42 protein-coding genes and 1 pseudogene (1 of these 43 cut by a window edge) are annotated in these 50069 nt (G+C 49.7%); 32 read left to right on the forward strand and 11 right to left on the reverse strand.

Annotated features, from left to right (window positions below; genetic code table 11):
• From K331_RS0114770 to K331_RS0114780, 3 genes are all read left to right on the forward strand, one after another.
• Nucleotides 1–280: the 3' portion of a class I SAM-dependent methyltransferase gene (locus K331_RS0114770; protein ID WP_028590907.1), read on the forward strand. It extends 986 nt beyond the left edge of the window; 280 of the gene's 1266 nt are visible here — the last part of the coding sequence; the start codon falls outside the window, past its left edge; its stop codon occupies nucleotides 278–280.
• Between the two features lie 2 nt (nucleotides 281–282).
• Nucleotides 283–2883, forward strand: a complete 2601-nt coding sequence (locus K331_RS0114775; protein ID WP_028590908.1) for a metallophosphoesterase — start codon at nucleotides 283–285, stop codon at nucleotides 2881–2883.
• A gap of 152 nt (nucleotides 2884–3035) precedes the next feature.
• On the forward strand, nucleotides 3036–3596 hold the full coding sequence (locus tag K331_RS0114780; RefSeq protein ID WP_028590909.1) for an RNA 2'-phosphotransferase: 561 nt from the start codon (nucleotides 3036–3038) through the stop codon (nucleotides 3594–3596).
• 295 nt (nucleotides 3597–3891) lie between these two features.
• Here the strand turns inward: K331_RS0114780 and K331_RS0114785 are convergent, their stop codons facing one another.
• Complete coding sequence (locus K331_RS0114785) at nucleotides 3892–4263, reverse strand: helix-turn-helix domain-containing protein (protein WP_028590910.1); 372 nt, start codon at nucleotides 4261–4263, stop codon at nucleotides 3892–3894.
• Between the two features lie 109 nt (nucleotides 4264–4372).
• Here K331_RS0114785 and K331_RS0114790 point away from each other — a divergent pair, with 109 nt between their 5' ends.
• The 4 genes from K331_RS0114790 to K331_RS0114805 all read left to right on the forward strand — a co-directional run bounded on the left by K331_RS0114790 (nucleotide 4373) and on the right by K331_RS0114805 (nucleotide 9256).
• The gene (locus K331_RS0114790) at nucleotides 4373–5023 is read left to right on the forward strand and encodes a nitroreductase family protein (protein WP_028590911.1); all 651 of its coding nucleotides are present in this window, start codon (nucleotides 4373–4375) and stop codon (nucleotides 5021–5023) included.
• Nucleotides 5024–5335: 312 nt separating this feature from the next.
• The gene (locus tag K331_RS0114795; protein ID WP_028590912.1) at nucleotides 5336–6703 is read left to right on the forward strand and encodes an amino acid permease; all 1368 of its coding nucleotides are present in this window, start codon (nucleotides 5336–5338) and stop codon (nucleotides 6701–6703) included.
• A 539-nt stretch (nucleotides 6704–7242) separates the two neighbouring features.
• Nucleotides 7243–8829, forward strand: coding sequence for a glycosyltransferase family 39 protein (locus K331_RS0114800; RefSeq protein ID WP_028590913.1), 1587 nt, complete (start codon nucleotides 7243–7245; stop codon nucleotides 8827–8829).
• A gap of 1 nt (nucleotide 8830) precedes the next feature.
• Nucleotides 8831–9256: a hypothetical protein gene (locus tag K331_RS0114805; protein WP_028590914.1), complete on the forward strand. Its 426-nt coding sequence runs from the start codon at nucleotides 8831–8833 to the stop codon at nucleotides 9254–9256.
• On the opposite strand, the gene K331_RS0114810 is transcribed toward K331_RS0114805, so the two are convergent.
• A complete protein-coding gene (locus K331_RS0114810; protein WP_028590915.1) occupies nucleotides 9257–10081 on the reverse strand; it encodes a WYL domain-containing protein in 825 nt (274 codons plus the stop codon).
• On the reverse strand, nucleotides 10068–11378 hold the full coding sequence (locus tag K331_RS0114815) for a helix-turn-helix transcriptional regulator (protein ID WP_028590916.1): 1311 nt from the start codon (nucleotides 11376–11378) through the stop codon (nucleotides 10068–10070). Before K331_RS0114815 ends, K331_RS0114810 begins: the two co-directional genes overlap by 14 nt.
• A 204-nt stretch (nucleotides 11379–11582) precedes the next feature.
• Here K331_RS0114815 and K331_RS0114820 point away from each other — a divergent pair, with 204 nt between their 5' ends.
• The 12 genes and pseudogenes from K331_RS0114820 to K331_RS0114875 all read left to right on the forward strand — a co-directional run bounded on the left by K331_RS0114820 (nucleotide 11583) and on the right by K331_RS0114875 (nucleotide 24856).
• Nucleotides 11583–12380 (forward strand): nucleotidyltransferase domain-containing protein, encoded by a 798-nt coding sequence (locus K331_RS0114820; RefSeq protein ID WP_028590917.1) that lies wholly within the window; start codon nucleotides 11583–11585, stop codon nucleotides 12378–12380.
• Nucleotides 12381–12382: 2 nt separating this feature from the next.
• On the forward strand, nucleotides 12383–13957 hold the full coding sequence (locus tag K331_RS0114825) for a hypothetical protein (protein ID WP_028590918.1): 1575 nt from the start codon (nucleotides 12383–12385) through the stop codon (nucleotides 13955–13957).
• 99 nt (nucleotides 13958–14056) lie between these two features.
• Nucleotides 14057–15283, forward strand: coding sequence for an RtcB family protein (locus tag K331_RS0114830; RefSeq protein WP_028590919.1), 1227 nt, complete (start codon nucleotides 14057–14059; stop codon nucleotides 15281–15283).
• Nucleotides 15284–15574: 291 nt separating this feature from the next.
• The gene (locus K331_RS0114835; RefSeq protein WP_028590920.1) at nucleotides 15575–16702 is read left to right on the forward strand and encodes a tocopherol cyclase family protein; all 1128 of its coding nucleotides are present in this window, start codon (nucleotides 15575–15577) and stop codon (nucleotides 16700–16702) included.
• 59 nt (nucleotides 16703–16761) lie between these two features.
• Complete coding sequence (locus K331_RS0114840; RefSeq protein WP_028590921.1) at nucleotides 16762–17199, forward strand: immunity 26/phosphotriesterase HocA family protein; 438 nt, start codon at nucleotides 16762–16764, stop codon at nucleotides 17197–17199.
• A gap of 401 nt (nucleotides 17200–17600) precedes the next feature.
• Nucleotides 17601–17918 carry a PTS sugar transporter subunit IIB gene (locus K331_RS0114845; RefSeq protein WP_018885288.1) on the forward strand — a complete coding sequence of 106 codons (318 nt, stop codon included), beginning with the start codon at nucleotides 17601–17603 and terminating at the stop codon, nucleotides 17916–17918.
• Nucleotides 17911–18243 carry a PTS lactose/cellobiose transporter subunit IIA gene (locus tag K331_RS0114850; RefSeq protein WP_028590922.1) on the forward strand — a complete coding sequence of 111 codons (333 nt, stop codon included), beginning with the start codon at nucleotides 17911–17913 and terminating at the stop codon, nucleotides 18241–18243. The genes K331_RS0114845 and K331_RS0114850 overlap by 8 nt, the downstream gene beginning before the upstream one ends.
• 281 nt (nucleotides 18244–18524) lie before the next feature.
• A complete protein-coding gene (celB, locus tag K331_RS0114855) occupies nucleotides 18525–19844 on the forward strand; it encodes a PTS cellobiose transporter subunit IIC (RefSeq protein WP_018885286.1) in 1320 nt (439 codons plus the stop codon).
• 63 nt (nucleotides 19845–19907) lie between these two features.
• Complete coding sequence (locus K331_RS0114860) at nucleotides 19908–21332, forward strand: glycoside hydrolase family 1 protein (protein WP_028590923.1); 1425 nt, start codon at nucleotides 19908–19910, stop codon at nucleotides 21330–21332.
• A gap of 261 nt (nucleotides 21333–21593) precedes the next feature.
• On the forward strand, nucleotides 21594–22304 hold the full coding sequence (locus tag K331_RS0114865; RefSeq protein ID WP_028590924.1) for a GntR family transcriptional regulator: 711 nt from the start codon (nucleotides 21594–21596) through the stop codon (nucleotides 22302–22304).
• Between the two features lie 283 nt (nucleotides 22305–22587).
• Nucleotides 22588–23202: pseudogene (locus K331_RS32685) on the forward strand (TetR/AcrR family transcriptional regulator); the annotation flags it as partial.
• Between the two features lie 349 nt (nucleotides 23203–23551).
• Nucleotides 23552–24856 carry an MFS transporter gene (locus tag K331_RS0114875; protein WP_028590925.1) on the forward strand — a complete coding sequence of 435 codons (1305 nt, stop codon included), beginning with the start codon at nucleotides 23552–23554 and terminating at the stop codon, nucleotides 24854–24856.
• Nucleotides 24857–24933: 77 nt separating this feature from the next.
• On the opposite strand, the gene K331_RS29655 is transcribed toward K331_RS0114875, so the two are convergent.
• The 3 genes from K331_RS29655 to K331_RS0114890 form a co-directional block, all read right to left on the reverse strand.
• Complete coding sequence (locus tag K331_RS29655) at nucleotides 24934–25209, reverse strand: hypothetical protein (RefSeq protein ID WP_036634974.1); 276 nt, start codon at nucleotides 25207–25209, stop codon at nucleotides 24934–24936.
• 69 nt (nucleotides 25210–25278) lie between these two features.
• On the reverse strand, nucleotides 25279–25494 hold the full coding sequence (locus K331_RS32690; RefSeq protein ID WP_036634977.1) for a helix-turn-helix domain-containing protein: 216 nt from the start codon (nucleotides 25492–25494) through the stop codon (nucleotides 25279–25281).
• Complete coding sequence (locus K331_RS0114890) at nucleotides 25440–25784, reverse strand: RNA polymerase sigma factor (protein WP_028590926.1); 345 nt, start codon at nucleotides 25782–25784, stop codon at nucleotides 25440–25442. The genes K331_RS32690 and K331_RS0114890 overlap by 55 nt, the downstream gene beginning before the upstream one ends.
• A gap of 263 nt (nucleotides 25785–26047) precedes the next feature.
• Here K331_RS0114890 and K331_RS29665 point away from each other — a divergent pair, with 263 nt between their 5' ends.
• Together K331_RS29665 and K331_RS0114900 are read left to right on the forward strand one after the other, a co-directional pair.
• On the forward strand, nucleotides 26048–26686 hold the full coding sequence (locus K331_RS29665; protein WP_051289850.1) for a hypothetical protein: 639 nt from the start codon (nucleotides 26048–26050) through the stop codon (nucleotides 26684–26686).
• A 159-nt stretch (nucleotides 26687–26845) separates the two neighbouring features.
• Nucleotides 26846–27241: a DUF7674 family protein gene (locus K331_RS0114900; RefSeq protein WP_028590927.1), complete on the forward strand. Its 396-nt coding sequence runs from the start codon at nucleotides 26846–26848 to the stop codon at nucleotides 27239–27241.
• Nucleotides 27242–27374: 133 nt separating this feature from the next.
• Here K331_RS0114900 and K331_RS0114905 read toward each other — a convergent pair whose 3' ends face one another.
• Nucleotides 27375–27767: a PilZ domain-containing protein gene (locus tag K331_RS0114905; RefSeq protein ID WP_028590928.1), complete on the reverse strand. Its 393-nt coding sequence runs from the start codon at nucleotides 27765–27767 to the stop codon at nucleotides 27375–27377.
• A gap of 364 nt (nucleotides 27768–28131) precedes the next feature.
• Here K331_RS0114905 and K331_RS0114910 point away from each other — a divergent pair, with 364 nt between their 5' ends.
• The gene (locus tag K331_RS0114910) at nucleotides 28132–28593 is read left to right on the forward strand and encodes a DinB family protein (protein WP_028590929.1); all 462 of its coding nucleotides are present in this window, start codon (nucleotides 28132–28134) and stop codon (nucleotides 28591–28593) included.
• Between the two features lie 236 nt (nucleotides 28594–28829).
• Here the strand turns inward: K331_RS0114910 and K331_RS0114915 are convergent, their stop codons facing one another.
• The gene (locus K331_RS0114915; RefSeq protein ID WP_028590930.1) at nucleotides 28830–29708 is read right to left on the reverse strand and encodes a helix-turn-helix transcriptional regulator; all 879 of its coding nucleotides are present in this window, start codon (nucleotides 29706–29708) and stop codon (nucleotides 28830–28832) included.
• Between the two features lie 286 nt (nucleotides 29709–29994).
• Here K331_RS0114915 and K331_RS0114920 point away from each other — a divergent pair, with 286 nt between their 5' ends.
• The 3 genes from K331_RS0114920 (at nucleotide 29995) to K331_RS29670 (ending at nucleotide 37711) form a co-directional block, all read left to right on the forward strand.
• Nucleotides 29995–31938: a glycoside hydrolase family 127 protein gene (locus K331_RS0114920; protein ID WP_028590931.1), complete on the forward strand. Its 1944-nt coding sequence runs from the start codon at nucleotides 29995–29997 to the stop codon at nucleotides 31936–31938.
• Between the two features lie 54 nt (nucleotides 31939–31992).
• Nucleotides 31993–33369: an MFS transporter gene (locus K331_RS0114925; RefSeq protein WP_028590932.1), complete on the forward strand. Its 1377-nt coding sequence runs from the start codon at nucleotides 31993–31995 to the stop codon at nucleotides 33367–33369.
• A 304-nt stretch (nucleotides 33370–33673) separates the two neighbouring features.
• Nucleotides 33674–37711 (forward strand): DUF5695 domain-containing protein, encoded by a 4038-nt coding sequence (locus K331_RS29670; RefSeq protein WP_226383603.1) that lies wholly within the window; start codon nucleotides 33674–33676, stop codon nucleotides 37709–37711.
• Nucleotides 37712–38217: 506 nt separating this feature from the next.
• Here the strand turns inward: K331_RS29670 and K331_RS0114935 are convergent.
• A complete protein-coding gene (locus K331_RS0114935) occupies nucleotides 38218–39261 on the reverse strand; it encodes a 2,3-butanediol dehydrogenase (protein ID WP_018885270.1) in 1044 nt (347 codons plus the stop codon).
• Between the two features lie 144 nt (nucleotides 39262–39405).
• On the opposite strand from K331_RS0114935, the gene K331_RS0114940 reads away from it, so the two are divergent.
• From K331_RS0114940 to K331_RS0114950, 3 genes are all read left to right on the forward strand, one after another.
• On the forward strand, nucleotides 39406–40335 hold the full coding sequence (locus tag K331_RS0114940; protein WP_028590933.1) for a LysR family transcriptional regulator: 930 nt from the start codon (nucleotides 39406–39408) through the stop codon (nucleotides 40333–40335).
• 29 nt (nucleotides 40336–40364) lie between these two features.
• Nucleotides 40365–41018, forward strand: coding sequence for a M48 family metallopeptidase (locus K331_RS0114945; protein ID WP_028590934.1), 654 nt, complete (start codon nucleotides 40365–40367; stop codon nucleotides 41016–41018).
• Nucleotides 41019–41483: 465 nt separating this feature from the next.
• Entirely contained in the window at nucleotides 41484–43352 is a 1869-nt protein-coding gene (locus K331_RS0114950) for an SLC13 family permease (protein WP_028590935.1), read from the forward strand.
• A 187-nt stretch (nucleotides 43353–43539) separates the two neighbouring features.
• Here K331_RS0114950 and K331_RS0114955 read toward each other — a convergent pair whose 3' ends face one another.
• Both K331_RS0114955 and K331_RS0114960 read right to left on the reverse strand, forming a co-directional pair.
• Nucleotides 43540–43905 carry a hypothetical protein gene (locus K331_RS0114955; RefSeq protein WP_028590936.1) on the reverse strand — a complete coding sequence of 122 codons (366 nt, stop codon included), beginning with the start codon at nucleotides 43903–43905 and terminating at the stop codon, nucleotides 43540–43542.
• 66 nt (nucleotides 43906–43971) lie between these two features.
• Entirely contained in the window at nucleotides 43972–44718 is a 747-nt protein-coding gene (locus K331_RS0114960) for a DUF2625 family protein (RefSeq protein ID WP_028590937.1), read from the reverse strand.
• Between the two features lie 449 nt (nucleotides 44719–45167).
• Between K331_RS0114960 and K331_RS0114965 the strand changes: the two genes are divergently transcribed.
• The 4 genes from K331_RS0114965 (at nucleotide 45168) to K331_RS0114985 (ending at nucleotide 49890) form a co-directional block, all read left to right on the forward strand.
• The gene (locus K331_RS0114965) at nucleotides 45168–46025 is read left to right on the forward strand and encodes a carbon-nitrogen hydrolase family protein (RefSeq protein ID WP_028590938.1); all 858 of its coding nucleotides are present in this window, start codon (nucleotides 45168–45170) and stop codon (nucleotides 46023–46025) included.
• 151 nt (nucleotides 46026–46176) lie between these two features.
• Complete coding sequence (locus tag K331_RS0114975) at nucleotides 46177–46857, forward strand: GNAT family N-acetyltransferase (RefSeq protein ID WP_028590939.1); 681 nt, start codon at nucleotides 46177–46179, stop codon at nucleotides 46855–46857.
• A gap of 135 nt (nucleotides 46858–46992) precedes the next feature.
• Nucleotides 46993–47664 carry a hypothetical protein gene (locus K331_RS0114980; RefSeq protein WP_028590940.1) on the forward strand — a complete coding sequence of 224 codons (672 nt, stop codon included), beginning with the start codon at nucleotides 46993–46995 and terminating at the stop codon, nucleotides 47662–47664.
• A 264-nt stretch (nucleotides 47665–47928) separates the two neighbouring features.
• On the forward strand, nucleotides 47929–49890 hold the full coding sequence (locus K331_RS0114985; protein ID WP_028590941.1) for an AraC family transcriptional regulator: 1962 nt from the start codon (nucleotides 47929–47931) through the stop codon (nucleotides 49888–49890).
• Nucleotides 49891–50069: the final 179 nt, after the last annotated feature.

Genomic DNA, 50069 nt, shown 5'->3' on the forward strand with positions numbered 1-50069 from the left:
TCTGGAGGAGGCGGAGCAGCTGATCCGTCAGATCTGTGCCCAAGTGGACTTCGACCGCTTCATTATTACGACGCCCAATGCGGACTTTAATCGGTACTATGAGCTAAGCAGTTTCCGGCACGATGATCACAAGTGGGAGCTGGGAGAGACGGCCTTCCGTCAATGGATGATTGGCATCATTGGTAATCTCGATGTTCAAGGTGAGTTTGTTGCGATCGGGGACTGCGTTAATCAGATTACAACGACACAAGGTGTCATACTTCAGAGAAAGGAGGCCTGATGATGGAAATTCGTACAAAGATGCACACCATCTTCATGCTCATCGGCTCTACCGAATGCGGCAAGACGACCTTTGCCAAGGAGGTGCTGATTCCGGGGCTGCGCTTCGCGGATGCTGATCGAAATATTCGGGCCAACATTCAATATCTGTCCTCGGACCAGATTCGGCAAGAGATCCTGGGCTATGACTACGACAAGTATGATCAAGTGATGCTGGAGGCAAGTGAGCAGGCCTTCCAGTTGCTATTCGAGCGGCTGAAGCTGGCGACGTCTTTTCCGATCAATGCCGAGTTCGCAATCGTGGACACGACAGGGCTGTCGGAGGATTTTCGGGCCAAGGTCAAGGAGATCGCTCACCAGAATAACTACAATCTTGAAGTCATCGTGTTCGATTATCGTCAGCGAAGCGATTATTACGCGTCCGAGCGCTCCAAGCGATTGATTACCAACCATATGAATCGGCTGAGAAGAGAGGTCCTCGGTTCATTGGGCCGGGAGAAATACGGCAAAATCCATCGAGTGCGGGCAAAGGATTTCTATCTGATGGAGGAAGGCAGGGCGAATCCTGAGTATACCTTTGTTATTGAGGATATGGAGCAGTATCTGGCGACCGTGCTGCCGCAGGAGCAGAAGTACATTATCATAGGAGACGTCCATGAGTGCGTGGATGACCTGAAGGGACTACTACTGGATTACGGATATAAGTTTAATGTAGGCGAGCTTGAGGGAGGCAAGCTGGTAGTACCAGAGTCACTGAAAGACACGAAGCTGGTGCTGGTAGGGGACTGGATCGATAAAGGAAAACGCACGAAGGAGATCATTGAGTTCCTGTACGAAAATCGTGAGCACTTCTATCTGGTGCTTGGCAACCATGAGAACTTCGTGGATAAGTACATTCGGGGTGAAGTGCAGGGAGTGGATCAGGAGCTGATCCATTCGTATTTTGAATCCACTCAAGTGCTGCTTAAGGATGCTGAGCTGTTGGCCAAATTTCAGTATCTGGTATCCATGTCGAAGCCGTTCTATCGTTACGTGGGTTCGGGTGGACCTTCCTTCTATGTGACGCATGCGCCTTGTCGCAACAAGTATATAGGAAAGCTGGATGCGAATTCGGTCCGGCATCAGCGGAATTTCCGTATAGACCGGGAGGAGCCGCTGGAGGGGCAGCTCGCCTTTTTGCAGGAGGAAGCCGTCAAGAACCACCCGTACCATGTATTCGGACATATCGCCGCCAAGCGTAGCTTCCGTATCCGCAATAAGCTGCATATCGACACAGGTAGTGTACATGGCAATCTGCTGAGCTCGGTCAGCATCTCGTTCAGACCGTTTCTGAAGTCCAGGAAGGCCAGTCAAGCCGTGATCCCTAAGGAGCTGCCGGTAGTATTTCAGGAGGAGCGTAAGGTATCGGTACAGGATTTGGGTGAAGAAGAGCTTCGTCGCCTTCGGTATAGCTCACGCCATAAGATCAACTACATCTCAGGTACGATGTCCCCGGCAGACAAGAATGAAGAGACGAATGAGCTGGAATCCTTGCAGCGTGGCCTGGAGTATTTCAGGCAGCGTGAAGTTCAGCAGGTGGTATTGCAGCCCAAATACATGGGGTCGAGATGTAACGTCTACTTGTACCGGGACAAGGAGCAGTGCTTCGCCGTTAGCCGTAACGGCTATAAGGTGAATTATGCAGGGATGTCCGATATTTATGACCAGCTACTGTTGAAATTCGGCGGATATATGCAGGAGCAAGCTGTTGACATGCTGCTGCTGGACGGCGAGCTGCTGCCGTGGAGTGCTCTTGGTGAGGGGCTGATTAACAGACAGTTCAAGCCGATTGAGGCTGCGCTAGGGACAGAGCTGTCGTTCCTGCAGCAGAATGGCTTCGAGGAAGCCTGTCATAAGCTGATTGCCGAATATGAAGCGAGCAGCTTCGAGCAGGATCAATATCACAGCTCCAAGGCAGCGTTAAGTGACAAATACGGAGCAAACGTATACCAGAACTACAAGTACGTTCACCAGATAAAGGAGAACTATGTACCGTTATCCACCCATGAGGAAGCCTATCGGACCTACAGCAAACAACTGGAGCTGTATGCGCAGGATACGGAATCCGAGTATAAGCCATTCGCACTGCTGAAGCTGATCTATACGGATGGCGGAGAAGAAGTGCCAAGCTGGAGCACTAGTGAAATGTACCGCTTCCTGTCGGACGATGAGTCACTACTGCTAGATCTCAGCTCACCAGCGGCGCTGGAGGAAGCAGAGCAGTATTTTGCCAAGCTGACCATGGAGAAGCATATGGAAGGTGTCGTCATCAAGCCAGAGCAATGGAACGGAAGGACTGTGCCATACATGAAGGTACGGAATCCAGAGTACCTGTCCATCATTTACGGCTATGATTATAGGTTCCCTCACAAATACCGCAAGCTGCTGAAGCAAAAAAATGTAGCGCAAAAGCAGCGCTCTTCCCTGCAGGAGTATCAGCTCGGGCTGAAGTTGCTGGAGGTGCCGCTAGCCGATATTACACCAGAGCATGAAGCCTACCGGAATATTGCTGCCAATCTGCTCTTCGAGGTGGCTCAAGAACGGGAGATCGATCCACGCTTGTAGGGGATGCGTGATGCTGGGATAATAGAAGAAGCTAGAATAATAGAAGAAGCTGGAATAATAGAGCATAGAATAAGTATTGGGGAAGCGTGCCATGTGCTGCTGCTCTCCAATACTTTAATGATAGTGAAGATCCACCAATAGGAAGTGATATTATGCTAGATCAAGCGAAGGAAAAAAGCTTAAGCAAACTGATGAGCTTGCTGCTACGACATAAGCCAGAGGAGTTCGGCGTAGTCCTTGACCCGGAGGATGGCTCGTGCCCGATCAAGGTGTTGCTGGGCGCGATCCAGACTCAGCGTGGATGGTCATGGGTCCGTCAGGAGGATATCGAGCAGGTCGTGCGCAATTCTGACAAGCAACGCTTCGAGATTGTAGAAGACCGAATCCGGGCCAGATATGGCCATAGTCATGACAAAGTCCGTTATGAAGCGACTCAGCCCCCGGCGGTGCTGTACCATGGTACGAACCAGAAGGCCCTTCCTTCTATTCATAAGGAGGGACTGAAGCCGATGGGACGTCAATATGTGCACTTGTCCGAAGGGACTCACTTTGCGACACTGGCCGGGAAGCGCAGGGGAGAGCTGGTAATTTTGCGAGTGGATACGCAGTGTGCGCAAGAGAGCGGAGTCTCCTTTTATTATGCTGGCAATGAGGTATGGTTAGCTGATCGGATACCACCACAGTGCTGCACTTTCTGGCATGAGGGGGAATAGCCATAACCTGCCTAGAGTGTAGCCGGCATTGCTCTGTAGTATCTCACACCGCAGCAAGTTACTTGGCAGCAATCAACAGCATGAAGCAACGCTCACGGCAAGCAGGCGGCAAGCAGTACCAAGATGTTGGGCGAAAATACAGGATTAGATTGAACCTTAAAGTTAGCAGCGGTAGACCCAGACTTGATCACTTAGTCTGGTCTACCGCTGTTGTTATTCATGAGTAACGTCCCCCGTTCGTTGAAGCTGAAGCATATCATTGTACTCCGTGTAATGCAGAATGATAAGTATTCATTCATATTTTCCCAAACCCTTTTTCGCAAGTAACGTTCGCACTGAGAATGTCATACAGGTTTTGCTTTGAGACATTTAATTGCTGTTGAGTAGCTTCAATTTCGGCAATTTTTAATTGTATCAGGCTTACTTGCTCATCCTTGGACATCCCGTTTTTCGAGATCATGGATTTGATTTCCTGAATCGAAAAGCCAACGGCCAAACATTGTTTAACAACATTCAGATGATGAATGATGTCTGACGAATAAATCCGATAATTATTTTGATCCCTCAATACATATTCATCCGTGATAATGCCTATTTGCTCATAGTAACGGATCGTTGAAATCGGGAGATCAATACTTTTGGCTACTTCACTGATCTTAATGACCATCACCCCGTTTTTTAGCGCTTGCTATAAAGCATACTTTATAGTTTACCCTCTTACTAGTAATCATAAGAAACATCATTTCCAAACTCAACCGAAAAGGAGAGAAACCTGCATGAGCAACCTTACAGGCAACTACCACAAAACAAACAACTTCAACAAAATTGTACTGGAACGTCGTTCCGTTAAAGTGTACGATCCCGAAGTGAAAATCAGTCGGGAGGAAATGACCGAAATTCTGGCGGAAGCTTCCCGCGCTCCATCTGCTATTAATATGCAACCCTGGCGTTTCCTTGTAATCGATAGCGCCGAAGGTAAAGAAAAACTAGCGCCACTGGCTTCCTTCAATCAGACACAAGTTATGACATCTTCGGCTGTTATTGCGGTGTTTTACGACGCTAACAATGTTGAATACATGGACGAAATTTTTAATAAAGCAGTAGAACTCGGCTACATGCCGCAGGACATCAAGGATATGCAATTGCAGCAGGCAAGGCCGTATTATGCAAGTCTGACTGCATCCGCCTTGCGCGACATTAACATGCTGGACTCTGGTCTTGTTTCGATGCAGCTGATGCTTGTAGCTCGCGCCCACGGCTACGATACCAACCCTATGGCGGGGTATGACAAGGATCGAATCGCGGAGGTCTTCGGCCTGGACGCGGAGCGATTCCAGCCGGTCATGCTGCTCTCGATTGGCAAAGCGAGCAAAGAGGGCTATCCATCCTACCGATTACCTGTAGAGACAATTACCACTTGGGCATGATTGGACTTTTGGAAGATTAGACATAGAGCAAAATCGGATATAAGTGAGTACAAAGGAGCACAAGCAACGATCCATGGTGATCATGCTTGTGTTCTATTTATGTTGGGGATTTTTAGACTATACGTATATGTTCGTGGCGGTTGCTAATCTTATACAAGAGCAAGATTCGAATCAGCGAAAAATATTCCGCATAATGTTACATTGTATATTGTATTTCTTGTCATATTGGCGTAAAATTTGGCGAAGCAATTCTGCATTGCGTTAACGCGGGACTGCTAATAGAAGGATGGACATTAGAAAAGGGGAATTCGTTTGGAAACGAAAGAATTAAAGAGAGGATTAAAGCCCAGGCACATTGAGCTGATTGCCCTGGGAGGCACAATTGGAGTTGGACTGTTCATGGGCTCGGCAAGCGCGATCCAATGGGCAGGCCCATCCGTATTGCTGGCTTATATGCTGGCAGGGATTATTATTTTCTTCGTGATGCGAATTATGGGAGAAATGCTCATACAAGAGCCAGTCACAGGCTCCTTCGCCACCTTCGCACATAAGTATATTGGGCCACTGGCCGGGTTCCTGACAGCCTGGAGCTACTGGTTCCTGTGGGTGACCGTGGGGATGGCCGAAGTGACGGCTATCGGTATCTATTTCGGCTACTGGTATCCGGATATTCCGCAATGGATTCCAGCGCTGGTGGGTGTGTTGATCATTGCAGCAGCCAATCTGGCTGCGGTGAAGCTATATGGCGAGTTCGAATTTTGGTTCGCGCTCATCAAGATTGTAGCGATCGTGTTCATGATCGTCATCGGAACGGGTCTGATCTTCTTCGGCTTAGGCAATGGCTGGCAGCCCATCGGTCTGTCGAATCTGTACAGTCATGGCGGGTTCTTCCCAGGTGGGCTTAAAGGCTTCCTGTTCGCGCTCTGTCTGGTGACAGCAGCCTATCAGGGAGTTGAGATGGTCGGAATCACGGCAGGTGAGGCCGAAAATCCTAAATATACACTGCGTAAAGCAATCAAGAATATCGTCTGGCGCATTCTGATTTTCTATGTAGGTGCCGTCTTCGTTATGGTGACGCTGTACCCGTGGAATGAAGTTGGTCAGACAGGAAGCCCGTTCGTACTGACCTTTGCCAAGGTCGGAATTCTGGCAGCCGCGGGAATTATCAACTTTGTAGTGCTGACAGCAGCGATGTCTGGCTGTAACAGCGGTATCTACAGTGCTGGACGTATGCTGTATACGCTCGCGGGTAATGGACAAGCTCCAGGCTTTTTCGGAAAGCTGTCCAAGGGCGGAGTACCACGCAACAGTATCATTGTGACACTATCCCTGCTGTTGATCGGGGTACTGCTGAACTACCTGATCCCAGACTCCAAGCTGTTCCTTTATATTTATAGTGCAAGTGTCTTGCCGGGTATGATGCCATGGTTCGCCCTGGCGATCAGCCAGTTCAAATTCCGTAAGCAGTGGGGCAAGGAGCTGGCGGACCATAATTTCAAGTCTAAATGGTTCCCGGTCAGCAACTACATCATTATCATCTTCCTGGTGCTGGTCATTATCGGGATGTGCTTCAACCCGGATACACGAATCTCGCTCATCGTGGGTGCTTCGTTCATGGCGCTTGTGGTCATTGCTTATTATGTCTTTGGTATTGGAAAGCGGGATCAGAGCAATTCCTGATACTCTGACTAGGTCAATGTGCGTGTAAAGCCGCTGCAAGCGGGGAGCCCTGTCGACTGCTGTTAAGCTTGCTGTTCTTTTGAATAAGGATTGTAAGCAGATGATCAGCGAGCTTAAAGGCAGACACTTCGTTTCTCTAGGGCTTTCCCGCTTTCCGCTAACTACTGTGATCTCCAAATCATTCGATATGAAATCAGATGCCGTCAATGTACTGGACATGTTCAGGCATAGATCATCAAAAATTCTAGAATGACTAATCAGACGGCCAAGGTGATACAATTCAGATGACCAAAATTTGCAATCGTGTAGTTAGTTGAAGATGTGATTCAAATCGTAATTCGAGTCGTGATTCTCCAAGGTGGAGAGTCACGGCTTTTTTTGCTAGAAGAGCTGCAATATGCCTTAAGCCTGGATTCAGCTAGTTTTAAGCTGGGGCTCGTATAATCATAGCGAATTCATTCCGATGGAGGTGTGCGTGCATTGCGAATTCTTTTGTACGTACATTGTGCATTCCATGGTAGGAAAGAGGTGTCAACGGTTTGTTCAAGCTCATTCCTAAGCTGTTATATATGATCCTGGTCTGTTTTATGGGATTGTTCGTGGTAGCCTCTCTGTTCGTCAGAGCGGAATATAATTATGCTGCATACGGAGATAATCCCATTTTGCAAGGGCAGCGTCTGTGGATATATATTCCGTTGGTCTTGCTGCTGCTCGTTGCGGGTGTCTTGTTGTATCAGGCAGCGCAAAGGCTGAGCCGCTATCGTCCGCAGGTGGTCATCCCGAGTATTCTGCTCAGTGCCTTAATCATGCAGGTGGCGCTCATATTCCTGTTCCCGCGCCTGCCTACGGATGATTCACAGACGGTGGTATCTCTGGCGCTGGACATGCTCTATGACCATGACTATTCTACGTTTGATCCTGGCGGGTATTTGCACATGTTTCCCTTTAACTTCTCGATGGTGGTATATATCAAGACCTTGCTGTTCTGGTTCACTGATAACTATCTCATTCTGAAAAGCTTTAATATCCTCTTCTCCCTTATCACAACACTGATGATCTACCTGATCTACAGGGAGCTATATGGTAAGGCGGATGAACGGGATTATGGTATATTGCTGCTGGCGGCCTGCTATCTTCCTTCCTTACTGATGAACAATCTGATCTATAATGATGTCATTGCGACTGCATGTCTGACCTCGGGGCTATATGCCCTGATCCGTTATCTGAAGCAGGCATCGTGGACTGCAATTCTATTCGCTTCTGTACTGTTCGCTCTTGGTAACTATTTTCGAGGCAGCGGAGTAATCTTTCTTATCGCTGCGCTGCTGACGATAGGCATGAAGCTACGCGTACTTGGCTGGAGGAAGGGGCTCATGGCTATTGTGCTGCTGGTCGGGATCTTCAACGTGCCGGGCTGGATGCAAAATGCGGCGCTCCAGGCTACGGGTGTAGTGGATGAGCCAGTGGGCAGCAATGCGGCGCCAGTCTCGATGTGGCTGCATATGGGAATCAATCTGGAGCGCTTCGGATTCTGGGATAATATGCAGAGCTATAGCATCTACCAGCGTGAGGTGGGCTACGATAAGGCCGTCAGTGCGGAGCTGTTCAAGGAAGGGATTGCCGAGAAGCTCGCTGTGGCTAGTCCGGGTGAACTGATAAGCATGTATTTCAAGAAAATCGTATGGACCTGGACGGAGGGAACCTACCAGATCGACCGTTACGGGATTGGCAATGATGATAATAATAGTGGATGGGGTCGTGGCCGCGTCTCGATCGTGGGTGGCTACAGCTACTCTACCTTCGCAACGAAGTGGTTCGCCGGGGATTCATGGCCGCGCAGAATGCTGCTCTGGTGCCTATATACGATGAACATGCTGATGTATGGCTTTATTTTGGTGCGTCTGATCGGCAGCATTCGCTCCAAGCGCTATGAAGAGGTATCGCTGGTGCTAGTGCTGTTAGGCTTCATTGGATTCTATATTCTGTGGGAGATCAAATCCCGATATCTATATCCGATCTATCCGCTACTATTAGTGATATCGTATATGGGTTTCAAAGATGTGTACAAGCTGCTTCGTGCCAGAAAGCTTGACCACGGCCGATTGTTCTTGGGAAAGGGGGAGTAAGATGAGTGGACTGACTCGTATAGCTTATGTATGTGCACTGAGCGTGAGCTGCGTAGTGCTGTTGGTATCTTGCGAGGCTGTTACGGCCCAGCAGATCACTTATCCCTTGGTTCATGAGGGGCCAGGGACGGGATTTCCCGGAGGTGGAAGGCCTGGCAAGGATGCAGGGGGAGGGCAGCAGTGGCGTGGGTCTGGGCTGAGTGACGGTCTAGAGATGAATCCTTCACCTGGCCAGAGTCACTCACCGGATCAGAGCCACCCGCCAGAAATGTACAATCCATTGCCGATGAATAGTCCACAGATTGAAGATGAGATGCCGAAGGTGCCCGGGCTGCCAAATTCAAGCGGTAGCAGACAAATGAATGAGGGCGGTAGTGAGGGTAGCATAAGTGATGGTTCCAGCAGCCGTAACCGTACTAATCGTTAATTAGGAGCTCAGCTCCTCCTCTGGCGAAGCTTGCTGATAACGCTCCAGTGCCTTCGTCGAGGCCTCCAGCATGCGCCGTTTCAGGTAATCTCCGTTGATGACCCGCACTCGCTTGCCGAGAAAGCGAATCTTGGAGAGCAGGTATTCGGCCTCGTCACCTGGATGGGTGATATGAACCCTATAGGTGTCCTGCTCTGCATCATAATGAACGTCCTTCTCGAAGCTGGAGAACGCATGCAAGATGCGGGATAGCTCCTCGTTGTACATCGGGACAACCTCAATCACGGCTTCCCGCTGCCGTGCTGCCTGACGGCGTGTGATGGACTCCAGCATGCCAGCAACAGCATCAGCCTCTACGGACTCTTCCTCCAGCTGCAGAATATTGCGTAGCGGCGTACTCATTAAGGACCGGTGTCGCATCCGGTACCACAGCACATACCACTCCCGCTTCACCATGGAGTACTCCAGCTTATAAGGCAAGCCCCATTGGTCTGGAGTCACCTGACCGCCCTTGAGTCGGCAGCGGATACGCATGGCCGTTCTGTTCGCAATCATTCGGCGCAGCGGACGCAGAAGCGGATGGTAGACATGCTTCTCCTTGCTGCCAGCCTTCTGGATGAGATGCTCCTCAACATCCATAGGCTGATCTGATTCCAGTATGCGGTGCAGCTTGGCTAGAGTCTCCTCTGTAAATGCCTCAGAGGCTGCCGGATGCGCGAGCATCGTCTTCAGCCACGAGCGTTCATGTGACGTCACCATAAAGGTACCGGAATCCTCCAGCCGCGTGAGGAGCTGATAATTGAAGATTTTCTCAAACAGATTCATAGTAGGACTGGATCTCCTTCCATTCGTCGATCAGTTCTTGTCGGAACCGAAAAGGCTCAAGCACCTCACAGCTGGAGCCGAAGCTGCGAATCCACGGCTTGATCTCAGTGGTTCCGTTCACTTGAATTTCATAGACGAAGGCTTGCTCATCCTCCGCTATGATCTCACCCCATTGCCCCTGCAGCAGTACCCGCTCCTTGACGAAGTTATATTCCCCGAACCCGGGATTATAGAAGCGTACCCTTACCGTCACCGGCCGCCCTGTATCGATCAGCCAGCTATACCGCATCTTCTCGGTAAGCTCCTCGGATTTGGCAGCGAACCATTCCTCTGGAACTGCCTCGTCCTCCTCCAATTGGGTAATCCCCTCCATTCGGAATTTACGGACGCCCTTATGACCATGAGCAAGCAGATACCAGCGGCCGTATTGATGGTCGTAGACGATCTTCAAGGGTAGAGCGGTATTCTTGAGCCCTTCCTGGTCCTTCTCGAACAGCGGATTGGTATTTCTGGAGGCATAGCTCTTGTCAGACTTGGGTGAGAAATAGATGAATCGGACCTTGCGTCGTAGACGCATAGCATGTAGCAGATTGAACAGATGTGCTTCATCCAGAATTCTGGAGTAATAATGATATTTATATATAAAATGCTCCAGTCTTGCTTCATCGTCATCCTGACGCCGGATATGCTTCTTGAGTCCATCACGCAGCAGATACCCTTGAACGGAAGGGACCTGTGTGTTCGCCATGACATCTACGAAGTCATAGAGATCGAGGAGTTCATCCTCAGACAGGCTGCGCACCAGCTCATTATCTATGCAGTAGCGGTAAGGCCGGGGGCCGGGTTCACGGCGAATGACGCCTACCTTCTCCAGATATTTGAGATCGGAACGAATCGTCTTCTCGTCCGGTAGGGGCATATCCGTCGGCAGACTGGCACAGCAGATGTCCAGCAGCTCCATGGCGGTCCGGGCCTGCTCATTCATGGCTGCAAGCAGCAAGGATATTCGGTGACTCTCTGATTCACGAACCGACTTGGCACGGAACAGGAAGAGCAGCAGCGGGTCTGAGGACTCGTAATTGCTATACCTGACGGCTTCGGCCAGCTCCACACCATGGTCCTGCGAGGCTCCGGGGTGTAGCGAGCCAACGATATCCTTGATCCGGCGGATGGTCTTGTCAAAGGTATGTACCGAAATGCCCAGTCGATCTGCGAACTGCTGCCGATTGAAGGCCCCGCTGGTCAGCACGAGCATGCGTAGATACTGAATTTCCTTATCGAAGCTTTCCTTGGCCATGCCATTTCCTCCGTTCGTCTCAGGTGCTTATCTTTACATTGTAACAGGAAAAAAATTCAATCGTAATACTTTTGCCATGTTCACAGGAGATTCGTTGGGTGACAATAAGAGCAATGATGAGCCTCATGACCATTTATCATATAGACGATTAGAAGCATTTTTATAGATGAACCCTAGTGAATCAACTAAAAGGAGGGAAGTCGCATGTCAGAGATTAGACAGCGCATTATGAAGGAATTAACAGATATCGAAGCCACAGAGGGGGTTCGTATTCTGTACGCCTGTGAATCAGGGAGTCGGGCATGGGGATTTCCCTCCAAGGACAGTGATTATGATGTTCGTTTTATTTATGTTCGACCTGTCTCCTGGTACTTGTCAATTACCGAAAGGCGCGATGTGATCGAACGACCTATTGATGATGTGCTGGACGTGAACGGGTGGGACCTGCTCAAAGCATTAAGGCTACTGCGTAAATGTAATCCCGCCCTGCTTGAATGGCTGCAATCTCCCATCATATACATGAAGCAAGGGTCTGCAGCGGATCAGCTTCGGAGCGTTGGGGGGCGTACATTTTCACCTCGTTCCAGCATGCATCATTACCTGCATATGGCCAAAGGCAACTTCCGTGGCTATCTGCAAGGAGAGCAGGTCAAGCTTAAGAAATATCTGTATGTGCTCCGTCCTCTGTTAGCCTGTGCGTGGATCGAACGGTATAACACACTGCCGCCGATTGACTTTGAGCAACTGGTCAGCGCCTTGGTGCCTGAGGACAGTGAGCTTAGAAGAGCTATTCATGAGCTACTGATACAAAAACAGGTGAGCAGAGAATTCGATACCGGGCCAAGGATAGAGCCTATTCATGCATTTATTGAACAAAAGCTGGAGTATTATGAGCAAGCTGTTGTACATAAGGCGCCATCTGAATCAGATGTCGAGCAACAGCTGGATGAGCTGTTCCACTCGGTACTGCGGGACGAATGGGGAAGAGGGGGGCTATTGTAGCCATGTTGTTGGAGCATTTTACTGCAGGACTGTGGGAGGGTAAGACCTCGATCTATGACTATATCCGTGAACAAGGCGAGGAGATCAATGGCTCGCTACCTGATGATGATGAGTTCTGGTCCGGCAGCTCTGTACGCTGGGTAGCAGGTGGACTGAGCGGAATGATGAGACATCTTGCAAGCCAGGATACGGTAATGGGAGAGACGCGTCAGCTAGTACGCATGTTGGCCAAGCACACTCGCAGGCCTAGAGCTGTAACCCGTAAAGCATTATATGCTTTGTTCATAAAGGAAGATCTGATCAGAGCCATAGACACTGTATTAAACGAAGTGAGGCAGGATCCCGGAATTCAATATGAGGCCTTGTTCGAGGAAGCCAAATGGTTAGCGCGATATGGTGCCCATCGGAATGCGGTCAAATTCGGCATTGCCCTGCTGGGAATGTTCGAGCATGAGGATGCCGAGATCAAGGAGCTGCTGCTCACGCTGGGGCGACATGATGAGTTCACTCTATATTCGGTAGTAGCCATACTGAATGGATTGGAAGAGGGGAATGAGCTTGTTTTTGAGCTGGCACAGGCTGTGCAGGGCTGGGGCAAAATTCAGGCAGTGGAGCGGCTGGAGCCGACACACCAGCGCATCAAGGATTGGCTGCTGCGACATGGCTGTGTCAATCAGATTATGAATGAATACCTGGCCTGTGTATGTGCTCGCAAGGGAGAGCTCCACAAGGCACTTGCAGCCGAGAAGATAGACAACGAGCTCTATGAAGGAGCGACAGATATCATCGACGCCCTGCTGTGCGGTGGCCCAGCCGAGGACGTCTATGACTATGAGTATAGCCCGCAGGCCCTGACGGGATATGTCCGACATGCGGAGCAGCATTGCAAGACTACCAGGCATCTGACGGTCTTGCTGAATATCAGGTATTTCCTGAGCAACGACAAGGATGAGCGCTGGGCAGAGCTCTACAGGGCTGGCTGGACGCTGGAGCTAAGAGAGCATTTGCTGACGGCATGCGAGGCGATGATTTCCCGTTCTGACTGGCCTGCTGTGATTCTAGAGACGCTGAGGTCGCGAGAGCCAAACGCACCTGCGCCTTATTACTGCTTCTCCTCTGCAGCTCGACTGGGGATGGATATCTGGGATGAGGTGTACACGCAGGCACAGCTTTATCCGACAGAGGTGGTGTGGTATTACGAGCTCATGACCACGGAGCAGCCAGAGCGGATACGTCGTATGGTGAAGCTCGGAGAGCAGAAGCTTCCGCTGGAGCAGATTGCCTCAGGCCCACGGGAGGAGCAGGGGTTCGGCAAGGAATATGATCCTCACCGTTGCCTTGGTATCATCGTTCAAGGGCTGGATAAGCTTCCGGGCACAGGTCGACCTTTGCTGCTCGCTGCGCTGCGTAGCCCCGTTACCAGTAATCGGAGTGCAGCTTTGATGGCTCTGGAAGCCTGGGAGTCTGACACTTGGGGCGCAGAATTAAAGTCGGCTGTTGCAGCGTTGCTGGATGACGAAGTGGATGAAGAATTGCGCCAGCAGATTAGCGAGCTTAAGGAGCAGAAGCGGTTCTAGAAATTCGGTAGCTTGACCGAACCTGATTTCAGGTTGAATGATCTGATCTGGTCAAGGTACTAATTAGACAGTAGCAGTAAAAGGAGATGACCTGTGAGTATGGCATATCAACAGATTGACAATGTAAGAGTATGGGGAGAACCGGATGAAGGGGCGATGGCACAGGCCAGAGTATGCTCCAGAACGGGAAACGTGATTCAGACCCTGCTCATGGCAGATCATCACAAGGGCTATTGCCAGCCGATTGGCGGTGTAGTCGTGTATGACGGGCAGATTTCTCCCGCAGGTGTCGGCTACGACATTGCCTGTGGCAACAAGGCTGTACGGACGAACCTGACCGCAGGTGAGATTCTACCCAGATTGAGCTCGATAATGGATGAGATCGCTCGGCGTATTTCCTTTGGGGTAGGGCGTGTGAATCAGGAAAGGGTGGACCATGAGCTCTTCGATGACCCCGACTGGACTGTATATGAGGACGTGGATAAACAGGTCCATGACAAGCTGAAGGCGCTGGCCCGTGCCCAGCTTGGAACGGTCGGTAGCGGGAATCATTTCGTGGATGTGCTGGTGGAGCAGGAGAATGGCAGAGTCTGGATTGCCAATCACTTTGGTAGCCGTGGCTTCGGTCACAAGACTGCGAGTGGCTTCATTAATCTGATGGCCGGACGAGAATTCATGGCTAATGCACCTGGTGAGAAGATGGATCAGCCCCCTGCTCTGCTGGACCTCGACAGTGAGCTAGGGGATATGTATTATCGGGCGATGAGGCTGGCTGGTCGATACGCCTATGCAGGTAGAGATTACGTCATTCAACAGGTGTTGTCCCTCCTGGGGGCTGAGGCAGATCTGGAGGTGCATAATCATCATAACTATGCGTGGAAGGAGATGCATAACGGACGGGAGGTCTTAGTCGTGCGCAAGGGAGCGACGCCTTCGGCTCCGGGCCAGGTTGGGTTCATTGGTGGTAGCATGGGCGACATCTCGGTTATCGTACGGGGCAAGGATACACTGGAGAATCAGGAGTCTTATTACAGTACGGTACATGGAGCTGGACGAATCATGAGCCGAACACAGGCAGCGGGCAAAATGAACTGGAAGACCCGTACGCGTAGCGGCGGCCAGATCTCGAAGGAGCAGATGGATCGGGCTGTTCGAGAGTTCGGGGTCGAGCTGCGCGGAGCAGGCACGGATGAGAGTCCGTTTGTGTATCGTCAGCTACGAGAGGTGCTTGATGCCCATGCCGGGACGATTGATGTACTGCATGTGCTGAAGCCGATAGGCGTATGTATGGCTGGGGCGGATGAATTCGATCCCTACAAAGACTAGACATAGAGAAATTGAGAAACAGAGACTAGAGACATATAGAAATAGAATGAGAGCTTCAAGACAATCCTTGCAGGAGTCTGTCGAGCGATCCCTATTTGCCCGTCTTATGTGCTTCAAGAGGATAGAATAGTCCTGAAGCGTATGGGACGGGTATTTTGTCTTGCTATAGCGTACTCTTGAACACGAACAAGCATGTCTGCTGGATTTGTGGAGAGTGCTCCATTTACAATAATATCAGGTAGGAGAACATTAAGTGCGAGGTCAGAACATGACGGGAAGGGAGGGTACAACATGAACAAGAGTGATCTTGGACGCAATCTGTATATGCTCAAGGGACCGCTTGCATACAAGGGATACGACTGGTGGTGGCACAGCTTCACTGGCTATAACCGGGAGACCGGAGAAGCCAAAGCCTTCTTCATCGAATATTATGTCTGCAATCCGGCGTTAGGCAGGGATATTCCCGTGCTGGGGCAACTGCCTGAGAATCGAGAGCGTGGGGTGAAGCCCGCATATGCGATGATTAAGGCAGGAGCGTGGGGACAAGGCGCCAAGCAGATACACAACTTTTACCCCATTACCCAGTTCAGCTGTACCGCCGATCGACTGGAAGTACTTATTGGGGAAAGCATGCTGACAGAGCAGCGAATGCAGGGAATGTGTTCCTTAAGCGCGCAGGAGGCTAAGGCACACCCGGAGTATATGAGCGATGCGGGAGAGATGAGTTGGGACCTCACAATAGACAAGCAGATTGCTTATCATGTCGGCTATGGTGCCTCTTCGATATTTCGCCGGCTGAACGCTTTTGAGATGTTTTGGCACGCAGAAGGCATTAAGACTAGCTACAGCGGAACGGTCCGTCTGGATGGAGTGATCTATGACATTATCCCGGAGAGGTCCTATGGCTATGCCGACAAGAACTGGGGGGCGGACTACACCTCTCCCTGGCTATGGATTAGTAGCTGCCATTTGCGTAGTCTGATCACGGGACAGATCCTGGATCACTCAGCGGTGGAGGTCGGTGGTGGCAGGCCCAAAGTATTCGGTGTACCTTTGCCTCGCCAGATTCTGATCGGCATGTATCACGAGGGTACGATGTATGAGTATAACTTCTCCAAGCCGCTGCTGAGATCCCGCGTGACATTTGATTTTGAGGAAGGGGACAAGCGTCATTACTGGAAGGTTCGGGGCAGCAATCATAACTCTGAATTTGAGCTGGACCTGGAGTGCCCACGTGATGAGATGCTGCTCATTAACTACGAATCACCGGATGGACAGAAGCGGCATAACCGATTGTGGAACGGCGGCACTGGCTACGGCGAGATACGGCTCTACCGTAAGATGGGAGGCAGCAAGCAGCTGATTGATCACATAGAGCTGAGAAATGCGGGCTGCGAATATGGGGAATTCTCAGATTGAAATCCGTAATGTAATCGAGTGTGTTCAGGAGGTAGATTGATGAAGAAGCATGAAGCAGCATGAAGCAGCATGAAGCAGGCGATATATTTGTGATCCCCATGCATGATGGTAGATATGCATTTTGTCAGGTCATTTGCGCCTTGCGGGGGAGGTTCAAGAAGGTCTTTTCTTTTGGCGTTATGGGCCTTGTTGCAGACAAAGAAATTCCGAACGACATAAGCGAATGGAATGATTCTTTGCTGACCTTCGTTAACAGTAGAGGGAGCACGCGGGTTATTTTCGCAGCGACGGATAATCTTCGCAGTGGGGATTGGGAGATTGTGGGTCATATCCCGTTAACTAAGGAGAAGGAGGCGTTACAGGAATTTCAGAGCGCAGGCAATCTCTATCATGGAGATGAGTGGGTCCGAAATCTGGCGCCTGCTGAGTATAAGCTTTACAATACTATGGGCGTGGCCGGAAATGAGCTTGTACAGCAGTATCTTGCACAGCATTAGCGAGACTTATATGAATCTAGAAGCTATTAGCAATACAGCCGGGATTGTAGCTCCTGAGCTGATCCGACAGGCGTATGTGGTTTTAGGCTACTGAATGATCTATGGACGTATTCCTGCCACAATTGTCGAATGGTCTGATGGTACCTGTTGCTACAGGAGACCTTTATAATTTTTTTTACATAACCCTTGTATGTCCAGCCCTGGATCTACAAGGGTTTTTGACGTTCATGTTGCATGCAAATGCAGAGGGTGGACATGTTGACATGAAATATTCGTAATTTCGACAAAAGTATAGACATATGATTTTAATGTATAGACAAATGAAATTGATGGGTTTATAATTGCCCTGTAAACGGTTTCTGCTAATTCACATTTTAAGCTTGAAAGGATGGAGAACAGTTATGAAAAGAATTCTACTTGCGTGCAGCTCTGGTATGTCTACAAGTATGCTGGTGACCAAAATGCAGGAGCATGCCAAGTCCATCGGAGATGAAGCCGAAATTTGGGCCGTTGGTCAGGATCAGGCGCCTGAAGAAATGGCTAAGGCTGATGCAGTACTGATTGGTCCCCAAATGAGCTTCCTGAAGGGACAATTGGAGAAAGAGGCTGCAGCGTACGGCATTCATGTAGAAGTTATAGATATGATGGCTTATGGCATGGTTGACGGCAAGAAGGCTTACGAGCAAGCGATGAAGTTGGTGGAGAAAAAAAATGGATAAGGTCAATATCGCGGATTTAACAGAAGAACAGATTAGCTTTCAGCTTATTTTTCATAGCGGCAGTGCCCGGAGTAAGATCATTCAGGCCCTGACGGAGTATCGTAACAACAACGCTGAGGGGGCAGATGAGCTGCTGAAGGAAGCGAAGCAGGATTTGCGCTCTGCACACGACATTCATTTTCAGATGGTCAAGAAAGAGGCCGAAGGTACACCGACTGCCTTGAATCTACTGCTGATGCATGCCGAGGATCATTTGATGTCTACAGTTACGATGAAGGACCTTGTTCACGAACTGCTGGAGCTATTCAAATCCAGAAATATCTAAGCGAATCTTTGAAACGGTTTACATTCATATGTGAGCTGGTTTTTTGATGAAATGCTGGCTGAGGATTCATATTCGATGATGACATACATTGGGGTAAGAAAAAGCGCCTCCTTGAGCTGGGACTGCAGGGCAGACCCAATCACTGGCGAGTGAATTTAGGAGAACGCTTATTACCGAGTATAGTCAATTCAGGCGACAGAATCAAATCTTGCTATAAGCAAAGCATGTGAAGACACTGTTTACATGTAAGGGAAAATTATATTCTGTGGGAGGAATAGGCGTTGTTTGAGAAATTAAGCCAGATTTTGATACCCATTGCTGGTAAATTGAACAATAACCGTTATCTTTCAGTATTACGGGATGCGTTCATGCTGTCATTTCCATTGACTGTATTTGGATCGATTATCGTCGTACTTATCAATCTTCCATTCTTGAGTGATTGGATGGGAGCAGACAACTTGGCGAGAACCCAGGAGCTGCTGAATATTGCGCCTAATGCCACCTTGAATATTATGACGGTCTTCGTCGTGGTCGGTATTGGTTATTATCTATCGCGAAGTTATAAGGTTGAACCTATATTCGGTGGGATGATTGCTCTTGCCTGCTTCCTGATGCTCACACCGTTCCTGCTGACTCAGGGCGACGGCACGACGATTGCAGACGTGATTCCGAAGGAGCGCCTTGGTGCCAAGGGGATGTTCCTCGGGATGATTGTGGCCTTCATTGCGGGCGAGATCTATCGTAAAGTCACACAGCGTAACATCGTAATCAAGATGCCTCCGGGCGTACCACCGGCAGTTGCCAAGTCGTTCGCAGCTTTGCTGCCTGCATGTATTACACTCGGCATTTTCCTGATTATTAACATTATTGTAAATGTAACGTTCCATAACAACCTGCATGATCTGATCTACAAAGCTGTTCAGGCTCCGCTGGTGCATCTGGGTAGCGGTATTATTCCTACTTTGATTGCTATATTCCTGATTCAGATTCTGTGGTTCTTCGGACTGCATGGTCAGATTATTGTGAACTCCGTGATGGACCCAATCTGGAATACGCTGGCACTGGAGAACTACGAAGCTTACTCCACAGGTGCAGAGCTGCCGCATATTATCACCAAGCAATTCGTTGATATTTATACCGTAGGAATTGGCGGTACAGGGATGACCCTGACCGTAGTGCTCACGATTCTCTTCTTCCTGAAGAGCAAGCAGCTGAAGCAAGTCAGTAAGCTGGCGCTCGGTCCTGGTCTCTTCAATGTTAACGAACCGGTGATCTTCGGTCTGCCAATTGTAATGAACCCACTGATCATCGTGCCATGGGTGCTGGCTCCAATGCTCGTGACCCTGATTACCTATTTCGCGATGTATACAGGCATTGTGCCGCCACCGAACGGAATACAGGTTCCTTGGACGATGCCGTTGTTCTTCAGCGGTATGATGGGAACAGGCTCGCTAAGAGGCGGCTTATTGCAGATATTCAACATGGCTGTCGTCTTCGTCATCTGGTTCCCATTCCTGAAATTCATTGACCGGATGAATGTACGTAAGGAACAGGAAGAAGAAGCTAGTGCTCCATCCAAAGAACAAACACTGAGCATGTAATATACAAGCAATAGTACAGAAAGTAGACAGCATGTGCAGCGTACAAGAGAAAGGAGAAGGACCGTGAATCATACTGAAGTAAAAGAGAGTGTACAGAAAGAAATTCAATATCCGTTTCCGGCTGATTTTTGGTGGGGCTCCTCTGCCTCGGCGACACAAACTGAAGGTACTGTGGAGGGCGACGGAAAAGGACCGAATATATGGGATTACTGGTTCGAGCAAGAGCCGAATCGCTTCTATGATGGTGTAGGACCCTCCAAGACGTCCGGGTTCTATACCAAGTATAAGGAAGACATCGCGCTGATGAAGGAACTGAAGCATAATTCGTTTCGGTTCTCGATCTCCTGGTCTCGACTGATTCCAGGAGGGACAGGTGCTGTGAATGAGAAGGCAGTTGAATTCTATAATGCTGTTATTAACGAATTAACAGAAGCTGGCATTGAGCCGTTCGTGAACTTGTATCATTTTGACTTACCGATGGCTCTGCAGGAGAAGGGTGGCTGGGTGAACCGGGAGACTGTGGATGCTTATGTAAAATATGCGAACATCTGCTTCGAGCTCTTCGGTGATCGTATCAGTAAATGGTTCACCCACAATGAGCCTATCGTACCTGTAGAGGGCGGCTATCTGTATGATTTCCACTATCCGAATGAGCTGGATTTCGGCAAAGCGGTGCAGGTCGGCTATCATACTCTCCTGTCCAGTGCGAGCGTAATCAAGTCTTATCGGGAACAAGGCTATGGTGGCAAGATCGGTATCATCTTGAACCTGACGCCGACCTATCCGCGCAGCCAGCACCCGGCAGATGTTCGCGCCGCAGCCGTCTGTGATGCGTACTTCAACCGTTCTTTCCTGGACCCGTCCGTGACGGGAGAATTCAATCCGCTTCTGGTAGAGCTGCTGACCAAAGACGGATATCTGCCGGCTATGCAGGACGGAGACAAGGACATCATTCGTCAGGGTACCATTGATTTGCTGGGAATTAACTATTATCAGCCGCGCCGGGTCAAGGCTAGAGAAAGCCAGCCGCACCCTGATGCACCTTTTGTACCTGAACATTACTTCGATTATTATGTGATGCCAGGTCGCAAGATGAATGAGATGCGGGGCTGGGAGATCTATGAGAAGGGTATCTACGATATCCTGACCAATGTGCGTGAGAATTACGGGAACATCGAATGCTTCATTTCCGAGAATGGAATGGGCGTGCAAGGGGAAGAGAAGTTCAGAAATGAACAGGGCATGATCTGTGATAGCTACCGTATCGACTTTATATGCGAGCATTTGAAATGGGTGCAACGTGCGATCACAGAGGGCTCTAACGTGAAGGGCTACCATCTGTGGACTTTCATGGATAACTGGTCTTGGTCCAATGCCTATAAGAATCGTTATGGCTTTGTATCCGTGGATCTGGAGAAGGATGGACAAAGGTCCGTCAAACAAAGTGGATACTGGTTCAAGCAAGTCATTGAGCATGATGGATTTTAAGATGGTCCTTAGGACCATCTTTTTTTCAAAATCCCCATATCTGAGGATTTACTGGCCAGACACGCAATAGCGTAATAATGACAAAAGACAATAATCAGCTCTCATGACGAGTATGCCAGGTAAGACGAATATGCGAAGTAAACGGTCTACTGGTGAGAATGTGTGTAGTTATGTATACTTACTAAATACTAATTTCTAAAAAGCTTTTTATCGTATACAGACTAATCTGACACAACAATATCTAATACAGGTGATAAAAAGATGAATAAATATGAGCGAATTGCCCGAGAGGTCAAAGAGCGGATCAGTAATAAAACCTATAGCAGTGATGAACCGATTCCTGATGAGATCTCGCTGGCTGCCGAGTTCCAAGTGAGCCGGATGACGATGAAAAAGGCATTGGATACGCTGGTTAGCGAGGGGCTGCTGATTCGCAAGAGAGGACACGGCACCTTTATCGTTAAGGCAGCCTATAATTCACCTGTTAACGTAGTTGTGAATGAAATGCTCGGATTGACCAATCTGCTGCAGGGGAAGGAGATCACCAACAAAATCATCGCCTTTGATGTTCAATTTCCCACAGAGGAAGTAGCCAATCGTCTATTTATTGATCCTAAATCTCCTGTATACCATGTGATTCGTCTGCGCATTGTGGAAGGTGAGCCTTACGTTATGGAAATTACGTATATGCCAACCAACCTGATCAGCGGCCTTACCGATGAAGTGCTGCATGGCTCGATTTACAAGCATATCAAGGAGGAGCTGGGCTTGAACATCGTGGGGTCACACCGTACGATACGAGCATCGAAATCCACGAAGCTGGATCAGGAGAACTTGATCTGTGCATCAGATGACCCGATATTGGAAATAGAGCAGGTGGGTTTTTTGGATAACGGCATTCCATTTGAATATTCGTTCTCACGGCACCGGTATGATAAGTTTGTATTCACTACCGTGAATCGGATGCGTTAATTTCTCGTCAGTGAGCCTCTTTCAACGGATATAAGTTGAATTAGGCTCTTTTGTTTGTATGCTTGTATTTACGACGGCGGAGGAAAAAAATGTAATGCAGAGCCTTGACTTCGTGTATCAAAGAGCGTATATATGTATTATAGACTGACGGTCGGTCAACGACACCGATGAAAACCTCTGCCAGAGCATATCTCATGAGGTAGAGCATCAGCAGGAGCCTGGGCTCCATCCCCAATTGGCCATCATCAGTTACTGTTAATCCAAGCTTGGGAGGCGCATTGAGATGAGAGTGGTGAAAGAGCATGAAGAGCGTAGAAATGAGATATTGGATGCTGCAGAGGTGTTGTTCCTGACAAAGGGATACGACAAGACAACCATTAACGATATTTTACGGGCAATCGGGATTGCCAAGGGCACCTTCTATTATTATTTTACCTCCAAGGAAGCGGTTCTGGATGCGATGGTGAAACGGGTGGTGGATGCTGGTGTTGAGACGGCACGCAGTATCGCTAACGATCCGGCTATCACGGTGCATAAGAAATTCCTGCTCATTATGCTTGCGCAGAAGCCGAATACGGCAGTGAAGCAGCAGCTTATTGAGGAGCTACACGAGGCTAGTAATGCCCAGATGCATCAGAAAAGTCTGAGCTTAACGGTACAGCATCTTACGCCAGTGCTACAGGAAGTAGTAGAACAGGGGATACGTGAGGGACTCTTCCGAACCCCTTATCCTCGGCAGTCCATTGAGCTATTGCTGGTAGCTGCCGTGACCCTATTCGATGAAGGGCTCTTCCGCTGGACACCTGAGGAGCAGGCTGAGCGGGTTCAAGGCCTGATCTATGCCATGGAGACCTTGCTTGGTGCCAAGCAGGGAAGCTTCGCGTATATTGTTCAATTGTTCGACCAGCCAGAATTAGCGGAGGCTCGGTCTCTCACCGAGGAGTCTGATGCTACCAATGGTAAGGATGCTGGTAAGGATGCTATTGAAGGCAGAGGTAAGGATGTTATTAAAGAGACGATTGATAATAACATTATCGATAACAAGAAGTCCTCTGGTAAGAAGGCCAACGAGGGCAAGAAGGACAAAAAGCGGAAGATGAAGAACAGCGATAAAGATAACGACAAGGGCAATAAAAAGAATAGCAAGAAGAGTAGTGATGGCAAGAAGGGGAGCTCCGGGAAGAAGCGCTCTGATAAAAAGCAGTCTGGGAGCACCGAGGCCCAGGGTATAGGAGAACAGAAGGCAGATGAGCATGCTTAAGAGCTCTTTTACTACATTCCTGGTACTATGGCTAGGGGAGCTGACCTCCAGTATAGGGAGCGGACTGACAGCCTTCGGACTGGGTGTCTACGTCTTTCAGATGACTCATTCCGCAACGGCGGTCTCCCTGGTAACGCTATGTGCATTCCTACCGATCATCCTGCTCGCTCCAGTAGGGGGTGTGCTGGCGGATCGCTTCGATCGCAGGCTCATGATGCTGATAGGCGACGGCGGCTCTGTATTGGGGCTACTGTATATTCTGCTAATTATGACGACAGGGCATATGGAGGTATGGCACATTTGTATCGGTGTAATCCTCAGTTCTATCTTTGCCTCCTTAACTGACCCAGCCTACCGGGCGACCATTACCGATCTGCTCAGCAAGGAGCAGTATGCACAGGCTAGTGGAATGGTGCAGTTAGCTGGAGCTTCGAAATACCTTATTTCACCTGTGCTGGCCGGCTTATTCATTGGAGTCATCGGTATTGAAGGAATATTGCTGCTGGATATGTCCACCTTTCTAGTAACCTTACTTACGATTATTGTCGTGCGGAGCCGTGTGGCAGCCAATTGCAGCAAGGAATCCAAGACAAGAGAACATAGCAATCTCTGGGCTGAGCTTCATGAAGGATGGCATATAGTCATGAAGGCCAAAGGAGTGCGCTATCTGATGCTTATTCTGACCTTGGTAACGTTCTTTATCGGGTTCCTAGAGACGCTGTTCACTCCGCTGGTATTACCACTATCGGATGCACGCACGCTAGGAATCGTTGAATCCATCAGTGCTACAGGCTTACTGCTCGGAAGCTTATTCATCGGAGTGTTCAGTATTCGTAAGCAGCACAGCAAAGTCATGGCCTTAGGCCTGTTTATGTCCGGTATCTTCTTTGCCCTACTAGGAATGACGACGAATGTAGTGCTAATTACGACCATGGGATTTTTGTTTTTTGCTGCACTGGCCTTCGTGAATACGAGTGCTGATGTTCTCATTCGCACCCATATCCCGAACGAGACTCAGGGGAGAGCCTGGGGAATGATTGGCTTGATATCTCAGCTCGGATATATAGCAGCTTATGCTAGTGCTGGTATATTATCAGATGGAGTCTTTAATCCACTGCTCACGGAGCATGGTGCGCTGGCGTCTACAGTTGGTGCAGTCATTGGTACAGGTCCCGGCCGAGGAATCGGATTCTTGTTCTTGCTGGCTGGCGTGATGGTTATGTTGACGGCGGTCATGCTAATACGAGTACGATCCATTCGAGAGCTTGAGTCGTCCCCAGCATTGCAATAGAACAGTTCGAGTGAATAGCGTAAGTACAATTAGAGAGGATCCTGGCCGACACGGTGCATGATCCTCTTGATCTACGTTTAGAGATGTTTTTTGGATACCATTCGTGGATGGTTACTTTCCGTACTGGATAAGTGTGGGTCCTTGAAGTCCTTCGTAGCTTGGCTGGATATTTGGTGAAGTGTCTTGTCAACCAACATGATTGACTTGTTGAGCTGCAGCAGTCTTTTGTCGAGATCGTCCAAGCGTTGGTTAAAGTTACCGAGGACGCTGCGTAGCAAAATAATGGCGATCAGGCTGGGAAAGCCGACAGTGCCAATAAGAGTGCTGATCTGCTCTGCCGATAGGCTGTCCATAGGATGTGCTCCTCCTTCCATTCTGATCAATGAATGATTGTAGCCAAATAAAAAGCAGGTACGTGAGCTTCAGACGTCTGTCTGCAAGAATTCAAGGAATTCTACGATAATCTCAGACGCAGCATCCTCTCGTGGTAGATGGATATAGCAGGACAAGCGCTGAATATCAGGCTGAAAGAGCTCGATAACAGCTAGCATCGCCTCCGAATCATGCTGTCTTGCCGCCTGGATCAGTTGTTCGAAGTGAGCTTCTGAGACAATTGCTTCAGCATTTTTCTCTTCCATTGATTCACCGCCTGTTGGCTAATTTTGAGCTGACGGGCTACCTCAGCTTCGGTCAATCCCTCCCAATACAGCTTGTGCAGCACCCGTTGTCCAGTGTCGGGCAAAGTATCTAGCAATTGCTCCAAGGTTAGAGCCTGATCAGACGCTACTGTGAAATCTTCCTTTATGGCTTCGTGCTCCAGAAGCGGGAGCTCTCTGTTCCTGATCTTCTTGGCTTTGTATTGAATCCTCCAACCAATCCGGTATATCTCTGCACGATACCGCTCATAGGCTGTCTGTCCGGTAATCATGCTACTCGCTCCTTTCTATATATACTTTAAATGCTTTGAGATGCATCTACTTATATAGGTATTTTTGGGTTGTATTTTACAACTGAAAAAGAACATTTGTTCTATTTTTTTGTTAAAAAAATTGATGCCAGATTATGTGTTATATAACAGCAAAGATACCACTGCTATTCTTGTATAAGGTATAGTAAAAAGGTGGAAAACACATGTTCAAAAACACATTACAGATAGTCGTAGAATTAGAAGAATGAAAGGACAGAAATGAGATGAAGCTGAAGTATTTGATTGTTGCCATGTTCATGGGAGGGTATTTGTGGTATTGCTCGATATATCCTGATTACAAGGTTCCTGCCACGATCGGTTTGTTCTTGTCGCTTATCGTTGTGCTCCTGCTGCCTAGCGTGTACAGCATCTTGTGGGAGACAAATATCAGGCGGCTGGAACGATATCTATTGGCCAATCAAAGCAAGCCCGAGGTCTATCTCTATTACGCGGTTGGTCATGAGCTGGATGAGGAAGTGGAGCAATGCATCCACGAGCTGCTGGCTCAGCATAAGAGTGTGAGTAAGCAGGCTTTGTTCAAGACGGTGCTGGCATTTCACAGAAAGAATCTGCTAGAGGTACAGGGAGAGATCGAACACATTCGTCCTCAGGCGTATAGTGATTATTATCGGGCGGCTCTTCAGATTGAACTGGGACATACGGAGGCTGCGCTGCAGATCATTGACGGGATACCCAAGGAGTGGATGCGTAACGCATTATTGTATGATATCAAGCGGAGGGCCGGGGAGATCGAAGAGGCGCAAGCTCTGGCGGAGCAGTGCCTAAGCCAAGTGAGAGGATTGCAGAAGTACATCCTGTTCAGAACGTTCCAGCGTCATCTGCCGACCTTGCAGAGTGAGTGATCCCTTCTTGGGTGCATCGTCCAACTTAAGCCATGATCCTTATGGCAAGCGGAAATTTCATAATTTGTATAATTCGCTTCCAGGCTGATTTGCATGCAGCTGCTTCGGAGCTAGAAGTGATGAGAGGTTCTTAATCAAATTACAGATAGGTTGATAGAGATGAAAATGGACATTCAAGAGGTCATGGCGTTACTTATTCAGGCATGTCCCTCATATCAGAACCGGGCAGAGCGCTACCTGAACGATAACTATGAAGCTGGGGAGCAACGGCTGTATTATCTTGAGGTGGCAGATTTTGCAGAGCATCTATTCCCGAGGCTATTAAACCAATCAACGAATGAGGTGAAGGATGTATTCTCTGTCGTGGAGCGGATGTACTTAGAAGGGAATGAAGAGGTGCAGACCTTGCTCACGACAGGCTTCTTCGAAAGTCTACAAAACCGGATCTTAGCGTGCGAGGGGCTCCAGCTATCGGACTTTGATCACCATCTGGGACGATTGTCGCTTGCCACCTGGAGATACCTGATCCAATATTGGGAAGGACGGGATGCATAATTCAGTAGGGTTCAGGTCGTCTTTGTTCAAAAGAAGAGGTGACTTATAAAGTAGAGCTTACAGCTCAAGACATGTGGACCTAATACAAAGCTTCAAGTCCCAAGAGCAAAGTCGCCAGCCTAAGAAGCAGATGTCACAAAGCTTTAACCGGGCTGCCTCCAGCCCACTGCTCTAGCTCCTTGCGTAGCAGCGCTCGCTCATCCTCGTTCAACTCTAGACGAAGTCCATATTGATACTGATCCACACCAAATATCCAACCCCATCGAACGCGGCCAGTGAAGGCTAACTCGCGCCCATTTAATTGGTATTGAACCATGACATTCGAAGCACCTGCGGAGGGACGAAGCTTTAGCGAGGTGCGTATTTTGCAGCCTGCAAGACTAAGGTCTATTAGTTCACCTTCTGCGGACAGGGTTGAGTCTGGTCTCATGCTGTTCTGTGGAAGAGTGATTAGACAAGGTAAAGGCTGATTCATGACATAACGGAAGGGTTCTTTTCGAACATGATCTTGAGTGCTATCTTCCATCCAATGGCCTCCAATCTGGTATATAGGTGAATGTATGATGTTCAAGCGGTCTATAATCTATGTCTCTATACATTTTAAGGATAAAGTTAACAATTATATAGATTTATCCATCGTATATCATGAGTACATGTACCCATTTGTTATTATATAAGAGGTCCTTGATCATGTCGATGCATTTACTTCATAACAAGGGAACTTCTGATAATATGACCAGCGCAAGCGGAGAGTGCGTATAATTCCGATCGTAAAAGGTGTATTTGAAAGTGTAATCCCGAGGTAGGATAATAGATTTATGTGGATATGGCTATGCATTTTGCAGGCAACTAGCCAATTGACGCTATATGAATGATAGGGGGAAATATGAATGTCGGATCAATATGCATTTCAATTAATGAACAGAACTCGTCAAGGCTTGCTAAAGCATCTGGAATCACTGCCAGCGGACAAGCGAGGGGTGGTCCCGGCAGGCTTTAATAATAATGTGCATTGGCAACTGGGTCATGTCATTACCGTGACAGACGGGCTTATTCACCGCTTCTCTGGAAGAGCCATTACACTGCCAGAGCACTTCGCTGCTTTTTTCGGTCCAGGAACCAAGCCAGCTGATTGGACGGAAGAGCCACCAGCGTGGGATGAGTTAATTCAATTGCTCAAGGATCAGCCTGCCCAGCTTCGTGGGACGTTTGAGTCTGTGCTGGAGGAGCCAGTTGCGCAGAAGGACAATTTTGCGAGTGCTGTGACTGTCGGGGATCTGTTCCACCTGTGCAACACGCATGAGAGCTCGCATACTGGAATGGTGAACGCGATGGTGCGTATCTTGAAATAGATGGTGTCTACATAACGGGATCAAACGTGGCCGACAAGACGAAGTGCTTGTCGGCTATTTCTGTATGTATAGGTATCCGGGGTAACGCTGCTGCTAAGAGATGGAATCCAAAGAGTAAGGAATACAAATATGTTGCTTAAGAATGTAACACTAGTGAACTACATCCGGTTGATAGATCTATAAAAGCTGGTGACACGGTTTATAAAATACTAGATTAAATAGTGCCGTAGCTGAGCTCACGTTCGTTCTGGTCGCCAGTATTGCTGACGATAGTGCTTCGGGGACATGCCGAATTTATCCTTGAAGCATCTGGAGAAATAGCTGGCTTGTGTAAATCCTGCCTCCTCCGTGATTTGCTGGATCGGCCAATCCGTCTGTAGCAGCAGATTACGTGCCTGCTCCAGTCGATACGCCATGAGATATTCAAGTGGCGTACACTGGAAGGTCAGCTTCATACAGCGAGCCAGATAGTTCTGGTGTAGGTGAAAGTGAGCCTCCAGATCATGATTCGTGATTGGCTCCTGATAGTGCTGCTTCAGATACATTTCGATCTTCTCGGCAAGCCGCGCAGAGCTACTGGTATGGTTCTGATCATATTCCAGAGTGCGGAAAATGTTCACAAAGGTCTGCTGTGTCTCCCACAAGGCCAGCTTCCTTGGCTGCAATGTTGAAGACAATAGGTAGTCCAGCTTGGTAAAGAGCTCCTGCGCATTGTGCACTTGCTGGAATTTCGGCAGATGAATGGTCGTATGCTCCGAATGAAAATGCAGCTCTGGCATGGGAGAGCTCGGTGTGATCAGGTGGGGAGAAGGTTGGGCCAGCCACGTACTATTGGTCTGAAAATGGAACCAGTAGAAGGAGGTCCGTGTCGTACATGCCTCCATCGGAAAATGATGCTTATCTGGCTCCAGAATAAGTGCATCATGTTCACCCAGCAGCCATGAGCGACCTTCCTCTCCAAGGTGCAGCTTCCCCTCTTTGACGATAATGACGTCAAAATACCCCAGATTGTACCGATTCGGATGTCGATCCCCTTCCTGGTATGTTGTGAGATTCCCCTCGATAAAATAGGGCAACGGAGGCACAAGGAAGGAGAGAAAGTCCGTGTCGCTCATATATGCTTCAGCTCCTTTCTCTAATATGCGGAATCATGTATGCGAAATCACACTGTCATCCGAAGGACATATGGATAGCCGTATACATGAATTGAACTGACCGTCTAGACCTGGACGAGCCCTTGCATTCAGTACGTGTAAGAAGTGTGGAATTGTATATGTTTTAGTTGAGGCTGGCGATGTTGTTTTGAGCGTAGGGTTGCTACACTTGAACCATGCTCATTACTTTAGCGTGAATTACCTAAAAATGAAAGCGTTATATTTTTTGAAAAAGGATGTGGAAATCATGCAAGTCGCCAAGCCAGTCAAACAAGTCACCGTAGAGGATGCCTTCTGGAAGAAATATAAGCAGGTCGTAGCAGAGGAGGTGATCCCGTATCAGTGGAAAGCCTTGAATGATGAACTACCAGACACCGAGCCCAGTCATGCGATCGAGAACTTCCGAATAGCTGCTGGGGAGTCTACTGGAGAGTATTACGGGACAGTCTTTCAGGATAGCGATCTCGCTAAATGGCTGGAGACGGTGGCCTTCAGCTTGCGCGATCATCCGAACCCGGAGCTGGAGCGACAGGCCGACGAGATCATAGAACTGCTCGGCAGGGCACAGGCTGAGGACGGATATCTGAATACGTACTATATGCTGAAGGAACCAGACAATCGCTGGACGAATCTGCGGGATAATCATGAGCTTTATTGTGCAGGGCACTTTCTGGAGGCAGCGGTCGCCTACTATGAGACAACAGGCAAGACGAAGCTGCTGCACATTATGGAGAAGTACGTAAGCCTCATTCAGCAGACCTTCGGTACAGGTGATGGACAGCTCAGGGGCTATCCGGGACACGAGGAGATTGAGCTTGCCTTAATCAAGCTGTATAACGTGACAGGTAAGTCGTCTTACCTTGAGCTGGCACAATATTTCATTGAGCAGCGGGGGCAGAACCCGATCTATTTCGTGGAGGAGCTGGAACGGAGGAAGGGGATTCAGACGGCGTCGACCTGGAATGATGATAACCGCATCAATTTCGGCCTTGGCTTCGAGTATCAGCAAGCACATCGGCCCGTTCGCGAGCAGAAGGAGGCTGTAGGCCATGCAGTCAGAGCGATGTATCTGTACACGGCGATGGCAGATTTGGCAGCAGTAACTAAGGACGCTTCTCTGCTGCAGGCGTGTGACACGCTTTGGGAGGATGTCACGAATCACAAAATGTACATCACGGGCGGGGTAGGATCAGCCGTCAACGGTGAAGCCTTCACTTCCAAATACGATCTCCCCAATGACACCATGTACTGTGAGACCTGTGCTTCTGTGGGATTGGTCTTCTGGGCTAATCGCATGCTGCGTATGGCTCCTGATCGTAAGTATGTGGATGTGCTGGAGCGTGCACTATACAACGGGACAATCAGCGGTATGGACCTGGACGGCAAGCGCTTTTTCTACGTGAATCCATTGGAGGTGAATCCGTATCAAGCCTCGCGGGCAGATCAGGAGCATGTGAAGCCAGAGCGGCAGAAATGGTTCTTCTGTGCTTGCTGCCCGCCGAATCTGGCACGCATGATCGCTTCTGTCGAGGACCATGTGTACACCCAGACGGAGGATACATTGTATACACACTTGTATATATCTGGCAGGGCGAATCTGACTCTATCCGGGCAGGAGGTTGAAATCGTACAAACGCATCACTATCCATGGAACGCAGATATTCAGCTTACGGTACGTACGGCTAACCCAACTGAATTTACTTGGGCACTACGGATTCCGGGCTGGTGTAGGCAGGCTGAAGTGCAGGTGAACGGTGAGAAGATCCCTGTGCAGGCACTGGACAAAGGCTACCTTCTCATTCAGCGTACCTGGAGCGATGGTGATGAGGTTACCCTACATCTGGCGATGCCAGCTGAGCGTATGCGCAGTCATTCTCTTGTCTCCATGAATCAGCAGCAGGTAGCGCTACAGCGTGGTCCAGTCGTGTATTGCCTGGAGGAAGTGGATAACGGGGAAAATCTCGGTTCTCTCCGCTTGCCGCAGGATAGTCCGATTCACGAGAGGTTCGAAGAAGAGCTGCTCGGCGGGATCGTGAAGCTGAGTGCAGAGGGGTATCGACTGACAGGACCCTCGGACCTATACAGTGCGGAGCCGCTTGCGAAGGTCCCGCAGCGGATTACGGCTATTCCTTATTACGCTTGGTGTAATCGAACTCCGGGTGAAATGCGTGTATGGATCTATGAAGGCTAATTAAGCCTGCCGTGAATATGGATGATTGACTGATGAGAGAGGGAGCTATGAACTATGAGCACTAAAATTGTGGGCCCATCGCCAGCAACCGAGATTCCTACCGGAAAGGTGCCATTTCATCGCAAAATCAGCTACTCGCTAACAGATACGGCTGGCAACTTGCTATATTGCGTCATTTCGAGCTACCTGTTGTACTTTTATACGGATGTGTTTGGCTTATCCATCGGCATTGCGGGTATGCTGCTGTTCATTACCCGCTTGCTGGATGCGATTGATGCTCCAATCTGGGGAATCCTGATTGACCGGACGAAATCGAAATATGGCCAGAGCAGGCCGTATTTTCTCTGGCTGTCTATTCCATTTGCGGTGTTCATGGTGCTCACCTTTACGACACCGGACTGGAGCGATTCAGCCAAGATAACCTATGCTGCTGTCACCTATATCATAGCGGGTATTTTGTACACGGGGATCAGTACTCCGATTACCTCGATTTTGCCGAATCTGAGCACGGATTCCAATGAACGCGTTGTGCTGAACTCCTACCGAATGGTGGGGGGAAATGTAGGCTTCTTCGTTGCTACGACCTTCACTTTGCCGCTGGTCGGCTTCTTCGGTCAGGGGAATGATCAGAGGGGCTTCACACTTACGCTGTCGTTGTTCGGTGTGCTGGCTGTCCTGATGTTCATTACGGCGTTTACCCATCTGCGTGAGCATACGATAGTCAAGACACAGTCCATACCGATTGCCAAGAGCTTTGCGGCCATCAAGCGAAATTGGCCCTGGATGCTCGTTGTCACCGCCAATCTCTGTTATTGGATCGGACTCAATATTCGTTCAGCGACGCTGATCTATTATTTGCAATACAACCTGAACAGCAAGGATCTGGTGCCCTTAATCAATGCTTTGACCTCGCTGCAACTCATCTCCATGGTGCTGATTCCGCTATTAGCCCGTCGCATGGGCAAGTACATGATTATGGTGATTGGATTGGTGCTGGCCTCGGTGGGGCAGGTCGTGATTCTTGTTGGGGATACGAGCCTGACGATGATTATTATAGGCTGGATTATCGGAGCGCTTGGATCAGGCTTTGCTTGCTCCATGCCATTCGCTATGCTGTCGGATACAGTAGATTATGGCGAGTGGAGGAATGGCATTCGGGCCAGTGGCTTCCTGACTTCGATCGGCAGTGCATTTTGTATAAAGGCAGGTAGTGGCATCGGTGGATTGCTGCCCGCATGGGTGATGGCGCAGACTGGATATATTGCTGGAAGCGCGCAGACACCTACAGCATTGGCAGGCATTCAGTTCAGCTTTATTTGGCTGCCGTTCGTGATCTTCTTGCTTGGGACTTTGCCGATGCTCTGGTATAAGAGGTTCGAGCGTAATGAGTGTGTGATTCAACAGGAGCTATTAAGCAGAAGGGAAGCTTAGTATTTAGTATTTAGTATTGAGAAGCATTGGATGTACACAACGAGTCTTATATAAGCTGCGCAAGCTCTCCGCTGGCCGGACAGAGCTTGCGTTTTTTAGTTCAACTTGCGACATGTAATCTCCATGAAAGGTTGGAATTCTACAAATATCGGTTGATCCTGTTTATTTCAGCGGGACGATATGCTTTGTACAATGATTTTGTAACGCTTACATTTCCAGGTAAAGGAGGTTGCGGCGGCATGATGAGACTTCAGGAGATTGGCAAGCAAACCAGGAACTCCGGTTCCAGAAGGGGGCCGTGTCGATGAAGATCAAAGCATTTCTGGCGACTCTGTTACTGCTCACTACAGCTTCGATGTGGTGGCAGCAGACGGCTGCGGCACATGAGCTGTCGACAGGCGAGCTAACGATTCAGACGGGGCAACACGGGGAAATCTCATCCCTGCGCATTAATGGGGATACCTTTCCCACAGAGTATGTGATGAATGCTGTCGTCACTCCGGAGCAGAACACAGCGGATCATCAATGGCTGGGTGAGTTGATGTTCACGTACAGACTGGATGGGGGAAGCTGGACCAAGGCCTGGACGAATCAGTCAGCCGATGCCCGTACGATCACGAAGAGTGGCAACAAGGTCACTGTTACGTACGAGAACTCAAGTCGGCCTGAAGGCATCCGCAACTTCAAAGTCATCGAGACCTATACGGCAGAATCAGATGGTTCGGTGCTATGGAACATAGAGGTGAAGAATACGAGTGGTAAGGTGCTTGAGATCGGAGATTTCGGTCTGCCACTCCCATTCAATGAGCAGTGGACGTATGGGGATGCGATCTATGAGACAAGAGTAGTGACGCATTCCTTTGTAGGCAACAATAGCTCTTATATCACGGCAGGACGTCCTAGCGGCGTGGGTCCGTTCCTGCTGCTGATTCCTGATGCTTCCACAGGTGCGGGCTTCGAATATCAGGACCGCTGGCGGGATGAAGAGCATCCGGGCAGCAAATGGGCATGGAATCCGGCTAACGAGGGCAAATGGATTGAGGGGCTGAATGTGTTCTATATTCACTCCAACGTCATCAAGTCCACGAACCGTGGCTATCTGCCGAATACAAGCCTGATACTGCAGCCCGGCGCGAGCCGGAATTACGGCTTCAAGTTCATAGCGGTAGACGATGAGCAGGATATGAAGAACACGCTCTATGAGGAGAGTCTGCTGGATGTAACGGTCGTACCAGGGATGATTGTACCTACGAATCAGAAGGCCAAGGTGGATCTGCGCACGCAGCAGTCCATTCAGCAGGTAACGGATGCGCAGGGGAATGTCGTTCCGCTGCTGGAGACCAAGCCGGGCGGACATCACATCTATGAGCTGCAGCTCGCGCAGCTGGGTCCGAATAATATTACCGTCCAGTATGGGAACGGACAGCGCAGTGTATTGCAGTTCTACGGAATTGAGCCTATTGATCAGGCCCTGCAGCGGCATTCGACCTTCATGGTCGACAAGACACAATGGAATGTGCCTGGAGACCTGCGTGACAAGGTATTCGACGACTGGATGATGCATACCAAGTCCAAGCGCAACGTCTTCAATGGCTATTGGGGCTGGGGTGATGACTGGGGGCTGACCCACGGACAGTTCCTGGCGGAGAAAAATGTGCTGGCTCCCGTTGCGCGGGAGATTCAGGCCGTAGACGACTATCTGGAGACAGCCATCTGGACGAATCTGATGAATGGGCATCATGAGGACTACCTGATTCATGATTTCCTGATGCCAGAGCCGAATACGACACCGACATACCGGGGATACGCATATCCTCACGTCTACAATACGTATTTCAGCATGTACAAGATTGCCAAGGAATACCCGGAGATGATCGATTATGAGCATCCACCTGAGACTTACCTGCTTAGAGCATATAATATCTTCAAAGCTCTGTATGAAGGGCCTGTCGCCTACAATTGGAACACAGGTCTGATGGGCGAGCTGACGACCCCGGACATTATTCAGGCGCTGCGCAATGAGGGGCTGGATGACGAGGCGGACGATATTGTAGAGAAGATGGACCGCAAGTTCAATAATTTCAAGAATACCAAATATCCTTACGGCTCCGAATACAGCTATGACAACACCGGCGAAGAAGCAGTGTATACGCTGGCCAAGATGAAGAAGGCTGCAGGGGAAGAAGAGAGCAAGGCCCTCGATATGATGAGTAAAATCAATGCCAAGACCCGAGCATCACGCGGTCATATGCCTATATGGTACTACTATGCTGATCCGGTCACGATCACCGGGGAGAACTGGTTCAACTTCCAGTACACGACCGCCCTGGCGGGGTACGCGATGGACGACTGGATTCGGTATCATGAGAACGAGGATCGTGAGGTTCAGCAGCGCATGTCCTATGCTGCCAAGATTGCGAATGTAGGTGCCATCAATTCGGGGCAGATCAGTGCAGATCCTGAGAATATCGGTGCTGTCGCCTGGACCTATCAGGCCGAAAAGGGCAACTATGGTACCAACGGTACCGGTGGTGGCCGCAATGTACCGCTTTTCAATGGCTGGCGCGGCATGAGCGGCGAGGCAGACCTGGGACTGTTCGGAGCGCTTCATACGCTAAGTGCGGACGTTGCCGTAGACCCGATCTTTGGCCTTACAGGCTACGGGGCAGAAGTGAGCAAGAATGATAATATTTATACCATCGAGCCTTTGGATGGACTGTACAAACGAATCAATCTGATTACCGAGAAGCTGTACATGGAGCTATCCAAGGATCAATTTACAGAAGCGAAGCTCTCGACAGGGAAGGACTACGTGTGGTTCGAACTGAAGAATCAGACACCAGGTCAGGCGCATACGACTTACGTCACCTTTGAAGGCCTGCAGAAGGGAACCTATCTGATCGAGGTAAATGGTGAAGTACGCGGTAAGTTTAATGCTTATGCCCCTGTTAATAGACTGGCTCTTGAGATAGGATCGGCCACGACCTATACGGTTGAGCTGACGCCGACGACACCTGATCCGAATCAGCCCCCTGTTGTTGATGCAGGTGAGGATATTACGGTGAAGCAGCCAGATCCTGTGGCGCTGAAAGGTGCTGTGACCGACGATGGACTGCCGGCAGGAGTCGTGACGAGTGAATGGAGTCTGGAGGAAGGACCGCAGAATGCTACGGTTGCCTTCAGCAGATCAAGCTCGCTCCGTACGAAGGTGACGGTATCAGAGCCGGGAACCTATCGCTTCAAGCTGACAGCCAGTGATTCATTGCTGACGGCAGAGGATACGGTCACCGTCATTGTAGAGGCAGCGGCTCCGCTGCCAGAGCAGCTGGCGTTGTATAAGTTCAATGAGAGCGGCGGGGCTGCTGTCGTGGATTCCTCTGGCAGTGGGAATGATGCTGCCATTCGCGGAGCGGTGGCACGGACACAGGGGATCGCAGGCAGGGCCGTCAGCCTGAACGGTACAGACAGTTATGTACAGCTTCCGGCTGGCATAGTGAGCCGCGCTGAGCAATTGACCGTCTCCAGTTGGGTCAAGGCGAATACTCTCAGCGATTATATGCGAGTATTTGACTTCGGGTCGGGTACGAATGAATATATGTTCCTGACACCTAAAGCAGGTAATCGAATGCTCTTCGCCATCACCGTTCAGGGGAATGGGCCGGGACAAGAGCAGACGATCAGCGGCCCTGCGCTGCCTACGGGAGTATGGAAGCATGTGGCAGTCACGCTGCAAGGCTCGACAGGTATTCTCTATGTGGACGGACAGGAGGTAGGACGCAACACCAATATGACATTGACGCCGCAGCGTCTAGGTCAGACGAAGAATAATTACATCGGGAAGTCACAGTATCCTGATCCTTATTTTCACGGGCTAGTGGATGATTTTCGCATCTACAGCCGTGCACTGAATGCTACAGAGATTCAGGCGCTGGCTGATGCGACTACGCTGCAGCAGGCCATCACGAATACGATGGTTTTGCAGGAAGTGCAGGTAACGACGCAGGTAGGAATCGAGCCTGAGCTGCCAAGTGTCATCGAAGCAACTTATGGTGACGGCTCGACGACATGGCTGAATGTCGTGTGGGGAGAAATGGATGCTGCGCAGTATGCGGTACCGGGTACATTTGAGATCACGGGTGAAGTCGAGGGAACCGAAGTGCTGGCCAAGGCGGTCATTACGGTCGTCGAGGCGAATTCAGTGGCACCTGAAGCAGATCAGGATTCGGAGAATACGGAAGCGCAGGATACGGAACTGAAGGATACGGAACGGCAGGATATGGAACTGCAGGATACGAGGCCGTTGGACACGAGTCTGCAGAAGCTTGGCCGAAATGAAGTGTAGGGGCTTATGCCTTCTCAAGCGCCGCCTGACCCGCAGGAGTGCCCGATTCGGGGAAGATAAAGTGACCTTGGCGAAATAATTCATTGCTACGGAGCAACCCAGCACCTTGATGATAATAGCTCTATCTGAATAGATAGGAATGGTCGCTGTTTGCTTGGAGTTTGCTTGGAGTTCGCTTGGAGCTAGTTGTTGCTGGAGCTGTTGGAAGCTTGAATGCTCTAAGCAAATACACCTTTTGAGTGAGATAGAATGCATCATTTGGTGTATGCGAAATTAAGTTACACGGCATTTTGAGATACGAGATATACGGAATTGTAGGACATAGCAGAAGCCCTCCTAACCGCTTGCTGGCGGTTAAGAGGGCTTCTGTGTGCTTACAGAATCACTGGTTCGGTGGATTAACAAAGTTGCTATCTTCGCTCCAAAGAACAGCAAGCTTAACAGTGGTCGACAGGGCTCCCCGCTTGCAGCGCTCTACGCTCACATTTGATTTGGCCCCGGTACGGTTATGAACCGATCTGTACAAGAATCTTGGCATGCCGCTTGTCCTTCATCAGCAGCTCAAGCCCTTCCTCTACGATGTCATCAAGCTTGATTTTCTTGGTGATGATCGGTTTGACATTCAATGCACCGCTTGCGATCAATGAGAGCACCTCAGGGAAGATGTGGCGGTAGGCCAGCGTGGACGTCACATTCGCTTCCTTCACCAGCAACTCGAAGAAGTTCAGCTGCAGCGGTTCAGGAATGGCTGCCACGACGACGACCTCGCCGCCTTTCTTAACGACGGATACTGCACTATTGAGCGTAGGCTGTACACCCGCTGCCTCAAAGGCTACATCAATGCCTCCGGAACGACTGGTAATGACCTCTGTAGCATTCACATTCGCGCTGTTCACAGGAATGGCTCCTAATTGAGCCGCGAGGTCAAGACGCTCCTGGAATACATCCACGGCATAGATCTCCGCTGCACCTGCTGCCTTCGCAGCCAGAACCGTCAGCAGACCGATCGGGCCTGCACCATACACAGCCACCTTTTGTCCTACCTTCAGCTTGCTGTGACGTACAGCGTGGAATGCTACAGCCGTTGGCTCTACCAGAGCTGCTTCCTCATAGGATACCTGCTCAGGCAGACGATGCACCATGTAATCCTCGACAACCACGAATTTGGCAAAACCGCCGTCTCCATTCAGTCCGACGAAGCCAAACTGACTGCACTGATTGTATTTTCCTTGAATACAGTATTCACATTGTCCACAGTGGTATAACGGCTCCACTACGACGCGATCCCCTATACTGATCCCACTAACACCTTCACCTAATGCACTGACCGTGCCTGAAAATTCATGTCCCAGCGTCAACGGGGCCTTCTGCTTGGACAGCGGATGCTCACTACCCTCCTGAATGCCAACACCGTGGTGATAGGCGTGCAGGTCACTTCCGCAAATGCCTGCGAATTCTACTTGAATCTGGACCTGCCGAGGGCCGGCTTCAGGAATATTGCGTTCCTCTACTCTTACATCATGCTTGCCATACCATACAGCTGCTTTCATATGAACAATCTCTCCTTTTTCGTCGAAAATATGAAGAAATATGAATAAGTGATGAACTAATATCATTATAGCCCTTTACTTATATCATTTATAATTATGCTTATTAATGTTAGTATTAATTAAATTAATGGAAAATACTCATGAATGGTGGGAATGAAGGTGAACCTGGAGCAGTTGAAGTACGTTGTGGAGGTCGCTAAAGCGCAATCGTTGTCTGCCGCCTCAGCCCATCTTCATGTGACGCAGTCTGCCATCAGTCAATCCATTCAACGGCTGGAGCAGGAGCTGCACATGACGTTGTTCGAGCGCTCACGAAGCGGCACTGTGCCTACCCCGGCGGGCAAGGCTTTCATCGCGAAGGCACTGGACATCCTGCAGCAGATGGATGAATTGAGATTGATGTATACAGACCCGGATCTGATGACTGGGGAGCTCAGCGTTGCTGCTTTTCCAAGTGTCATGCCGCATCTGGTCCGCACCGTTGCACAGATGAAGCAGGAGCATCCCTTGCTCAGTATATCCATTGAAGAGAAGGGGTCCATGGAGATCATTCGGGACATTCGCAGTAACAGGACCCATCTCGGATTTATCGTGATCTATGACAAAGATCTAAGAAGCCTCGGGGGATTACATTTTCGTCCGCTGCATGCGACCCGTCTAGTGGTGTGTGTCCATCATCAATCGGAGCTGGCGAAGCTTAAGCGTATTAGTCCAGCGCAGCTGAAAGCTTATCCGCTTGCCCTGTATCGGGACGGCTTCATCGAGGATTTCGTGGAGGAGTTCACATACCAGCACGGACCTTTATCGATCTTATTTAACACGAACAATGCGGAAGCGATCACCACGGTGCTGAGTGGCAATATTGCAGCTACCATCGGTCATGATTTCTCGTTCTACCACCATCCATTGTGGAAGTTAGGCCAATTAAAGCTGATTGAGCTAAATGTCACGGAACAGCCGAAAATGCAGATTGGCTTTGTGCAGTCGGAATCAAGGGAGCTTGCTGTGGCCGCCGAGCGCTTCATGCAGCAATGCATTCACGCGATGGAGACAGAGCAGATTCAGGCTCGATGAATGATGAATACAGTCCAGAGGAGAAGCCTATGAATGTTGAAATTGATGGTCATGTCATTCATTGCCATGTCCAATACACCAAGGGCAGTAAGCTCACCGTTACCCTTGACCTTCCGTATATGCTTACGATTAAAGCCCCGCGCCATACAAGTCATGAGCTGCTGGAGCAGTGGGTACGAGAGCGTGGCGATGCCATTGTACGTCAGTCCAAGCTGCTTGCTCAGCGACTGGAGGGGCCACAGGCCAGAGAGTACGAAGCCGATGCAAGATTCATGTATCTGGGCCGGGAGCAGGCTCTGCATGAGCTTATAGGTGTAGAGGGACTGAACGAGGAGCAACGGCGGGCTGAGCTCAAGCGGTTCTATTTTGCGGCTTGCAAAAAAGTCATCCAGGAGCGTATTGTGCCATATCAGCAGAAGCTCAAGGTCAAGCCCAAATCCATTGATATCGTAGAATCACAGACTAAGTGGGGGAGCTGCAGCTGGGATAAGAAGTTAACCTTTAATTATCGGCTTATTATGGCACCGCCAGAGGTGATTGATTATGTCATTGTGCATGAGCTGTGTCATATTCTGCATATGAATCATGATCGTTCCTTCTGGAGAAAGGTGGGCAGTATTATGCCGGATTATGAGAGTAAGGAAGCCTATCTCCGTGTCCATGGTCGTGAGATGTCACTGTAGTGTAGTGGCTATTATATGTTGTAATTTTCGCCAAAATGAGAGCTTTGTCGCGGACAGCTGGCTCGTGTAGCGTGCTATACTGTATACAGTATGCCTGAACAACGGTGCTTGAATAAGAAGTCTGATCAAGTAAGCCTGGACCAGTATGTATGAATCAGTATGTATGAATCGGTACGTATGAACTATGCATGGCGCCTCAAAGCGGAGCTTTTTTCTACATAGATTATGCTCTTCGTGTCCAAGGGATAATGTGTTCACCGAGTACAACGACTGTAATGACCGCAACACGACTGAGTATGCTTGTCTTGTATCCTATTCGGCTATTCTGCGTCCTACCCATGATCTATCGTCATACTGAAGTCGATGTTCTCTGCTTGTACTGTACTGTAGTGTAGGGCTATGACGGTATCAGGTCTACGATGATAACGAGGGCTGAGCTCTACAGCCCGTAGCAGGAGTGATATTGTGAATGGTCCTATGTTAATTACGCTCTTTACCCTAGTGATAGCTTCCGTGCTATTCATCTCGGGGAAGCTGCGTTCGGATTTGGTGGCGATCGGTGCACTGCTGGTGCTGATGCTGACGGGGGTTCTGACCCCGGCTGAGGGATTGGTGGGCTTCTCCAATTCTGTCGTCATTATGATGATTGGCCTCTTCGTCGTCGGGGGAGGAATCTTCCAGACAGGTCTCGCGAAGCTGGCGAGCCGGAAGCTGATGCAGCTGGCTGGCAATCATGAGACGTCATTGCTTATTATGATTATGCTGGTAACAGCAGTCATTGGAGCATTTGTCAGCAATACGGGTACCGTAGCAGTTATGATGCCAATTGTGGTTAGTATGGCGCTCAGCGCCCAGATCTCACCGGGAAGGCTGCTGATGCCTCTGGCTTTTGCGAGTAGTCTTGGGGGGATGCTGACATCCATTGGTACGCCTCCGAATCTGGTCATTCAGGAGACGCTGGAGAAGGCTGGCTATGGCAGTCTGAGCTTCTTCTCCTTTACGCCGACAGGATTGATCTGCGTGGTAACCGGGATCGTGGGTATGCTGTTCCTGCGACGTTTCTTGCCACGAGGGGAGGGGAATTCCTCTTCCAAACGCGGTAGACGCTCTGCCAGCGAGCTGGAGCAGGAGTATCAATTACATAACAAGCTGTTCCGCATACAGGTCGGCTCAGATTCAGGGCTAGTGAATCGAACCCTGCTGGAGCTTGGAATTTCTAGCCGCTTCGAACTGAATATCATTGAGATTCGCCGTAAAATATCTACGAAGAATCAGATCTTCAAGACGATTAATCAGGAGGTTGGGGGCCCGGATAGCGTGATTCAGACCGGGGACCTATTGTATGTATACGGGCCACGTGAGCATGCAGAGGCCTTTGCAGCAGAATACAATCTGATATTCCCGGATGCACAGCCTGTAACGGACGATCCCTCGCTACAACGCGCAGAGCCTTATGTCACCAGCGATATGGGGTTGGCAGAGGTCATGCTTACGCCGAAGTCACGTCTGATCGGACGACTGGTCAAGGAGTCTGGCTTCCGGGAGAAATATCGCCTGAACGTGCTCGGCATCCAGCGTAAGGATCAATATCTCCTTCATGACGTGAAGGAAGAGAAGATGCGCTTCGGGGACGCGCTGCTCGTGCAGGGAAGCTGGGCGGATATTGGCTTGCTGGCTTCTACGGCTTCGGAGGTCATCGTAGTTGGTCGACCGAAGGAGGAGTCGCGGCAGCTGACGATGGACCGCAAGGCGCCGATTGCTGCGGGGATTCTCCTGTTGCTGGTCATTCTTCTGATTACGCAATGGATACCCGCCGTTGCCGCCGTCATGCTGGCAGCCGTGCTCATGGTCGCACTGGGCTGTGTGCGCAGTATGGAGGAAGCCTATCGAACGATTAACTGGGAGAGCATTGTGCTGATCGCAGGAATGATCCCCATGTCCACGGCCATAGAGAAGACAGGTGCTGCTGAGCTGATGTCGGGACAACTCGTTACGTTACTGGGTAGCTACGGACCGCTCGCGCTACTGGCGGGGATTTATATTACAACCTCGATCATGACGATGTTCATCAGCAACACAGCTTGTGCCGTGCTGCTGGCTCCCATCGCATTGAGTGCATCGGCACAGCTCGGGACCAGTCCGTATCCGTTCTTGTTCGCCGTGTCGATTGCGGCAAGCATGTGCTTCGCTTCTCCATTCTCGACGCCGCCGAATGCGCTGGTCATGTCCGTTGGCCGATACAGATTCAGCGATTATCTCAAGGTCGGGCTGCCGTTACAGATTATTATGGGCGTTGTGCTGATCTTTGCGCTGCCGCTGGTCTATCCATTTTAAGATCTTAGAAACGATAAGCTTTCAGCAGGTACAGGATCAACGGCAGAAGCTAGTTGAAATGATACGTAGAGCAATTTAAATATGACAGATTCAAACACAAACAAGCTGAACATCCCCTGCCCTTGCAGGGTTTGTTCAGCTTGCTGTCGTGGTAGCGAGATTTTCAGATTTTCTGCTGGTCAGGGTATCAGCTCCAGTGACTGAGCAATGCTTCACCCTCGCTTCCAAATGTACGGCGCTCCTTGAGGAAGGTATCCACGTCCTGCAGGCGGGCGGGCCTTGGGCCGGGTCCTCCACATCCACAGGAATGATAAGCATAGCCATGTTCATAAAGACGCTCGACCTTGCGCCATTGCCGAACATCTGTCTGCTTCGGTGCATGAAAGTCGTGCCCCATATGTTTCATGGGAGTGCTGCATTGTGGGCAAGGATGCGTGAGCAGCTCATATGTCCCTGCGGGCATCTCTCCACTGGAGGTCTGCTTATACACCTTCCTGCAGGCAAAGCAGGCATAGATGTCTTTATAGGGTCCATACATGGCATATCTGCACATAGGAATCACCTTTCTTTCACTTTCTTTCTCTTTCTCTTTTATTCCGTTACGACTTCATTTAGTAACTCATTGATTGACTGTGGCGTCGATGGCGGCCTTCCATGCTTCCAGTACAGGAGCGGGGGATATACTGCTGGTACCGCCACCCCCCTCTTGAGACCAGAGCGGAGGATCGTAGGAATGAATCTGTTCAGGCTGGAGATGCTTCGTGTCCTCTGCCCATCCGTCCCAGCGGAATGTCTTGTAGAAGAGGCTCAAATCCCCCTCTGCCAGCCAGGTAATGAATTCGGAATAGGTCAACTCCGTCGATTCCCATTCGAGGCAGTCCGGAGCCCAATAATAGATGTGACCGTCCGAGCCAAATCGCCCTGTATTGAAGGCGAAGAAGCCTCCTGCTGCATCATAAGCGACTACCATCATGCCTGACAGCACGGGGATATTTGTAGAGGGAATGGGCGTGCGAGTGTCACCCTCATCGTCATCTGGTGTCTCACCTCTTAATACCTTCGAGTCATCTGGGTCATTGGAGCTACACAAGCCGTTCCATGAGATCAGACTACCAAATATCCCATTTGCTCCTGAGCCGAGCAGCCGAATCCAGCCCTCATCAATAAGAATGCCGCCTGTCTCGTAGGCTACGACTCCGAGGTAGGACCTGGTACTGACCTGTAATCCCATAAGAGTGCTTTTCGCTGCTTCAGGATCAGCAGGTAATACCTCATAGGCGTTGCTTCCATTACGGAATAGAGCAAGTAGCTCCTCCCAGGCGTGATGCTCGTGATCAATAAGTTGTTCAATGCTTCGTATATACATGGATGTTAATCTCCTTCATATATGCCTTGAAAGCTGCATGTTAATGCTCTTATAAATTCCTTTAAATTCCTTTAAATCCCTTTAATCCTTAAATCCTTAAATCCTTAAAGCCCTATAAAGCCCTATAAAGACCTATAAAGCGTGTAAAGGCTCCTCTGACTAAGCGTTATGTATAGCTGGTGTAATTTGTCATCATCCTAAATTATAGCTTGCGACCACCATCTGAACAATCCTCCGAAGAGCCAGTATTTTTCAACGAGACAGGACAGTTTCAATTAACGTATGTATGGAAATGTATATGTAAATGGGTTAATCAGCGTTAATCGCCTTCAGACGGGCCAGATTCTGGGTGCAGCTCAGACTGAACTTGTCGGGTGATGTAGCCATATGTGCATCTGGTTGTTACAATAGCAATGATATGCAGTACTACAAATTCTGGAGGTGTGCCCATGAAACTGCGGGTATCCGCTGTGCAGTATCAACTGCAGACGATTAGCTCATTCGAACAATTTGCCGCTCAAGCTGAGCATTATATACGGACTGCCGATGAATTCGGCACGGAGTTCGTGCTGTTCCCTGAATTCTTCACGACACAGTTAATGTCGATTGGGGATCATGAAGGAAAGGCACTGACGATTGAAGATTTGCCTGATTTCACCGAGCCGTACGAGGCACTATTCCAATCTCTGGCTGCCAAATACAACATGCATATCATTGGTGGAACACATGTGATTCGCAAGGAGGGCAAGCTGTACAATACCGCCCACATGTTCTATCCTGACGGACGTATTGCCCGCCAAGCCAAGCTCCATATTACGCCAACGGAAGTAACGGAATGGAATATGGCACCTGGTAATGGGCTGGAGGTATTCGAGACAGAGAAGGGAACAGTAGCCATGCTCACCTGCTATGATATTGAGTTTCCGGAGATCGTGCGAATGGCGAAGGCCAAGGGAGCCGATATCATCTTCTGTCCGTCCTGCACGGATGATCGCCACGGATTCTATCGTGTTCGATACACAAGCCACGCACGTGCTGTGGAGAATCAGCTGTATGTTGTGCTGACAGGCACGGTCGGGGCATTGCCTACAGTAGACTTTATGCGTGCGAATTATGGACAGGCTGTCGTCATTACGCCCAATGATGTTCCTTTCCCGCCACGAGGCATTCTGGTAGAGGGCGAGATCAATAATGATATGATCGTGACGGCTGATCTGGATCTTGATCTGCTGTACGAGGTGCGTGAGCGGGGCTCCGTGACAACCTGGCGTGATCGTCGGACGGATTTGTACACGGATTGGAGCTAGTCTGCAATTGCAGCAATTACAGCAACTACAGCAACTACAGCAACTACAGAAACTACAGAAACTACAGAAACTACAGAAACTACAGAAACTACAGAAACTACAGAAACTCTAGTAATCTGAATAACAGGACAGGAGGGAAGACACCGTGGCTTTGTATCATAAAGAAGTATATCTGAAATCCCCGGAGCCGGAGCGTTCACCTGCCAAGACGGTTATTCGCAATTATAGCGCCTCGGATTTTGCAGAGCTGATCCGCATCCAGGCGGAGAGCTTTCCCCCGCCTTATCCAGAGGAGCTTCTGTGGAGTCGGGAGCAGCTAAGCAGTCATCTGGCCCATTATCCTGAAGGCGCCATCTGCGTGGAGGTGGACGGGGAGCTGGCAGGCTCAATGACCTCGCTTCGCATGACCTGGGACCCGAAGCACCCCGCGTCCCATAATTGGGCGGAAGTGACGGACGACGGTTATATCCGCAATCACCAGCCTGATGGAAATACGCTATATATTGTGGATCTCTGCGTACGTCCCAAATACCGGAAATGGGGCCTGGCCCAATGGATGATGCAAGCGATGTATCATTTGGTCATTGAGCAGGGCCTTGACCGGGTGCTGGGAGCCGGACGTATGCCAGGCTATCACAAGGTAGCTGAACGGTTGACGCCAGAGCAGTATATTGAACAAGTCGTAGAGGGTCAGCTGCACGATCAGGTCATTTCATTCCTGCTGCGCTGTGGTCGGGTGCCGGTCGGTGTAGCGGCGGATTATCTCGACGACGAGGAGTCCTGTAATTATGCTGCATTAATGGAGTGGAGCAATCCCTTCAAGGGCAGCTAATATCGACCTATTCGCTGTAGGAACATATTGGGAAGTGTGTAACACAGCGTAAAGGGACTACGTGATATAACGTAGTGTAACGGAATGTAATTAGAATAGTAGAAATGCTAATTTGTCAGGGAGGTACACGAAGCTATGGAGTTTACGCGTATTACATCAATTCAAGACCCGCTATTTGCACAGATGCATAAGCTGATGCAGGAGATTTTCCCACCAGAGGAGGTTCTGGACTTCGATCTGTGGAAGGAGCCGCTGGAGGACCCGGGCATCCGTGTATTCGTGGCTGTTCATGAGGGAGCCGTAGTCGGTGCGACAGAGTATCGCTACTATGAGGACTGGAATGTCGCCATGACTGATTTTACAATCATAGGTCGCGAGGGTCTGGGAATCGGGCGCTTCCTGGCTCGTAACCGTCAGCGTGATCTGGAAGCGTTGGCTGCTGCACAGGAGAAGGAGCTGTTCGGCATGTTCGCAGAAATCTACAATCCGTACTTGAGTGAGGATCATGGATTTGGCGGCGTCAAGCCAATGAACCCTTATGTGCGGCGTGAGGTGCTGTCCCATCTTGGTTACAAGCGCCTGGACTTCCCATATGTTCATCCCTCCTGGCTGGGAGATGGAGAAGCGGTGGGAGGCCTTGACCTGTGCTTCATGCCAGGCGATGAGGAGCAGTCGGAGCTGTCAGCTAGTCTGATTGTTGATTTTCTGACCCGCTATTATGCCGTCTTGCCAAATAAGCCAGAGGAATGGCTACGCATGGTGGAACAGCTGGGCAGTCAGCAGCAGGTTGCTCTGCTGCCATTGTAACGAATGTAACCAGACAGCAGCTTATGTAGATTGCGCTAAGTATTCCAATACGCTTCTGGCACCACGATATCTGTGGAGCTGGGAGCGTTTTTGTCGTGCCACAGATCGTTCAGGACGGTAAGATCTTTTTTTGTAACATCAGGAAGGTCCCACGTACTGTACTACTATTTCAGCTAACTGTCGGATAGATTGAATTTTAAAATAACTCTACTTGTGAGAATGGTTATCATTTATAATATAGCTAGCTTGCGACTGGAGAAAGGAATGAAACAACAGATGAAACTGGGCGACCATATCTTGTTATGGAATCATGCTTCTATACGGGTAATGGATATACGCCATAGCGTGATCGAGAGTGGGGAGGAGCTTCTGTCGTATCGGCTGCCTTCCAGTGCTTTCCTGTACACCACTCGCGGGAGAGCTCACATCTCATTGGATGGCACAGAGACGGTGGCGGAGCGTTTCCATATCCTGCATGGCGGGAAGGGTATGTCCTTGGAGATCAGACCGGATGGTCTGCTGGAATATTATATGATTATGTATAAAGCTGTCCTTCCACAGCCCAGCCGCCGTGAACTGGTTAGCTTGATGGAGAGCTATAATCCCTTTCGGCTTCAGTACAGCTTCATGCCCGGCTTCCCTGTTGTGCTGCTGAATCTGCTACAGCAGATGGAGCAGGAATGGGAGCGGCCAGGCCAGCTGGAGCAGCTACACATCAAGACCTTGTTCTATCATTTTGTCTACGAGATCTTCCACCAGTTCGAGAAGCAGGGGATTCAGGTACAGAAGGCGGACCCTGTACAGCAAGCGGTTCGGTACCTGGAGGAGCACTATGCCAGACGAATAATGCTGGATGACCTGGCGGAGCTACTGGATTGCAGTGTCAGCTATCTCTCACGGAGATTCAAGCGTGCGACAGGATACAGTCCCATTGATTATCTGATTGCTTATCGGATTGGCAAGGCTAAGGAGCTGCTGGCCACATCAGATGCTACTCTGCAGGAGATTGCCGAAAGTGTGGGCTTTCAAGATGACAGCTACTTTCATCGCATATTCAAGAAGCAAGTCGGCGTATCGCCAGGACAATTCAAGCAAAAGGTTCAAAATAATCCGGTCTCTGGTTCAAGATATGCAATTGTCCCACCTAGTCTCAAACGTTATAGTGATTATGAAAATCATTATCAATATGAGAAAGAGGGGCCATTTTATATGTACAGAGGGTCAAGACTATCTATGGCAGCAACATTGTTGATATGTATAACGCTGCTGCTGGGTGCCTGCTCGGCAGGAACATCCAGCTCCAATACAACAGCAACATCGGGAAATAATACAGCGACGTCCTCTTCGACACAGACGGCTTCAGAGCCAGCTACAGAAGGAACGCAGCGAGTTATCAAGCATGCTATGGGCGAGACGACGTTGACGGGAACACCGCAGCGGGTCGTGATCCTGACCAATGAGGGCACGGAAGCGCTGCTGGCGGTCGGTGTGAAGCCTGTGGGCGCAGTGATGTCATGGTCCGGGGACCCGTGGTACGACCATATCAAGGACGAAATGCAGGATGTGACCGTCGTAGGGGACGAGCTCCAGCCTAATATTGAGCTGATTGCCAGCCTGAAGCCTGATCTGATCATCGGTAACAAGGTCAGACAGGAGAAAATATACGAGCAATTGAATCAGATTGCGCCTACAGTGTTCGCTGAGACGCTCGCGGGCAACTGGAAGATCAACTTCGAGCTGTACATGCAGGCGCTGAACAAGGAAGAGGAAGGCGACAAGGCCATGGCTGATTTCGATCAGCGGGTAGCGGAAGTGAAGGCAAAGGTAGGAGACAAGGCAGCTACGAAGATTTCGGTGGTTCGCTTCTCGGAAGCCCAGGTCCGTATCTATCAGAAGCAGACGTTCTCGGGTGTGCTGTTCGAGCAGCTTGGCTTTGCACGTCCAGAATCTCAGGACAAGGATGACTTCATGGAAGTATTGACCAAGGAGAGCATTCCGAAGATGGATGGAGACGTGATGTTCTATTTTGTAACCGAGACAGAAGCGTCCTCTGGAGCCTCCAAGGTAGCAGAGGAGTGGATGAATGATCCGCTGTTCAAGAACCTGAATGTCGCGAAGAACAACAAGGTTGTGCAGGTAGACGAGGCAATCTGGAATACGGCTGGTGGATACAAGGCTGCAAATCTGCTGCTGGATGAGATCGTGGATTACTTCGACATTCAATAGCACAGCTGCACATAATTCGGTTGGAAGAAGCCGACGCGCTGACGTCATTACCAGTGGCGTCGGCTTCTTTTATTAAGATCATAGAATTTACAAGTTTTCAGCGGAGCTAAACAAATTGATGATCGCAAGAAAAACTTCAGCTAAATGCGGTCTGTCTTCTGTGAAGGTACGTCGATAGA

This window comes from Paenibacillus massiliensis subsp. panacisoli DSM 21345, from assembly GCF_000426545.1.
GTDB lineage: Bacteria > Bacillota > Bacilli > Paenibacillales > Paenibacillaceae > Paenibacillus > Paenibacillus panacisoli.

What these genes read in the sequence shown, in the direction of transcription:
- K331_RS0114775 (WP_028590908.1), top strand. Translation starts at nt 283, where the DNA reads ATGGAAATTCGTACAAAGATGCACACCATCTTCATGCTCATCGGCTCT.
- K331_RS0114780 (WP_028590909.1), top strand. Translation starts at nt 3,036, where the DNA reads ATGCTAGATCAAGCGAAGGAAAAAAGCTTAAGCAAACTGATGAGCTTG.
- K331_RS0114785 (WP_028590910.1), bottom strand. Translation starts at nt 4,263, where the DNA reads ATGGTCATTAAGATCAGTGAAGTAGCCAAAAGTATTGATCTCCCGATT.
- K331_RS0114790 (WP_028590911.1), top strand. Translation starts at nt 4,373, where the DNA reads ATGAGCAACCTTACAGGCAACTACCACAAAACAAACAACTTCAACAAA.
- K331_RS0114805 (WP_028590914.1), top strand. Translation starts at nt 8,831, where the DNA reads ATGAGTGGACTGACTCGTATAGCTTATGTATGTGCACTGAGCGTGAGC.
- K331_RS0114810 (WP_028590915.1), bottom strand. Translation starts at nt 10,081, where the DNA reads ATGAATCTGTTTGAGAAAATCTTCAATTATCAGCTCCTCACGCGGCTG.
- K331_RS0114815 (WP_028590916.1), bottom strand. Translation starts at nt 11,378, where the DNA reads ATGGCCAAGGAAAGCTTCGATAAGGAAATTCAGTATCTACGCATGCTC.
- K331_RS0114820 (WP_028590917.1), top strand. Translation starts at nt 11,583, where the DNA reads ATGTCAGAGATTAGACAGCGCATTATGAAGGAATTAACAGATATCGAA.
- K331_RS0114825 (WP_028590918.1), top strand. Translation starts at nt 12,383, where the DNA reads ATGTTGTTGGAGCATTTTACTGCAGGACTGTGGGAGGGTAAGACCTCG.
- K331_RS0114830 (WP_028590919.1), top strand. Translation starts at nt 14,057, where the DNA reads ATGGCATATCAACAGATTGACAATGTAAGAGTATGGGGAGAACCGGAT.
- K331_RS0114835 (WP_028590920.1), top strand. Translation starts at nt 15,575, where the DNA reads ATGAACAAGAGTGATCTTGGACGCAATCTGTATATGCTCAAGGGACCG.
- K331_RS0114840 (WP_028590921.1), top strand. Translation starts at nt 16,762, where the DNA reads ATGAAGCAGCATGAAGCAGGCGATATATTTGTGATCCCCATGCATGAT.
- K331_RS0114845 (WP_018885288.1), top strand. Translation starts at nt 17,601, where the DNA reads ATGAAAAGAATTCTACTTGCGTGCAGCTCTGGTATGTCTACAAGTATG.
- K331_RS0114850 (WP_028590922.1), top strand. Translation starts at nt 17,911, where the DNA reads ATGGATAAGGTCAATATCGCGGATTTAACAGAAGAACAGATTAGCTTT.
- K331_RS0114865 (WP_028590924.1), top strand. Translation starts at nt 21,594, where the DNA reads ATGAATAAATATGAGCGAATTGCCCGAGAGGTCAAAGAGCGGATCAGT.
- K331_RS0114875 (WP_028590925.1), top strand. Translation starts at nt 23,552, where the DNA reads ATGAGCATGCTTAAGAGCTCTTTTACTACATTCCTGGTACTATGGCTA.
- K331_RS29655 (WP_036634974.1), bottom strand. Translation starts at nt 25,209, where the DNA reads ATGGACAGCCTATCGGCAGAGCAGATCAGCACTCTTATTGGCACTGTC.
- K331_RS32690 (WP_036634977.1), bottom strand. Translation starts at nt 25,494, where the DNA reads ATGGAAGAGAAAAATGCTGAAGCAATTGTCTCAGAAGCTCACTTCGAA.
- K331_RS0114890 (WP_028590926.1), bottom strand. Translation starts at nt 25,784, where the DNA reads ATGATTACCGGACAGACAGCCTATGAGCGGTATCGTGCAGAGATATAC.
- K331_RS29665 (WP_051289850.1), top strand. Translation starts at nt 26,048, where the DNA reads ATGAAGCTGAAGTATTTGATTGTTGCCATGTTCATGGGAGGGTATTTG.
- K331_RS0114900 (WP_028590927.1), top strand. Translation starts at nt 26,846, where the DNA reads ATGAAAATGGACATTCAAGAGGTCATGGCGTTACTTATTCAGGCATGT.
- K331_RS0114905 (WP_028590928.1), bottom strand. Translation starts at nt 27,767, where the DNA reads ATGGAAGATAGCACTCAAGATCATGTTCGAAAAGAACCCTTCCGTTAT.
- K331_RS0114910 (WP_028590929.1), top strand. Translation starts at nt 28,132, where the DNA reads ATGTCGGATCAATATGCATTTCAATTAATGAACAGAACTCGTCAAGGC.
- K331_RS0114915 (WP_028590930.1), bottom strand. Translation starts at nt 29,708, where the DNA reads ATGAGCGACACGGACTTTCTCTCCTTCCTTGTGCCTCCGTTGCCCTAT.
- K331_RS0114920 (WP_028590931.1), top strand. Translation starts at nt 29,995, where the DNA reads ATGCAAGTCGCCAAGCCAGTCAAACAAGTCACCGTAGAGGATGCCTTC.
- K331_RS0114925 (WP_028590932.1), top strand. Translation starts at nt 31,993, where the DNA reads ATGAGCACTAAAATTGTGGGCCCATCGCCAGCAACCGAGATTCCTACC.
- K331_RS29670 (WP_226383603.1), top strand. Translation starts at nt 33,674, where the DNA reads ATGAAGATCAAAGCATTTCTGGCGACTCTGTTACTGCTCACTACAGCT.
- K331_RS0114935 (WP_018885270.1), bottom strand. Translation starts at nt 39,261, where the DNA reads ATGAAAGCAGCTGTATGGTATGGCAAGCATGATGTAAGAGTAGAGGAA.
- K331_RS0114940 (WP_028590933.1), top strand. Translation starts at nt 39,406, where the DNA reads ATGGTGGGAATGAAGGTGAACCTGGAGCAGTTGAAGTACGTTGTGGAG.
- K331_RS0114945 (WP_028590934.1), top strand. Translation starts at nt 40,365, where the DNA reads ATGAATGTTGAAATTGATGGTCATGTCATTCATTGCCATGTCCAATAC.
- K331_RS0114955 (WP_028590936.1), bottom strand. Translation starts at nt 43,905, where the DNA reads ATGTGCAGATATGCCATGTATGGACCCTATAAAGACATCTATGCCTGC.
- K331_RS0114960 (WP_028590937.1), bottom strand. Translation starts at nt 44,718, where the DNA reads ATGTATATACGAAGCATTGAACAACTTATTGATCACGAGCATCACGCC.
- K331_RS0114965 (WP_028590938.1), top strand. Translation starts at nt 45,168, where the DNA reads ATGAAACTGCGGGTATCCGCTGTGCAGTATCAACTGCAGACGATTAGC.
- K331_RS0114980 (WP_028590940.1), top strand. Translation starts at nt 46,993, where the DNA reads ATGGAGTTTACGCGTATTACATCAATTCAAGACCCGCTATTTGCACAG.
- K331_RS0114985 (WP_028590941.1), top strand. Translation starts at nt 47,929, where the DNA reads ATGAAACAACAGATGAAACTGGGCGACCATATCTTGTTATGGAATCAT.